General features: G+C 72.6%; 47 protein-coding genes and 1 tRNA gene (1 of these 48 cut by a window edge). 23 read left to right on the plus strand and 25 right to left on the minus strand.

Annotated features, from left to right (window positions below):
* Positions 1–1,404: the 5' end (the start) of a DUF6603 domain-containing protein gene (locus ACFZB9_RS25365; RefSeq protein WP_391450737.1), read on the minus strand. It extends 3,417 nt beyond the left edge of the window; only the first 1,404 of its 4,821 coding nucleotides appear in the window; its start codon is at positions 1,402–1,404; its stop codon lies beyond the left edge, outside the window.
* A gap of 529 nt (positions 1,405–1,933) precedes the next feature.
* Here ACFZB9_RS25365 and ACFZB9_RS25370 point away from each other — a divergent pair.
* Positions 1,934–4,186, plus strand: a complete 2,253-nt coding sequence (locus tag ACFZB9_RS25370; protein ID WP_391450739.1) for an ArnT family glycosyltransferase — start codon at positions 1,934–1,936, stop codon at positions 4,184–4,186.
* A gap of 103 nt (positions 4,187–4,289) precedes the next feature.
* Here the strand turns inward: ACFZB9_RS25370 and ACFZB9_RS25375 are convergent, their stop codons facing one another.
* The gene (locus tag ACFZB9_RS25375) at positions 4,290–4,493 is read right to left on the minus strand and encodes a cold-shock protein (RefSeq protein ID WP_184941582.1); all 204 of its coding nucleotides are present in this window, start codon (positions 4,491–4,493) and stop codon (positions 4,290–4,292) included.
* Positions 4,494–4,993: 500 nt separating this feature from the next.
* Between ACFZB9_RS25375 and ACFZB9_RS25380 the strand changes: the two genes are divergently transcribed.
* Entirely contained in the window at positions 4,994–5,527 is a 534-nt protein-coding gene (locus tag ACFZB9_RS25380) for an MgtC/SapB family protein (protein WP_391450741.1), read from the plus strand.
* 170 nt (positions 5,528–5,697) lie between these two features.
* Here ACFZB9_RS25380 and ACFZB9_RS25385 read toward each other — a convergent pair whose 3' ends face one another.
* Both ACFZB9_RS25385 and ACFZB9_RS25390 read right to left on the minus strand, forming a co-directional pair.
* Positions 5,698–7,440, minus strand: coding sequence for an enoyl-CoA hydratase-related protein (locus tag ACFZB9_RS25385; RefSeq protein WP_391450743.1), 1,743 nt, complete (start codon positions 7,438–7,440; stop codon positions 5,698–5,700).
* A gap of 170 nt (positions 7,441–7,610) precedes the next feature.
* Positions 7,611–8,582 carry a LysR substrate-binding domain-containing protein gene (locus tag ACFZB9_RS25390; RefSeq protein ID WP_391450745.1) on the minus strand — a complete coding sequence of 324 codons (972 nt, stop codon included), beginning with the start codon at positions 8,580–8,582 and terminating at the stop codon, positions 7,611–7,613.
* 70 nt (positions 8,583–8,652) lie between these two features.
* Here ACFZB9_RS25390 and ACFZB9_RS25395 point away from each other — a divergent pair, with 70 nt between their 5' ends.
* Both ACFZB9_RS25395 and ACFZB9_RS25400 read left to right on the plus strand, forming a co-directional pair.
* Positions 8,653–9,840 (plus strand): YeiH family protein, encoded by a 1,188-nt coding sequence (locus tag ACFZB9_RS25395; protein WP_391450746.1) that lies wholly within the window; start codon positions 8,653–8,655, stop codon positions 9,838–9,840.
* A 182-nt stretch (positions 9,841–10,022) separates the two neighbouring features.
* Entirely contained in the window at positions 10,023–11,024 is a 1,002-nt protein-coding gene (locus ACFZB9_RS25400) for a hypothetical protein (protein WP_391450748.1), read from the plus strand.
* A 464-nt stretch (positions 11,025–11,488) separates the two neighbouring features.
* Here the strand turns inward: ACFZB9_RS25400 and ACFZB9_RS25405 are convergent, their stop codons facing one another.
* Positions 11,489–13,039 carry an MDR family MFS transporter gene (locus ACFZB9_RS25405; RefSeq protein ID WP_391450749.1) on the minus strand — a complete coding sequence of 517 codons (1,551 nt, stop codon included), beginning with the start codon at positions 13,037–13,039 and terminating at the stop codon, positions 11,489–11,491.
* 187 nt (positions 13,040–13,226) lie between these two features.
* On the opposite strand from ACFZB9_RS25405, the gene ACFZB9_RS25410 reads away from it, so the two are divergent.
* Positions 13,227–13,814, plus strand: coding sequence for a TetR/AcrR family transcriptional regulator (locus ACFZB9_RS25410; protein ID WP_391450751.1), 588 nt, complete (start codon positions 13,227–13,229; stop codon positions 13,812–13,814).
* A gap of 37 nt (positions 13,815–13,851) precedes the next feature.
* Here ACFZB9_RS25410 and ACFZB9_RS25415 read toward each other — a convergent pair whose 3' ends face one another.
* The 3 genes from ACFZB9_RS25415 to ACFZB9_RS25425 form a co-directional block, all read right to left on the minus strand.
* On the minus strand, positions 13,852–14,865 hold the full coding sequence (locus ACFZB9_RS25415) for a chitinase (RefSeq protein WP_391450752.1): 1,014 nt from the start codon (positions 14,863–14,865) through the stop codon (positions 13,852–13,854).
* 51 nt (positions 14,866–14,916) lie between these two features.
* Positions 14,917–17,088: an N-acetylmuramoyl-L-alanine amidase gene (locus ACFZB9_RS25420; protein ID WP_391450753.1), complete on the minus strand. Its 2,172-nt coding sequence runs from the start codon at positions 17,086–17,088 to the stop codon at positions 14,917–14,919.
* Between the two features lie 90 nt (positions 17,089–17,178).
* Positions 17,179–17,817, minus strand: a complete 639-nt coding sequence (locus tag ACFZB9_RS25425) for a GPP34 family phosphoprotein (protein ID WP_391450754.1) — start codon at positions 17,815–17,817, stop codon at positions 17,179–17,181.
* Between the two features lie 313 nt (positions 17,818–18,130).
* On the opposite strand from ACFZB9_RS25425, the gene ACFZB9_RS25430 reads away from it, so the two are divergent.
* Positions 18,131–18,727, plus strand: a complete 597-nt coding sequence (locus tag ACFZB9_RS25430) for a TetR/AcrR family transcriptional regulator (RefSeq protein ID WP_391450755.1) — start codon at positions 18,131–18,133, stop codon at positions 18,725–18,727.
* Between the two features lie 114 nt (positions 18,728–18,841).
* Positions 18,842–20,335, plus strand: a complete 1,494-nt coding sequence (locus ACFZB9_RS25435; protein ID WP_391450756.1) for a DHA2 family efflux MFS transporter permease subunit — start codon at positions 18,842–18,844, stop codon at positions 20,333–20,335.
* 154 nt (positions 20,336–20,489) lie between these two features.
* Here ACFZB9_RS25435 and ACFZB9_RS25440 read toward each other — a convergent pair whose 3' ends face one another.
* Positions 20,490–21,635 carry a serine hydrolase domain-containing protein gene (locus ACFZB9_RS25440; protein ID WP_391450758.1) on the minus strand — a complete coding sequence of 382 codons (1,146 nt, stop codon included), beginning with the start codon at positions 21,633–21,635 and terminating at the stop codon, positions 20,490–20,492.
* A gap of 300 nt (positions 21,636–21,935) precedes the next feature.
* Here ACFZB9_RS25440 and ACFZB9_RS25445 point away from each other — a divergent pair, with 300 nt between their 5' ends.
* From ACFZB9_RS25445 to ACFZB9_RS25455, 3 genes are all read left to right on the plus strand, one after another.
* Positions 21,936–22,829: an alpha/beta fold hydrolase gene (locus ACFZB9_RS25445; RefSeq protein ID WP_391450759.1), complete on the plus strand. Its 894-nt coding sequence runs from the start codon at positions 21,936–21,938 to the stop codon at positions 22,827–22,829.
* A 341-nt stretch (positions 22,830–23,170) separates the two neighbouring features.
* Entirely contained in the window at positions 23,171–23,299 is a 129-nt protein-coding gene (locus tag ACFZB9_RS25450) for a hypothetical protein (RefSeq protein ID WP_391450760.1), read from the plus strand.
* A gap of 108 nt (positions 23,300–23,407) precedes the next feature.
* Entirely contained in the window at positions 23,408–25,459 is a 2,052-nt protein-coding gene (locus ACFZB9_RS25455; protein WP_391450761.1) for a LuxR C-terminal-related transcriptional regulator, read from the plus strand.
* 23 nt (positions 25,460–25,482) lie between these two features.
* On the opposite strand, the gene ACFZB9_RS25460 is transcribed toward ACFZB9_RS25455, so the two are convergent.
* The 6 genes from ACFZB9_RS25460 to ACFZB9_RS25485 all read right to left on the minus strand — a co-directional run bounded on the left by ACFZB9_RS25460 (position 25,483) and on the right by ACFZB9_RS25485 (position 32,793).
* The gene (locus ACFZB9_RS25460) at positions 25,483–27,216 is read right to left on the minus strand and encodes an ATP-binding cassette domain-containing protein (protein ID WP_391450763.1); all 1,734 of its coding nucleotides are present in this window, start codon (positions 27,214–27,216) and stop codon (positions 25,483–25,485) included.
* Between the two features lie 119 nt (positions 27,217–27,335).
* Positions 27,336–29,111, minus strand: a complete 1,776-nt coding sequence (locus tag ACFZB9_RS25465; protein WP_391450765.1) for an ABC transporter ATP-binding protein — start codon at positions 29,109–29,111, stop codon at positions 27,336–27,338.
* A gap of 219 nt (positions 29,112–29,330) precedes the next feature.
* A complete protein-coding gene (locus tag ACFZB9_RS25470; protein ID WP_391450767.1) occupies positions 29,331–29,456 on the minus strand; it encodes an ALQxL family class IV lanthipeptide in 126 nt (41 codons plus the stop codon).
* Between the two features lie 90 nt (positions 29,457–29,546).
* Positions 29,547–29,672, minus strand: coding sequence for an ALQxL family class IV lanthipeptide (locus ACFZB9_RS25475; RefSeq protein ID WP_391450769.1), 126 nt, complete (start codon positions 29,670–29,672; stop codon positions 29,547–29,549).
* Between the two features lie 60 nt (positions 29,673–29,732).
* Entirely contained in the window at positions 29,733–32,402 is a 2,670-nt protein-coding gene (lanL, locus tag ACFZB9_RS25480) for a class IV lanthionine synthetase LanL (RefSeq protein WP_391450770.1), read from the minus strand.
* A 304-nt stretch (positions 32,403–32,706) separates the two neighbouring features.
* Positions 32,707–32,793 (minus strand) — tRNA-Leu (locus ACFZB9_RS25485).
* 103 nt (positions 32,794–32,896) lie between these two features.
* On the opposite strand from ACFZB9_RS25485, the gene ACFZB9_RS25490 reads away from it, so the two are divergent.
* From ACFZB9_RS25490 to ACFZB9_RS25520, 7 genes are all read left to right on the plus strand, one after another.
* A complete protein-coding gene (locus tag ACFZB9_RS25490; RefSeq protein ID WP_391450772.1) occupies positions 32,897–33,607 on the plus strand; it encodes an N-acyl homoserine lactonase family protein in 711 nt (236 codons plus the stop codon).
* A gap of 177 nt (positions 33,608–33,784) precedes the next feature.
* Complete coding sequence (trxA, locus tag ACFZB9_RS25495; protein ID WP_391450774.1) at positions 33,785–34,111, plus strand: thioredoxin; 327 nt, start codon at positions 33,785–33,787, stop codon at positions 34,109–34,111.
* Positions 34,112–34,348: 237 nt separating this feature from the next.
* Positions 34,349–34,903, plus strand: coding sequence for a DoxX family protein (locus ACFZB9_RS25500; protein WP_391450776.1), 555 nt, complete (start codon positions 34,349–34,351; stop codon positions 34,901–34,903).
* A gap of 117 nt (positions 34,904–35,020) precedes the next feature.
* Complete coding sequence (locus tag ACFZB9_RS25505) at positions 35,021–35,590, plus strand: dihydrofolate reductase family protein (protein WP_391450778.1); 570 nt, start codon at positions 35,021–35,023, stop codon at positions 35,588–35,590.
* Between the two features lie 146 nt (positions 35,591–35,736).
* Positions 35,737–36,543 carry a VOC family protein gene (locus tag ACFZB9_RS25510; RefSeq protein ID WP_391450780.1) on the plus strand — a complete coding sequence of 269 codons (807 nt, stop codon included), beginning with the start codon at positions 35,737–35,739 and terminating at the stop codon, positions 36,541–36,543.
* Between the two features lie 211 nt (positions 36,544–36,754).
* Positions 36,755–37,015, plus strand: a complete 261-nt coding sequence (locus ACFZB9_RS25515) for a hypothetical protein (RefSeq protein ID WP_391450782.1) — start codon at positions 36,755–36,757, stop codon at positions 37,013–37,015.
* A 14-nt stretch (positions 37,016–37,029) separates the two neighbouring features.
* The gene (locus ACFZB9_RS25520; RefSeq protein ID WP_391450783.1) at positions 37,030–37,374 is read left to right on the plus strand and encodes a DUF1036 domain-containing protein; all 345 of its coding nucleotides are present in this window, start codon (positions 37,030–37,032) and stop codon (positions 37,372–37,374) included.
* A gap of 82 nt (positions 37,375–37,456) precedes the next feature.
* Here the strand turns inward: ACFZB9_RS25520 and ACFZB9_RS25525 are convergent, their stop codons facing one another.
* Together ACFZB9_RS25525 and ACFZB9_RS25530 are read right to left on the minus strand one after the other, a co-directional pair.
* On the minus strand, positions 37,457–38,470 hold the full coding sequence (locus ACFZB9_RS25525) for an SDR family NAD(P)-dependent oxidoreductase (RefSeq protein ID WP_391450784.1): 1,014 nt from the start codon (positions 38,468–38,470) through the stop codon (positions 37,457–37,459).
* On the minus strand, positions 38,467–39,642 hold the full coding sequence (locus ACFZB9_RS25530; protein WP_391450785.1) for a glycosyltransferase: 1,176 nt from the start codon (positions 39,640–39,642) through the stop codon (positions 38,467–38,469). Before ACFZB9_RS25530 ends, ACFZB9_RS25525 begins: the two co-directional genes overlap by 4 nt.
* Positions 39,643–39,725: 83 nt before the next feature.
* Here ACFZB9_RS25530 and ACFZB9_RS25535 point away from each other — a divergent pair, with 83 nt between their 5' ends.
* From ACFZB9_RS25535 to ACFZB9_RS25545, 3 genes are all read left to right on the plus strand, one after another.
* Positions 39,726–40,304, plus strand: coding sequence for a TetR/AcrR family transcriptional regulator (locus ACFZB9_RS25535; RefSeq protein ID WP_391450787.1), 579 nt, complete (start codon positions 39,726–39,728; stop codon positions 40,302–40,304).
* A gap of 49 nt (positions 40,305–40,353) precedes the next feature.
* Complete coding sequence (locus tag ACFZB9_RS25540) at positions 40,354–41,139, plus strand: SDR family NAD(P)-dependent oxidoreductase (RefSeq protein WP_391450789.1); 786 nt, start codon at positions 40,354–40,356, stop codon at positions 41,137–41,139.
* A gap of 107 nt (positions 41,140–41,246) precedes the next feature.
* Entirely contained in the window at positions 41,247–42,164 is a 918-nt protein-coding gene (locus ACFZB9_RS25545) for an NADP-dependent oxidoreductase (RefSeq protein WP_391450791.1), read from the plus strand.
* A gap of 27 nt (positions 42,165–42,191) precedes the next feature.
* On the opposite strand, the gene ACFZB9_RS25550 is transcribed toward ACFZB9_RS25545, so the two are convergent.
* Both ACFZB9_RS25550 and ACFZB9_RS25555 read right to left on the minus strand, forming a co-directional pair.
* The gene (locus tag ACFZB9_RS25550; protein WP_391450792.1) at positions 42,192–43,112 is read right to left on the minus strand and encodes a polysaccharide deacetylase family protein; all 921 of its coding nucleotides are present in this window, start codon (positions 43,110–43,112) and stop codon (positions 42,192–42,194) included.
* A 103-nt stretch (positions 43,113–43,215) separates the two neighbouring features.
* On the minus strand, positions 43,216–44,439 hold the full coding sequence (locus tag ACFZB9_RS25555; RefSeq protein WP_391450794.1) for a chitinase: 1,224 nt from the start codon (positions 44,437–44,439) through the stop codon (positions 43,216–43,218).
* Between the two features lie 716 nt (positions 44,440–45,155).
* On the opposite strand from ACFZB9_RS25555, the gene ACFZB9_RS25560 reads away from it, so the two are divergent.
* A complete protein-coding gene (locus ACFZB9_RS25560) occupies positions 45,156–46,829 on the plus strand; it encodes a glycerol-3-phosphate dehydrogenase/oxidase (protein ID WP_391450869.1) in 1,674 nt (557 codons plus the stop codon).
* Between the two features lie 28 nt (positions 46,830–46,857).
* Positions 46,858–47,679 (plus strand): MIP/aquaporin family protein, encoded by an 822-nt coding sequence (locus ACFZB9_RS25565; RefSeq protein ID WP_391450796.1) that lies wholly within the window; start codon positions 46,858–46,860, stop codon positions 47,677–47,679.
* Between the two features lie 51 nt (positions 47,680–47,730).
* Here ACFZB9_RS25565 and ACFZB9_RS25570 read toward each other — a convergent pair whose 3' ends face one another.
* From ACFZB9_RS25570 to ACFZB9_RS25585, 4 genes are all read right to left on the minus strand, one after another.
* The gene (locus ACFZB9_RS25570; RefSeq protein ID WP_391450798.1) at positions 47,731–48,714 is read right to left on the minus strand and encodes a phospholipase D-like domain-containing protein; all 984 of its coding nucleotides are present in this window, start codon (positions 48,712–48,714) and stop codon (positions 47,731–47,733) included.
* A 262-nt stretch (positions 48,715–48,976) separates the two neighbouring features.
* Positions 48,977–50,794, minus strand: a complete 1,818-nt coding sequence (locus ACFZB9_RS25575) for an alkaline phosphatase family protein (RefSeq protein WP_391450799.1) — start codon at positions 50,792–50,794, stop codon at positions 48,977–48,979.
* A gap of 176 nt (positions 50,795–50,970) precedes the next feature.
* Positions 50,971–51,633, minus strand: a complete 663-nt coding sequence (locus tag ACFZB9_RS25580) for a response regulator (protein WP_391450800.1) — start codon at positions 51,631–51,633, stop codon at positions 50,971–50,973.
* The gene (locus ACFZB9_RS25585) at positions 51,630–53,402 is read right to left on the minus strand and encodes an ATP-binding protein (protein WP_391450802.1); all 1,773 of its coding nucleotides are present in this window, start codon (positions 53,400–53,402) and stop codon (positions 51,630–51,632) included. The genes ACFZB9_RS25580 and ACFZB9_RS25585 overlap by 4 nt, the downstream gene beginning before the upstream one ends.
* Positions 53,403–53,555: 153 nt before the next feature.
* Here ACFZB9_RS25585 and ACFZB9_RS25590 point away from each other — a divergent pair, with 153 nt between their 5' ends.
* Complete coding sequence (locus tag ACFZB9_RS25590) at positions 53,556–55,022, plus strand: gluconate:H+ symporter (protein WP_391450804.1); 1,467 nt, start codon at positions 53,556–53,558, stop codon at positions 55,020–55,022.
* 84 nt (positions 55,023–55,106) lie between these two features.
* On the opposite strand, the gene ACFZB9_RS25595 is transcribed toward ACFZB9_RS25590, so the two are convergent.
* Complete coding sequence (locus tag ACFZB9_RS25595; RefSeq protein WP_391450806.1) at positions 55,107–55,994, minus strand: C1 family peptidase; 888 nt, start codon at positions 55,992–55,994, stop codon at positions 55,107–55,109.
* Between the two features lie 466 nt (positions 55,995–56,460).
* Positions 56,461–56,931, minus strand: a complete 471-nt coding sequence (gene cynS / locus ACFZB9_RS25600; protein WP_391450808.1) for a cyanase — start codon at positions 56,929–56,931, stop codon at positions 56,461–56,463.
* Positions 56,932–56,963: the final 32 nt, after the last annotated feature.

The following is a 56,963-nucleotide window of genomic DNA, read 5'->3' on the forward strand; positions in this document are numbered from 1 at the left end:
CAGGTTCCCGATGAACGGCAGGTCGGTGAGCCAGGCTTCGAGCCCCTTGATGCCCAGCAGCGCGACCTTGCCCCAGCCCTCGGGGCCCGACAGCGGCGGCAGGCCACCCAGCACGAAGCGCAGCCACGTCGACTCGCCCGTCAGTTCGAAGTCGCCGACGCTCAGGTCGAACCGCAGCCCGAGGGAGGGCAGTTCCGGGTTGAAGAGGTCCGGGAGCGACGGCAGCGAGATGCCGAAGAGGGCCAGCAGGTCCAGCAGCCGCTTGCCTCCCCCACCACCACCGGCACTGTCCCACCAACCGGTCAGCAGCCCGAGCTCCGGCAGCCCGGGGAATCCCGGCAGCTGGGGCAGCTCGGGGCCCTTGGGCACGGTGAAGGTCAACTCGATGCCGCCCAGCGAGAGGCTGATCGACGGAAGGCGCGGAATGACCGAGAAGTCACCCGCGTCGGGGAGGTCCGGGAGCGAGAAGTCGAAACCGACGTCGGGGAGTTGCAGGTCGAGCCAGCCCAGCTTGATCGACAGCCGGAAGTACGCCCCCAGGCCGCTTCCAGTGCCGGAGCCGGTCGGCGGCCAGCGCAGGCCGAAGCCCGAGAGCGTGAAGCGCCCGAGCGTCAGGGACGGGAACTCCGGCACCCAGTCGATCTCCGGCATCTTCAGTCGCACGGCCCAGACCTGCGCGTCCTGCCCGGGCAGTTGATAGGCCGCCCCCACCCAGACGCCCGCCGCCAGCGCCTGCGCCGGCAGCAGCGGCCACCAGTCGGTGCCACCGACGGCCGCGGTCACCGCCGCGTTCACCGCCACGCTCTGCGCCTCGGTGAGCGCCCCGGCGGCCACGATCGCCTCGACGCCGTGCACCCCGATCAGCTCGCCGTCGGGGATCTCGCCGCCGATGTACGGCAGTTCGGAGAGCAGTGCGCCGCTCTCCTTGACCCCGAGCAGCGCCACCAAGGGCCCGCCGATCGACGGCGCGGCGAACACCAGGCGCAGGTGCTCGGTCTCCGCCGCGATGACCACCTGACTTACCGTCAGGTCGTACCGTGCCAACAGCTGGCGCACCTCGGCCAGGAAGGCCTGCGGCACCTCGCCGAGGTCCAGTTCCCAGGCGGCGGCGAGCTCGACCAGGCCGACCGTCACCTCGATGCCGACCTTCAACCCGGTGACGTACTGCCGCGCCGTGTCCGCGAGGAACTCGAACCGCAGCAGGGCCTCGCGCCCGTTCAGCAGCGCGGCCGTGCCGGTCACGCGCAGCTCCGCGCTGACGGCCTCCGTCACCCGCAGCACGAATTCCTTGCCCGTGCCGAAGAGTTGGTAGAGCTCCGGGAGTTCGATCGAATCCAGGGGCAGGACGAAGTCCTCGCCCGGGGCGGGGAAGTTCGCGAGCAGGTCGGCGACAGTCAGAGCCATGGGAGCAGGGATCCTCTCGTGCGCAACGGAGGGAGGCACATGCCGGGGGCATTCACATCGGCATGCCGGAACACGGCACCACCAATGCCGACCAGTGCACTGAGTGATGGGAGCACGACAGAGCGTCCAGACGACACCCCTCCGACGGGACACCAGCCAGAACTCGCCATTCATCCGGAACGCGTCCCACCGGCGGTCGGGCTGTGCCAACGATCGCACACAGATGACATTTCACCAGAGCGCCACACCGGATGGCCCACGCCCCCGGCTCGACCGGCACACCGATTTCGCGCGGCGTCCGCGACAGCGTGCCACGGCGTTCACCTGCCGGCCCCGCCTGCCTGATGCGGCCGCGCAAGGCGCCCGTACCCGCCTGGCCCCGGACCAGCTCAGCGGTAGGATTTCTCCTGACGCTCCATCAGCAAGGACGCATCAGCCGGGCGTGGCAGGGGTAGTTCGCTGCATGAGCCGACAGCCTCTCAGGACTTTCCCACCCGGCTCCCAGTACCGTCCAGCAGGAGGTTCTCCCTTGTCCGCGACCGTTGTCGGTCATCCCCCCAACTCCGAGCAGGCTCCCGGACGCGGCTCCGGAAGCACCCGCAGGCCCTGGGAGTTCTGGCGCTCCCCCGCGGACCAGCCCGGCTGGGCCAGACCCGCGCTGCTGCTGACGGCCGCCGTCGCCGCCGTCCTCTACGCCTGGCACATCACCACCGCGGGCTACGCGCTCTTCTACTCCGCCTCCGCGAAGAGCATGTCGGTCAGCTGGAAGGCACTCTTCTACGGCGCCTGGGACCCAGGCGCCACCGTCACGCCCGACAAGCTCGCCGGCTCGTTCGTCCCGCAGGCGCTCTTCGCGCGGCTGTTCGGCTTCCACGTATGGTCGGTGACGCTCCCTCAGTGCATCGAGGGCGTCATCTGCGTGCTGGTGATGTACCGCATGGTGCGCCGCTGGGCCGGGCCCAGGGCCGGGCTCGTGGCGGCCGCGGCGCTCACCTTCACACCCGTGGCCGCATCCATGTTCGGGCACTCGATGGAGGACGGCGGGCTGACCTTCTGCCTGGTCATGGCGGCCGACTGCTACCAGCGCGCGGTACTCGACGCGCGGCTGCGGTCACTGCTGTTCGCCGGGGCGTGGGTGGGCCTCGGGTTCCAGGCCAAGATGCTGCAGGCCTGGATGATCCTGCCGGCGCTGGCCCTCGGCTACCTGGTGGCGGCACCGGTCGGGCTGCGCAAGCGGGTCGGCCATCTGCTGCTGGCGGGCGCGGTGTGCCTGGGGGTGTCGCTCTCCTGGATCCTGCTGATGACGGTGACGCCCGCCAAGGACCGGCCGTACGTGGACGGCAGCACCAACAACAGCGCGATCACCATGGTCTTCGGCTACAACGGCCTGGAACGGTTCGGCATTCACGTGCCGGGGTCGGTGCCCAGCATCGACCTCGGCGGCGGGGGCGCACCCCACCAGGCCCCGGGCGGCGGGTTCCCGGGCAGCGCCACGGCGGGCGCTCCGGGGGGCGGCTCCACCGCTGCCGCGCCGGGCGTCGGCGCACCCGGTGCCGGTGGGCCCGCTGTCGGTGGGCCCGCTGCCGCACCTGGCGGGGGCCTCCCCTCGCTGGACGGCGGTTCAAGCTGGCTGAAACTGTTCCAGGGCCGCTTCGGCCCGCAGATCGGCTGGCTCTTCCCGTTCGCCTTCCTCGCCCTGGCGTTCGGCCTGTGGTCCCGCCGCCGCGCGGGGCGCACCGACCGGCTGCTCGGCGGCTTCGTGATGTGGGGCAGCTGGCTGCTGATCGTCGGCCTGGTGTTCAGCAAGATGAGCTCGATCCCGCACACCGCTTACATGGCCACCCTGGCCCCCGCCCTGGCGGCCCTGGTCGGCGCGGGCGGCGTGCTGATGTGGGACGCCTACCGCAAGGGCGAGCGCAGCGCCTGGCTGCTGCCCCTCGCGGTGGCCGCCGAGGCAGGCTGGGCCTGGTACCTCGGCCACTTCACCCCCGGCTTCCTGCCCTGGCTGAAGTGGCTGGTGCTGGCCGCCACCGTCCTCGGCGTCGCCGCCATGGTGTGGGGCCGGCTCAGCCGCCACTCGCCCTCCCGGCTGTTGCTGGTCGGCCTGATCACCGGCCTGGCGGGCGCCGCCGCTGCCCCGGTCGCCTGGTCGGCCTCGGTCCTCGACCCGAAGTACGCGGGTAGCTCCTTCGACGCCCTCGCCGGGCCCTCCACGGGGGGACTGGGTGCGATGCTGACCAAGATGATCACCGCGGGCGGACCGGGCGGCGCACCTGGTGGCGCACCCGGCGGCGCTCCCGGCGGCTTCCACGGCCCGGCGGGCTTCGGCGGGCCCGGCGGCGACATCAGCAGCAGCCTCTCCGCCGACCAGCGCAAGCTGTACGACTACGTCAAGGCCCGGCAGGACGGCGCGAGGTACGTCTTCGCCGTCGACAGCTGGATGTCGGGATCGCCCTACATCCTCGCCACGGGTGACACCGTGCTGCCGATGGGCGGGTTCAGCGGCTCGGTGCCCGCGCCGTCGGCGAGCCGCTTCGACTCCTTGGTGCACAGCGGCGCCGTCCGCTTCGTGCTGGTCCAGGGCGCCGGCGGGATCGGCGCCTTCTTCGGCGGAGGCGGCAGCGACACGGCGGTCGGCCAGATCGACGACTGGGTGAAGCAGCACTGCGCCACGGTCCCCGCCACCACCTTCGGGGTGACCGAGCAGAACCCGGCCGGCTTCTTCGGTGACGCCACCGGCATCGGTGGCACGCTCTACACCTGCGCGCAGCCGTCCGCCTGACTCCGCCCGGCTGCCCGGCTGTCCGCGTCAGTCATGGACGCGGACAGCAAGGCGCCCCGCACCCGAAGGTGCGGGGCGCCCGCGTGCGCCGGAGCGCGGGAGGTCAGGCCGGGCGAATGTGCTCCGCCTGCGGGCCCTTCTGGCCCTGGGTCACGTCGAAGGTGACCTTCTGGCCCTCCTGGAGCTCACGGAAGCCCTGGGCGTCGATGTTCGAGTAGTGGGCGAAGACATCGGCGCCGCCGCCGTCCTGCTCGATGAAGCCGAAGCCCTTTTCGGCGTTGAACCACTTCACGGTACCGGTAGCCATGCTGTTCTCCTTCTCAACGGACGTTGGTCAGGCCTCGCACTGCGCGAGGGCCTGGAGGTAATCGCCTAGGTCCGGAGAAGCGCTGCTGAACAGCAAAACCGCCCGCGGCATTCCACCGCGGGCGAGTACTTCGGAACCACGACTGCTTGATAACGACGTTACACCTTAAGCACCCAGCCGCCACCGATCCGGCCAAAGACACGCCGCCCCGTGGCCGGAAACACTGCCTCCGAGGCCGGAAAGAAGCAGGCACAGACCGACCCGGTGGACGACAACAGCGGGCACCAGGACCGCCGCCCTGGCTCGGTCTGCGCGCTCGGCGTCCGGTTGCCCTGGGCAGCGGGCCGCGGACGGGGCGTTCGCGGCCCGTGGCCCGGCCTGTGCTGCTCCCCCGGTCGGTCGTCGCCAGGGGCCATCCGTCGGTGCCGCGGGCTCCCCTCGCTGCGCTGCGGGGGGGAGTCCGTGTTCGGGTCTCCGGGAGCCTGGGATTGAATTCGGGCATGATTCACGAGCTCCCGATGACCGGACATCTGCTGGCCGCGTTCGCGCTGACCTACACCATCGGCTTCGAGCGCAGTCTGCGCGGAGCGGCCGCCGGCGACCGGACCTTCTCGCTGATCGGGGTGGGTGCGGCGCTGGTGGCCGTGCTGGCGCAGAACGGTGCGCCCAACGCGCTGACCGGGGTGATCACCGGTGTCGGGTTCATCGGCGGTGGCCTGACCTTCCGGGAGAGTCGGGCGTCGGGCGAGGTGGTGCGCGGCATCACCACGGCCGCCACGATCTTCGCCGCGGCGGCGATCGGCGCGGCAGCCGGGGAGGGGCTGCTGCTGTTCGCCTGTACCGGCACGCTGCTGACACTGCTGTCACTGGAGATCCGGCACATACCGGTGCTGCGGCTGCTGGACGGTCGCCGGTGGGCCCGTCCCTTCGCCGAGGACGAGGACATCGACGCCGGCTGCGCCCCTACCGAGCTCGACCCCGCCGACGAGAAGCTGCTGGACGAGGCGGCGCGCACCGAGGCCGCGCGCGCATAGGCCACACGCACCGGGTCGGCCTGCTGCGCGGTCGCCGCCGCCCGGCACCGCCGCCGTCCTCAGCCGCGAGCCGTGCCGGTTCGAAGCCTCTGCCGTCGTCGCGCACGTCCAAGGCGGCCTCCTCCTCCAGGTAGGAGAGCGTGAGCCCGACGAGGCAACCTGACGGACCGTCAGTTCGGCTCGCCCACACCGGTCAGGTGCGGCGGAGTCGCCCGCACCGGCTGCTTGCGGACGAAGGCGGAGCGCAGCGCGTGGTACGGCTCGTCCGGGTCGAAGAAGTTGTGGCGCATCAGCGCCAACTCCTCCGTCCGGTAGGCGTCGAGCGGCTTGATGGCCTCGTCGCGCTCCCGGCCGAGCTTCTTCGCGGCGATCCGCCCCTGCAGCCCCGGGCCCGCCGCGAGCAGTGCCGCGAACCGGGCGACCTCGCGCCCGAACTCCCCCGGGGCCGCCGGGATCACCCGGTCCACCAGGCCGAGCTGCTGCGCGCTCGCCGAACTCACCGGCAGCGCGCGCCGGGTGAGGCGTTCGGCGGCTGCCGCCCCGACCCGGCGCGGCAGCGTGTAGGTCCAGTACTCCGAGCCGTGCAGGCCCATCAGACGGTAGTGCGGGTTGAGCACCACCCCCTCGCGGCACCAGATCTCGTCCGCCGCAAGGGCCAGCATCGCACCGCCCGCCGCCGCGTTGCCGCCCACCGCCGAGACCACCAACCTGTCGGTCGTGATGAGCAGTTGGGAGACCAGGTCGTCCATCGCGCTGATGTTCGCCCAGGACTCCGCGGCCGGGTCGGCGGCAGCCTCGATCACGTTGAGGTGGATGCCGTTGGAGAAGAAGTCCCGGCCGCCGCCCAGCACCAGCACCGAGGTGGGGCGGGTGAGCGCGTGCCGGTAGGCCTCCAGCAACCGTCGGCACTGCTCGGTGCTCATCGCACCGCCGGGGAAGGAGAACCGCAGGAACCCGACCGGCCCGGCCTCCTGGTAATCGATATCCGTCCAACTGCCCTGCTCCTGATGCTGATCGGCGGCTGCCGGCCGCCGCGGCGCGGTGGGCAGTGAGGGCAGCGGGGGAAGCTCCGGCAGCAGTGGGAGCAGGTCGCCGAGCGCCAGGGTCGCGGGCAGTTTGAAGGTCGCCGGGCCGCCGGGCCGGCGACGCGGGCGCAGTTGGGGGATCCAGACCGCGCCGTCCACCGTCGCCCGACACAGGGCGCCCGCCCGGGTGGCCAGCAACTCGCCCGGTTTACCGAGGAGTTCACTCTCCGGGTGGCCGCCGTGCAGATACCACTCGGCGCCGAACAGCTGGTCCAGCACGCCGGGCTGCGAGTCCGCTGCCCGCAGCTTGCGCAGCACGGTCGCCGTCGGGTCGAGCGCCCAGTCGATCCGCCGCACCCGCTGGTCCAGATAGGGCCGGGTGTGGTCGGGGACGTCCCAGCCTGGGCCGTGCTGGGGGCGCGGGACGTACGTTCCCGAGGCGAAGCGCCGCACGGCGAGCAGCACCGCGCGCAGCGCCGCGTCGGCGATCTCACCGCGGTACAGGTCGCTCTTGCCCACCCGCGGCAGGTCGCACTCGGCATGCGCCCAGACATCGCCGGCGTCCATCGGCTCGTCCGCCTGGAGCACCGTCACCCCCCAGCGGTCCGCGCCCTCGTGGATCGCCCAGTCCAGCGCGGAAGGACCCCGGTCGCCGAGCGGCCCGGGGTGCACGATCAGGCAGGTGTACGCGGACCAGACGTCCCGGGGGACGGCGGCCTTGAGCATCGGGGCCACGATCAGCTCGGGCCGGTGCTGCCGCACGGCCTCGCGCAACGGCTCGTCGCCCACCATCAGATGGACGGCCGGACGGTGGCCGCGATCGCGCAGTTCGACGAAGACCCGCTGGGTGAGGCTGTTGAACGCGCTCGCGACGAGCAGGATCCGCATGATGACCTCCGAGCCCACCGGGCCCGGTTGGAGGGTGGCGGCCCGGCCAGCTGCGAGCCTCCCGCACCGCGGCGCGACCCCCGCCGCAAACCCGCCGCAACGTCACCCGACCGGCCGACGCCGCCAGGGGCCACCGCCCGGCCCGCACGGACGCGCCACGACATCGCCCGTCACGAGGCGGGCGTCGAACGCCGGGCCACCTCCAGCAGGTGCACCGCCGCCTGCGGCAGGTCGGTGCCACCGGCCCAGATCGCCCGCAGGCTCCGGGCGAGCGGGAGGTCCTCGGTGACGGCGATCTCCACCAGTCGTCCCGCCGCGAGGTCCTCGGCCACCGCGAGCTCGGACAGGACGGCGGGCGCCGCGCCCTGGGCGGCGGCGCTGCGCAGCGGAGCGGTGGAGCCGAGTTCGAGCAGCGGGACGGACGGACCGTCCCAGGGGCGCAGCGCCCGCTCCAGGGTCTCGCGGGTGCCGGAGCCGGTCTCGCGCAGCAGCAGCGGCGTCTCGGCGAGTTCGGCGCCGGTCAGCGGCTCGCTCCGGCGGGCCCACGGGTGGCCCGGGGCGGTGACGACGACCAGGCGGTCGCGGCCCACCAGCGTGGACTGGAAGTCCCGGGGGACGAAGGGGCCCTCGGTGAAGCCGAGGTCGGCCTCGGAGTGCCGCAGCGCCTCGATGACCTGGTGGCTGTTGGTCACCCGCAGGCCCACGTGGGTGGCGGGGTGCAGCTGGCGCAGGGTGACCAGCCAGCCGGGCAGCAGATACTCGGCCAGGGTGAGGCTGGCGGCGACCCGCAGGTTGCCCCGCTGCTGGGCGCGCAGCGCCGCCAGGCCCTCGGTCAGCGCCTGGGCCTGGCCCAGCACGCCGCGGGCCCAGTCGGTGACCACCAGCCCGGCGGGGGTGAGCCGGGAGCCGGCGGTCGAGCGCTCCAGCAGTTGCAGGCCGAGGCGGCGTTCCAGGGTGGTCATCCGCGAACTGGCGGTGGGCTGGCTGATCGACAGCTTCGCCGCCGCCTGGCCGATGCTTCCGCTCTCCGCGACGGCCACCAGCAGTTCGAGCGAGTAGAGGTCGAACGGCCGCCGGGCCGAGGCGGCCGAGGGGTCGCTCGGGCCGGTGGGACGCGCGGGGCCGATCGGGGAAGCTGCCATAGGAAAACCCTATGGCATAGGAAGAAACTGCTGGCTACCGGGCGTACGCGCCCCGCAGCAGGGTGACAACATGACAGTCCTCCCGCCACCGTCGCGGCCCGACAGCCGCCCGACCAGCCCCAGCCGCCCGCTCACCGCCGAGCGCCTCGCCGCCACGCCGGCCACCGGTCCCGCGACGCGCGCCGCCGCCCCAGGCGGCCCCGCACCGGCCAGCGGCCACGCACCGGCCACTTCCGCGGCGGCACGGTGGGTGCGCACGGCCGGCCCCGGGCTGGGCGCGGTGGCGGTCGCGGTCGCGGTGGCCTGGGCGGTGAACCTGGCGCTGCCGGCGATGTCGCCGCTCACCGCGGCGGTCGCGCTGGGTGTGCTGGCCGGCAACCTGCGCATGCTGCCGGCCCGCACCCGCCCCGGGCTGACCTTCGCGGGCAAGCGGCTGATGCGGGTCGCCATCGCACTGCTGGGCCTCAAGCTCGCCCTCGGCGACGTCCTCGCCCTGGGCTGGCAGACACTGGCCGTGGTGGTGGTCGTGGTGGCGGCCACCTTCTTCGGCACCCAGTGGCTCGGGCGGCGCCTGGGCCTGCCGGGCGACCAGCCGCTGCTGATCGCCACCGGGTTCTCGATCTGCGGCGCCTCCGCCGTCGCGGCGATGAACGGGGTCACCGACAGTGACGAGGAGGACGTCGTCACGGCGGTCGCCATGGTGACGCTGTGCGGCTCGCTCGCCATCGCGCTGCTCCCGATGCTGCACCACCCGCTGGGCCTGACCGACCTTCAGTTCGGCCGCTGGACCGGTGCCAGCGTCCACGACGTGGGCCAGGTGGTGGCCGTGGCCCAGACCGCCGGGCCCACCGCGCTGGCGCAGGCGGTGGTGGTCAAGCTCATGCGGGTGGCGCTGCTCGCCCCGATCGTGACGGGTGTCGCGATCGCCCGCCGCCGTGCCCGGACCGCTCCGGCCACCGCAGCAACCGCGACGGCGACGGGCGGCGCGCGGACCAAGCGGCCGCCACTGGTGCCCCTCTTCATCGTGGGCTTCCTCGCCTTCGTGCTGCTGCGCACCACGGGCGCGGTGCCGCTGCCGGTCGTCAACGCCGCCGAGCAGGTCGACGAACTCCTGATGGCCGCCGCGCTGTTCGCGCTCGGAAGCACGGTGAACATCCGCGGCCTGCTGCGCACCGGGCGGCGGGCAGTGGTGGTGGCGGGGGCGTCCTGGCTGCTCATCGCACTCATCGCGTACGCCGGGGTGCTGCTCACCACCTGAGCGCCCGCGACGGCAGCCGTCGCACGGCCGGTGAGCCTCGGTGACCCGGCTCGCCGACCGCCGACCGTTCCGTCCGGCCTGTCCTGACGGGGCGTCAGTGATCCACTCCAGCGATCCGGCGGCGGCGTCGCACCACGAAATCCAGTGGCGCGACGCCGCCGCCGGGTGCAGGGTGTTGGGTCATGCAGATCCGCGAGATCGATCCAGCCCAGCGGCCCGCGGACCTGGCCGCGATCCTGCCCGCCGCCCGCGCCGTCCTCGGTGAGCAACTGGGCGACTTCCCAGCCCTGTCGGCGAGCCAGCTGCGCCTGTCCTGCACGCCCGACTGGCAGGAGCAGATCGCGGTGTTCGCCGCCTACGACTCCCGCGAGGCGACCGTCGCCGACGGCCTGGCCATCTCGGAGTGGAGCTTCGACAGCAACCCGGACCTGCTCAGCACCACGGTGTGGGTCGCCCCGCACGCGCGCCGCCGTGGCATCGGCTCCGCGCTCTTCGAGCGGGTGCTGAAGCTGAGCACCGAGCTCAAGCGCCCTCGGGTGGTCACCAACGCCGCGGCCACCGTGCCCGTCGACGCACTGCTCACCGCCCGCGGCGGGCGCCTGGTGGAGACGGTGACCCGGTCGGTGCTGAACCTGCGCGCCGTCGACCGCCCCGCGTTCGAGCGGACCGCCGGCGCCACGCCGAAGAACTCCCGCTACCAGCTGGTGCGGTGGACCGACCGCTGCCCCGAGGAGCTGCTCGACTCGTTCTGTACCGCGATGGACACCATGTCCGACGCACCGCAGGGCGACATGGTCTACGAGCACGCCCTCAACGACCGCGCGCGGCTGCGCGGCCGTGAGGAGCTCAGCGTCCGGGCGGGCGTGCGGCGCAACGTGCTGGCCGCCGTCACACCGGGCGGCGAGATCGGCGGCTTCACCATGTTCAGCAGCGCCCCCGACGGGCCGCAGTCCCTCGACATCTGGGACACCGGCGTCCCCCGCGACCACCGCGGTCTGGGCCTCGGCCTGCGCCTCAAGGCCGCGCAGACGCTCTGGATGCTCGACGAGTTCCCCACCGCCAGAGCGGTGCAGACCTTCAACAACTCCGACAACCACCACATGCTCGCCGTCAACCGCGCCCTCGGCTACCGGGCGTCCGAGCGGTGGTCCTGGTTCGAGTTCGACAACTCCGCCCTCGCCTGAGGCCGTTGGGAAAAGGCGGGGCCGAGTCCGGGGCCGGCGGGCCGCGGTCAGGCGTGCGGCTCACCCGTCCGGCCCAGCATTGGGCCGGTGCACTCACCGTCACGGGTGAACGAGCGACACGAACGAGTGGGACCGGTTGATCCAGCGTGCGAGGCGTGGATCGTTCCCGATTCACTTGCCCCCCGTGACCAGAATCCTCATCAACCAGGTGCCGGCAAGCACGAGTTACGCGTCCAGCTGGCATCCGCAGCACTTTCCGCAGCAAGCCGTCGAACGTGACGAAACGTCACGGCTCTTAACCATGACCCCGTTGGCCACCAGGACGGCACTGACCACCCTGGCCGCGCGAGCGGCCGCCCGGGCGGCCCTCGCCGCAATCGAGTCCCAGCGGGAGGGCACCGGCTGATCGGCGCAGCAGCCCCGGCGGGACGGCCATCCCCCGGGGCTGCAGCACCGTCACAGCGTCAAGACGCCTTGACCGCGACGGGTTCGGGCCCCGCCACCGGCGGCCCGGCGGGCTTGCCGCGCAGCGGGACCTCCTTGATCAGCAGCGCGGCCACCAGAGCGACGGCGCAGAGCGCGGCGGCGAGCGCGAAGACCCGTTGGACGCCGGTGGCGACCGCGTGCAGGTAGGCGTCCCCCGCGACGGTGGACAGCCGGCCCGGCGCGCCGCCGCCGGGGTGCGCGCCCGGCGGGCCACCGACGGCCCCGGCGGTGGCGTGGCCGAACAACGCGCCGAACAGCGCCACCCCGAGCGAACCGCCGACGGTGCGGAAGAGCTGGGTGCCCGCGGAGACCACGCCCAGATCGCGCGGCTCGACGCTGTTCTGCGCGATGGTCGTGGTGATCTGCAGCAGGAAGCCGAGTCCGATGCCGGCCAACGCCAGGTAGAGGCCGGTGACGGCGCGCGGGGTGCCGGTGCCCATGGTGGCGAGCAGCCCGGTGCTCAGGGTCAGGAAGCCCGCGCCCAGGATCGGGAAGATCCGGTACCGGCCGGTGCGCGACATCACCTTGCCGGCCACATTGGAGACCAGCGCGATCGGGACCATCATCGGCAACAGCAGCAGGCCCGAGTTGGTGGCCGAGGCGCCCTGCACGCTCTGCTGGAACAGCGGCAGGTAGAGCGTGGTGCCGAACATCACCGCGCCGGCCGCGAAGACCATCACGCAGACCAGCCTGACGTTGCCGTCCGCGAAGATCCGCAGCGGCAGCACCGGCTCGACGGCCCGCCGCTGCCAGGCCACGAAGAGCACCAGGCCCAACAGACCGGCGGCGCCGAGCGACAGGATCTGCCAGGAGCCCCAGGCGTAGGTGGTGCCGGCCCAGCTCGCGGCCAGCACGATCGAGCCGATGGTGGCGGTCAGCAGGCCGATGCCGGGCCAGTCGATCCGCGCCTTGGCGCGTCCGGCGGGCAGCTTCAGCAGCAGCGCGCACCAGACGAAGGCGAGCAGGCCGAGCGGCAGGTTGAGGTAGAAAGCCCAGCGCCACCCCAGGTGACCGGTGACGAAACCGCCGAGCAGCGGCCCTCCGACGGTGCCGACCGCCATCACGGCGGCGGTCATGCCCTGGTAGCGGCCCCGCTCGCGCGGCGGCACCATCGCGCCGACCAGCGCGAACGCCGTCGCGCCGATGCCGCCGGCGCCCAGGCCCTGCACGGCCCGGAACCCGATCAGCGCGGTCATCGACCCCGCGGTACCGGCCAGCACCGAACCGAGCAGGAAGACCACGATGGCGGCGAGGAAGACCCGCTTGCGGCCGAAGAGGTCGCCGAACTTGCCCCACACGGGCGTGGAGACGGCCGTGGCCAGCGCATAGGCGGTCACCACCCAGGAGATGTGCGCGAATCCGCCGAGGTCGCCGACGATCGTCGGCATCGCGGTGCCGACGATGGCGTTGTCGAGCATCGCCAGCAGCATGGCCAGCATGATGCCGAGCATGGTGAGCCGCAGACGCCTGGGACTGGCAGCCGGTTCGGCTGCCAGGGCCGCGGCGGCGGCCGAGGGGGAAACGGGCATGGCTGATCACGCCTTTCACAAGGGTGTTCGACGGAAGTCGAGGGGCACGAGCCGGCCCCGACGGCAGTGCGGAAGGCCGGCTGCGGGCAGTGCCTCCGCACCGGCCCACCCAGAAGACCACACCGATTCCAAAAGTGCAACGAGTCAAGTTTCTGAATCGGGCAAGCGAAAGGGGTAGGCTGGAGCCATGACCGACACGACCACGGGCCGCCGCGAGCGCAAGAAGGCCGCCACCCGCCAGGCGCTGGCCGATGCGGCCCTGCGGCTCTTCCTCGAACGCGGCTACGACCAGGTGAGCGTGCGCGAGATCGCGGATGCCGCCGACGTCTCCACCACGACCCTCTTCGCGCACTTCCCCGGCAAGGAGGCGCTGGTCTTCGACCAGGACTCCGAGATCGAGGACGCGCTGGTCTCGGCCGTCCGCGACCGGGCCCCGGGCCAGTCGATCCCAGCGGCCCTGCGCGAGCGGATGCTGGAGTTCGACTCCCCCACCGAGGCGGACCCGGACCAGGCCGCCTTCCTCCACCTGGTGCGCAGCACACCGGCGTTGGAGGAGTACAGCCGCCGGATGTGGCTGCGCCACGAGCGGGCGCTGACCCACGCCATCGCCGAGGCCATCGACGCTCCCGAGGACGACCTGCTCAGCGCGGCACTGGCCCGCTTCGCCCTGCAGAGCAGGGACCTCGCGAGCGGCCACGGCGGCCGCCGGGCGAGCATCGAGCGCGCCTTCGAGCTGCTGGAACACGGCTGGCACGCCACCCACGGCGAGGACTGAACACCGGGGCCCCAGGAGGGCTCGACGCCAACTGCCGTCAGGGGCCCAGGATGCGCGAGAACGCGTACGGGCTCTGGGTGGTGCCGCTGCACGTCTCGGAGCGGGTGCCCTCGACGGCGCAGGCCTTGTCCCGGCCGATCGACCAGAAGGAGAGCAGCCGGATCCCCTGCTCCGCCGCGAAGGCGGCCAGCCGGCTCGCGTCGTCGGTGGAGAAGACCTCCTGGCCGCCACCGTTGACCCCGATCATCGGGGTGTTGCCCTCCATCGCCCAGAGCCGTTCGGCGCTCTTCTCCGGCCAGATCTGGGCGAGTTGGCTGTGCAGGCCGGCCGCGGCGGCGGTCGCGGCGGCGCCCATGTCCAGCTCGTCCCCGTAGTTCATCGTCATGATGTTGACCACGTCCACGTCGAGGTGGTGCGCCTGGGCGCTGCGCAGCAGTGCCAGCGAATCGGGCGACAGGCCCCAGGGGTTGACCGGCAGCGTGTACTGCACGGCGAGGTCGTGCCCGGCGGCGCCGTACTCCTGCCGGAGCTCGGCGAGGGCTTCGTTGCGGCGGTCGTTGGCCTGCTGGTCCTCCAGCGTGCTGCCCTCGATGTCCAGGTCGATCCGGGTCAGCGCGAAGGTGTCGACCACGCTCCGGTAGGCGGCCTTCAGCGAGTCCACCGTCGCGCAGTCGAGGGCGAGTTCACGTCCGCCGCCGCCGAAGGAGACGATCACGTCGCCACCGGCGGCCCGCAGCCGTGACACGGCCGCGAGCCAGTCCGGCAGTGCCTCGGTGGGCATGCCGTCGAGGGCGGGGTGACAGCTGCCGTCGCTGATCGCGAACCCGAGGGTGAAGTACCGCAGGCCTGCCGCCGCACCGGCCGCCGCGAGGCTGCCGGGCGGGTCCCACAGGCCCACATACGGCGCGGTGAAGTGGGCGGGGAACGCCGCGCGGGCGCCGTCCGCCTCGCCGGTGGCGGCCCGCGCCGGTGTGCCGAGCAGCAGAGTGGCGCTCAGCGCCAGCAGCGCGGACAGCGCCTTGCGACGGAAGCGACGGAGGCGACGGGACAACAGGTGCTCCCCTGCTCGGACTTGGCGTTCGGTGAAACTGCGGGGACGGTGCTACCGGACGACCTGCACGTCGGCGGCGTTCAGGAACGCCAGCCGGTGGTTGAAGCGGATCGGGTAGTAGGTGTCCTTGCCGACCACCAGCGTGCGGTCGTCAGGGGCATCGCCGTTGATGTTCTCGTCGTAGAAGTACTGCGCCGGCTGCGGCGAGCTCTCGGCCGCCGGGTACTTCTGGCCCGCCGCGATGGTCGCGCGGACCGCCACCACCGCGGGTGCCTTGATCGCCGGGTAGGGGGCGTAGGCGGCGGCCTCCGGGTAGGCGCGGCCGTAGACCGGGATCGAGGCGAGGCCGGGGCGCGGGGTCAGCAGCACCGGCCCGGTGGCATCGGCCGCGTCGGCTGAGCCGGCTGAGCCGGTCGGGGTGGCCGACGGCGCAGGGCCGACCAGGGCGGCCCAGTGGGCCAGGTCGTCGAAGACCGACGCATAGTGCGAGAGCGCGGGCGCCGCGTGCCGGTTGGTCCGAGCGCTGTGCCCGCCCGGGTTGGCGAACCAGCACTCCTTCCCGTCGTACCAGATCGCCGTCCAGTCGCCCTGCTCGTCGGCGACCGCGTAGGTCGCGCCGGTCACCGCCTTGTCGCTCCAGTCGTCGGCCCTGGTCCCGCCGTTGTTGATCAGCGGCGAGTCGGCGCTCGGCCCGGTGCGCAGGTAGACGAAGTTCTCCGGGCGGGCCGCGACGTCCGAGACCGGGGGCTCGTTGGTCGTGTCGAAGGCCGGGGCGATGGTGACCGTGTCGCCGGCCTGCGGCGGGGCGTCGGCGCCGGGCCGGAGCGGCGCGCCCAGCAGTTCGAGGTAGTGGGCCCAGTCCCAGAAGGTCCCGGGGTCCCAGTGCATGCCGGCGATGTCGGCCTGGGTGGGGCCGGGCACGTCGTCGTGGCCGATGATGTGTTCGCGGTCGAGCGGGACGCCGAACCGGGCGGCCAGGTAGCGCACCAGCTCGGCCGAGGACTGGTAGAGCTGCTCGGAGTACCAGGTCGGCCGGTCCGTCGGCAGCGCGAAGCCCTCGTGCTCGATCCCGACGCTGTGCATGTTGATGGTCTTGTTGCCGGCGTGCCAGGCGATGTCCTTGGTGTGCACCAGCTGCGTGACGTGGCCGTCCGAGGACCGCACCAGGTAGTGCGCGGTGGCCTGCTCGCGCGGGTTCTGGAAGGACGCGATCGCCCCGGCGTAGTCGCTCTCGGTGTCGTGGATGACGATGTAGCGGATCGCCTCGCCGTCCGCGGGGCGGTTGGCCGGGTTGTAGTTCCCGTACGAGGTGGGGTCCTTGGGGTCGGTCAGCGCGTACGCGGCCGGGGTGTAGTCGCAGCCGAGGTCGCTCGGGCACTCGACCTGCTCCGCCGCGTCCCGTGGGGTGGCGGCGGGCGGCCGGTCGACCGCCAGGTCCGGACGCGCGGGCAGGGCGACCCGCTGCCCCTCGGAGGTCGTCCGGGTGACCCCGGCGCGGACGGTCGTGAAGACCCGGTCGGCGAAGACGCGACCGGCCGTGCCGTCCTGCCCCGTCGGCCCCCCTTCGCCGAAGCGGGCCACCGCGGCGTACCACCGGCCCGGGTCGGCGCTGTCGGTGCTGCCGCCGCTCGCCCGCTGGTAGCGCGCCAGCAGGGCCGCGCCGCCGCGGATGTTCTGTGCGGTGTCGCCGCGCAGCTCCGCCGCCGGGCGGTGGATCAGTGCCGCGGCGGCGTCCAGGGTGTGCAGGGCCGGGGAGTCGGTGAGCGGGGGCCGGGCGGGGGCGGCGCGGCGCACCCGCGTGCGGGCGGGCCGGTGCTCGCCGCGCCCGTTCTGCTCCGTCGCCGTGTCGGCCGACGCAGCACCGTTCGCCCGCGCGGCGTTCTCGGCGGCGACGTCGACCTCGGTCAGGCCGAGCACGCCGTAGTTGCCCGTGGTGCTCGGCTGCCCCTGGTGCGACTCCCAGCGGCCCTCCTGGTAGGCCAGCGCCAGCAGCACGCTCTGGGGCACGCCGAACTCCGCGGCCGCCGCCGTGAACTGCCGGGCCAGGCCGCTCTCGGCGCCCGCCGCCCGGGCCGGGCCGGCCGGCCCGGTCACGCCGGCGGTGGCCACGGCGACCAGCAGGGCCGGCCAGCGCAGCCGGCGCGTGCTGCCGGGCGGGGCGGGACGGTGGGTGGTCGTCGAGGGCACGGTGTTCCGCGGGGCGGCGGCCGGTCGTTTGGGCATGCCACGGTTCTAGCGTGCGTGACGGGCGATCACGTGGAGTGACACTCCCGGAGGGGCGGTCCTTCACCGCTCCTCGACTGGCAGAACCTCTCAGTCGCGCTTTCTGCGCTCCCGCACCACCCGGCGCACCGCGAGCGGGATCGGGCCGGGGACGAGCGCCCGCAGCTCGGTCAGCCGGGCCCGCTCGGCCCGGCGCCGGGCGCAGCTCAGCGCCGTGTGGATCCCGCACTCCGCGGCCAGCACCACCAGGGCGGCCTGCCAGGGCTGGACCTCCTCGATCGGCCGGACGAGCGCCGCCTCCACCGCGCCGGCCAGCCGCTCGCGCGCCGCCACGTCGTGCAGGAACGGCCGCTGGGCGGGAAAGAGACCCGCGCCCCGGTCCTCGGCGAACCGCAGGAAGCCGCCCTCCCGCAGCCGCTCGTCGATCGCCCGGCCGATCGCGGTGGTGCCCGCCGGGCGTTCGATCAGCACGTCCCAGCGGGCGGTCTGCCGCTGCGTCAGCGCGCTCCCGCACAGGATGCTCTGCAGCTCCGGGGCGAGCCGCGCGGGTACCGGGCCGCGCCGGTCCGCCCGGCTGACCCGGTCCACCAGCAGGCCGCGCAGCAGCAGGTCGGTCAGCGCCGCCGCGTGCAGGGCGAAGTCCAGGTCCAGATAGCCGGCGGGCCGACCCGAATCGGAATGGAAGGCCAGCAGCCGCAGCCGGCCGGCGAGGGTGTCGGGCAGGTCCACGCGGTACTCCACTCTGCTCGGGTCGGTTCGTCTCGGCGGCCGGTCGGGCCTGCGGCCTTCGACCCCGCCCGGCGGCACCGACAGAGCGGCCCGGCCAGGCCGGTCCCCCGTCGGCGCCGCACCGAGACGGGCCCTGTAGGCGGATAACGTGCGTCGGCGGGCACAAGGTTCGGAAACGCCCGGCCGACGCGGTCCGGCCCCTCCTCGCCGGCCCCCTACTGGCGGACCCTAAGCGAAACGTTTGCGTTTCGATAAGCCTCGTGCCTACCATGAGGTGTACGAAACCGTTTCGTTCCACGAGAGGTCCGGAGCCATGGACACCGCAGCCCCGTCGTCATCCGGCCGCCGGAGCCGACTGACCCCAGAGCGCGCGGACGAACTGTTCACCGCCGTACTGGACCTGGTCAAGGAGTGCGGCTACGAGGCCGTGACGATGGACGCCGTGGCCGCGCGCACGCGCAGCAGCAAGGCCACCCTCTACCGCCAGTGGAACGGCAAGCCACAACTCGTCGCGGCCGCCCTGCGGCACCACAAGCCCGGCGACACCACCGGCATCGACACCGGCAGCCTGCGCGGCGACCTGCACGAGCTGGCCCGCCGCACCGAGGAGTGCGCGCCCGACACCGAACTGCTCGCCGCCGTCAGCCACGCGATCCTGCGCAACCCCGAACTCGGCGCGGCACTGCGCGAGTACGTCATCGAGCCCGAACGCGCCGCGCTCGCGGCCGTCCTGGACCGCGCCGAGCAGCGCGGCGAGATCCGGCCCGACGCGGCGGCCCGCGAGTTCCTGATGCACCTGCTGGTCGGCGTGCTGCCCGCCCGCAAGGTCATCGAAGACCGGTTCGTGGACGCCGAGTTCATGATCCGCTACATCGATGCCGTCGCCCTGCCCGCACTCCGGCACAGCTGACGCAGCGTCGCGCCAGCACCTCTGACGATCCGTCACCCCTGACACTCAGTCATCCCTGACGTTCCGTCACCTCTCAGTCCCACACACCTCCATCCGACCTGGAGCTGCTTCGCCATGTCCCGGACCACCGTCGGCGCGCCCGTCGACACCACGCCCGCCACCCAGGCGCCCGCACCCCGGCGCTGGTGGATCCTCGCCGTGATCGGCCTCGCCCAGCTGATGGTCGTGCTCGACGCGACCATCGTGAACATCGCCCTGCCCTCGGCCCAGCACGACCTCGGCTTCAGCGACGCCAACCGCCAGTGGATCGTCACCGCCTACTCGCTCGCCTTCGGCAGCCTGCTGCTGCTCGGCGGCCGGCTGGCCGACCTCTTCGGCCGCAAGATCGTCTTTCTGATCGGCGTGGCCGGGTTCGCCGCCTCCTCGGCGCTGGCCGGGGCCGCGGGCAACTTCGAGGTCCTGGTCATCGGGCGCGCCCTGCAGGGCCTGTTCGGCGCGCTGCTGGCGCCCGCCGCGCTCTCGCTGCTCAACACCACCTTCACCGACGCCAAGGAGCGGGCCAAGGCCTTCGGCGTGTACGGCGCGATCGCCGGCGCCGGCGGTGGTCTCGGCCTGCTGCTCGGCGGCCTGCTCACCGAGCACCTGAACTGGCGCTGGACGCTCTACGTCAACCTGCTCTTCGCGGTCATCGCCTTCGCCGGCGGCCTCGTCCTGCTGCGCCGCGGCGCCCCCGCCCACCGCCCCAAGCTCGACCTGCCGGGCACCATCCTGGTCTCGGCCGGCCTGTTCGGGCTGGTCTACGGGTTCTCCAACGCCGAGAGCCACCACTGGGGCTCGCCGCAGACCTGGGGCTTCCTGCTCGCGGGCGGCGTGCTGCTGGCCGCCTTCACCTGGTGGCAGACCCGCGCCGCACACCCGCTGCTGCCGCTGCGCGTCCTGCTCGACCGCAACCGCGGCGCCTCGTTCCTCGCCCTGGCGATCTCCGGCGCGGGCATGTTCGGCGTCTTCCTCTTCCTGACCTACTACCTGCAGGCGAGCCTGCACTACTCCCCCGTCAGCACGGGCCTGGCCTTCCTGCCGATGATCGGCGCGCTGATGGTGAGCGCACAACTGTCCACCAGCCTGCTGATCCCGCGCCTCGGCCCCAAGCCCGTGGTGCCGCTCGGCATGGGCCTGGCCGCCGCCGGCATGGCCTGGCTGACCGGGCTCGGCCTGGGCAGCAGCTACCCCGCGCACATCCTGCCGCCGCTGCTGGTCGCCGGCTTCGGCCTGGGCCTGGTGATGCCGCCGGCGATGAGCCTGGCCACCGACCGGATCTCCCCCGAGGACGCCGGGGTCGCCTCCGCCGCCGTCAACACCATGCAGCAGATCGGCGGTTCGATCGGCACGGCCCTGCTCAACACGCTGGCCGCCAGCGCCGCCACCAACTACCTGGCCGGCAAGCAGCTCTCCCCGGCCACCGCGGCCCAGGCCGCGCTGCACAGCTACGCCACCGCCTACTGGTGGTCGGCCGGCTTCTTCGCCGCCGGCCTGGTACTGACCGCGGTGCTCTACCGCCGCGGCCGCACCCAGCAGGACCCGAACGCGCCGAAGGCCGTGCACATGTAGACGTGCACAGCTAACCGTGCACAGGTAAACGTGCACAGGTGAGCGGACCGGAGGTGTGCCGGCCGGGGCGGGGATCGTGTGGGCGATCCCCGCCCCGGCCGCGCGCGTACGGCGAGTCCGCCGTGCGAGTCCGCCTAACAGGAGGGTCCGCCCGTCAGGCGCCCAGGCACTCCCGCACGGCCGCGACCAGGCGGTTGGCCCGCGCGTCGCCATGGCCGATCATCCGGTTGGCGACGTAGCCGAAGCCCACCCCGAACTCGTCGTCGCCGAAGGCGAACTGGCCGCCCATACCGTCGTTGCCGAAGCTGCGCGCGCCGAGCATGGGACGGAACCGCGGCCCGTCGAGCAGGAAGCCGGAGCCCCAGCGGACGCCCAGGTCCGGGAAGCCCGACCAGGAGGCCCCGGCCGAGAGCTCCCGCACCGCATCGGTGACGGTCTGCTCGCTCAGCAGCCGGGCCGAGCCGTCGATCCCGGTGGCCGCCGCGGCGTAGAGCCCGGCCAGACCGCTCGCCGAGGAGACCGCGCTGGCGCCCGGGAACTCGGCGCAGAGCAGCTCCGGGTCGTTGAAGCCGTGCGGCTCCTCGATGCCGGGCACGGCGAGCGCGCCGTTCATCGTCACCATCCGCATGATCAGTGACTCGGGGTCGGGCATCGACGGCCGCCCCGCCGCCTCCACCAGGCGGGCCAGCCGGGCGACCTCGTCCTGCGGCAGGCCGATCCAGGTGCGCAGGCCCAGCTCGTCACCGACGGCCTCGCGGAAGTAGGCGCCCGGGGTGAGCCCGGTGATCCGGCGGATCACCTCACCGAGCAGGAAGCCGAAGACGTGCCCGTGGTACTCGTAGTCCGCACCGGGCTCCCACAGCGGCCGCTGCTCCTCGATCGCGCGGACCACGGGCGTCCACCGGACCACCTCCTCGAAGCTCAGCACCTGGTCCAGGACCGGGAGTCCGGCCCGGTGGCCGAGCACCATCCGCGAGGTGATCGCCTCCTTACCGTGCCGCGCGAACTCCGGCCAGTAGCGGGCGATCGGGGCGTCCAGGTCCAGCCGCCCGTCCTGCGCGAGCAGGTGGGCGCAGAGGCTGACGACGCCCTTGGCGCAGGAGAAGACCGGGACCACGGTGCCCTGCTCCCAGGCCCGGCCGCTGCGCTGGTCCGCGACGCCGCCCCAGAGCTCCACCACCTTGCGTCCGTCCACGAACAGCGTGACGGCCGCGCCGAGTTCACCGAATGCGGCGAAGTTCTCGGCGAAGACATCCGCGACCGCGGCGAATCGCCGGTCGGCCCACCCGTTGTGCTCCACTGGTTCTCTGCTCTCGTTTCTCGTCGTCACCTCATCGGCACGTATGCCCTGGTCACCCTAGGTTCCCCGGCCGCCTTGACTCCACCCGATTTCCGCCGCGCGGACCACCACCCCACCGCGCCGGACCCGCTGCTAGGGTGACTGGCGTTCATCGGGGCCGCAGTCGGCGCCAAGGTGACTGCGGCGGCGCTCCATTGACATGCCGTCAGTTCGGGGGAGAACGAAATCCCGGACAAGGTACAGAAGCAGCGCAACCGGCCGGGCCGGGTCTGCCGGGTCGCACTGAGCGCGGCCGTCGCGGTGGCGGCGACAGTGTCCCTGGCCGGCTTCGCGCCCGCCTCGACGGCGGACCGCGGCGCGGTGACGCAGCCCGCCGGCGGCATCCTGACCGCGCCCACCCGCATCGCCCACACCACGGCCGGGGACATCGGCTACCGCGAGGCCGGCACCGGCAGCCCGATCCTGCTGATCGCGGGCCACAACGCGACCATGGACACCTGGTCGCCCGCCTTCGTGGACGCACTGGCCGCCCACCACCAGGTCGTCGTCTTCGACAACGCGGGGGTCGGCGCCTCCGCCCCGGTCTCCCCGCCGACCAGCATCTCGGCCATGGCCGACCGGACCGGCGCCCTGATCAACACCCTCCGGCTGCACCGGCCGACGGTGCTCGGCTGGTCGATGGGCGGCATGGTCGCCCAGGCCCTCGCCGTGCGCCACCCCGCCCAGGTGGGCCGGCTCGTGCTGGCCGCCACCCAGGCCGGCACCGGGGCGTCCCTGCCCGTTCCCCCGGCGGCCGCGGCCGCGGCGGACAGCCCCGACCCGGCCGTGGTGCTCTCCGTGCTCTTCCCGCCGGACCAGCTCGCCGCGGCCCGGTCCTACGGCGCGAGCCTCCTGCAGTACCCGAACCGCTACGGGGTCCCCGCCGCCACCAGGGCCGACCAGGACACGGCCATGGCCCAGTGGATGGCCGGTCAGGACCCGGCGGGCCGCGACCCGCGGCGGATCCACGTGCCCACGCTGATCGCCGACGGCACCCTGGACGCCCTCGACCCGACCGCCAACGACCACCTGTTGCAGGACAGTCTGCGCGACGCCAGGCTGCGCCTGTTCCCGGACGCGGGCCACGCCTTCCTCTTCCAGGACGCGACCGCCTTCGTCCCCGCCATCGAGGCGTTCACCCATCACGACCGCTAGAGCGCGTCCGCGCACCCTCGAAGCCGCCTGACACCCGCCGCTGCCTGCGCAAACACCGGAAGCCCATCGGCGTGCGCCGCCATCGGGTCGCGTCAGCTGAAATGAATGATGATCGCAGATTCATTTATGGTCGTTGACGCACCTCCTGGCGGCTGCCATCCTGGCCGAGTGGGTGAGCCCGGTTGACGAGTACTGACCACTCGCCATCTCCCGATGCCAAGAGCCGAATTGATCCGGCGCTGCCTCCCCCCGCGAACAGTGAAGGAGCCCCCATGCGTATTCGGATCCCCTCGTCCCGACGGCCGGACCCGCTGAAGGCAGCGCGGAGACGGAGCCCGGCCGTGTCCGCGATCCTCCGGAACCTGGCGGCCGACTCCGGTGACGGCGAGGACGCACCGGCGGAAGGGAGCGCCGACCGCTGGGCGGACGACGCCGACGACGCCGACGACGCGAGCGTCATCCTCAGCTGAACAGCCCGAACCCCCTGGACACTTCGGAAGGTGAGGCAGCCGAGAATGCGGCAGGTCAACGCCATGCCGGATGACGCGCCGACGGCATGTCCACCGGGAGGACCCGGTGTGCCGGGAACCGTCGCCAGACCCGGCGCCGACGAGGTTCCCCGGCAGCTCGCCGGGTACGCGGAAGGAGCGCTGGACGCGCTCAGTGCCGAGGAGCTCGACGTCGCGCAAGCCGCGGTCGTGCTGGGGGACCCGTTCGAGCCGCTGCTGACCGCGGCCGTGGCCGCGCGTGACGCCTCATCCGTTCTCGCCGTCCTGGACGTGCTCGCGGAGCGCGGTGTCGTGCGGGCCGAGGACGGCGGCCCGCTGTTCCGGTTCGGTGATCCGCGGCTGCGCGCCCTGCTCGATGCCCGGATCCGGCCGGGTTGGCGGATCGGTGCGCATACCCGCGCCGCCAGGGCGCTGGGCGAGGCCGGGGCGAGCCCGGTGGACAGGGCACCGCATGTGGTCCGGTCCGCCGCGTTCGGTGATGTCGTCGCGGCGCGGGTCCTCGCGGATGCGGCGGACCTGGTACTCGAATCGGCACCGGCGCGGGCACTGGACTGGCTGCGTGCGGCGCGTCGGATCGTGCCCGGCGATGCGGACGGTGCGCTGCGCGGCAGGCTCGCCCTCGCCCTGTGCCTGGCGGCCGAGCGGACCGGACAGCACGCGACCTGCCGCGAGGTGCTGCCGGAACTGGCCGGGGCGGCGGATCGGGTGGTGGTCGCGGAACTGCGCGCCCGGCTGGCGGTCGATCGCGGCCGCCACCGGGAGGCCCGCGTGCTGCTCGAAGGGGAGTTGCACGCCGTCCCGGCATCGACCGGTTCCCGGGGCGTCGCTGCCCTGCGGCTCCAGTTGGCCGCGCTGGCGGCGTTTCGGGGCAAGCTGCGAGAGGTGCGCGCGTGGCTGGCCCAGGGCGTGACGGAGCAGCCGGAGTTGGCCCTCGACGCGGCGGCCGTGCTGGCGCTCGGGGGTGCGGTGGCGGGAGATGAGGCGGCGTTCCGGGAGGGGGCCGCTCCCGCGCAGGCGCTGCTGGCCGCGCTGGGCGATACCGCGTTGAGCGGACGACTCCATGCCGCGCTGCGGCTCGGCTGGGCTGCCGCCACGATGAACCGCTATGAGGATGCCCGGAGCCTGTTCGCGCGGGGTTGCCGGGTGGCGGCTCGCACCGGGCGGGTGGGGATGCTGCCGCGGCTGCTGCTCGGCCGGGGGTATGCGGAGCTCGCGCTGGGCGGCATCGACCGGGCCTCGCGGTCGGCGGCGGCTGCCGAGGCGGTGGCGCGCGAGTTGGGCCGGGCCGATCTGGCGGGTTTCGCGCTGGTGTTGCGGGCGGTGGCGGTCGCCTGGCACCACGGGCCCGATGCGGCCAGGCTCTTGGCGGAGCGCGTGCCGCGGGGAGCCGGGACGCACCCCGCACTGCGCGCGGCGGCGGACGCGGTGCTGGGCCCCGCGGTGTCATCCGGGCACGCCTCGCCGGTCCGGCAGCAGCGCGCCCGGCGTCCGGCCGGGTGGTCGCTGTGGTGGGCGGCGGCCCCTGGGGCGGTGGACGGCGTGGGGCGCGCGGTGGAGGAGGTGGATGCGGCCGGCCCGTCGGGACGGGCGGCGATCGCCCTGTGCGGCCGGGCGCAGGACGCCTCCGGCGTCGAGGCGGTGGCGCTGCTGCGCGGGGCGGTCGTACGGTTCGCCGACTGCGGCATGGCGCTGCACGAGTGCCGGGCCCGGCTGCTCCTGGCCGGCCGGCTCGCCGAGTCGGGGCGGCTGGCGGATTCGCTCGCCCAGGCGGAGCTGGCGAAGGCGCTGGCGGAGCGGGTCGGCTCCGACTGGCTTCGCGGGCTGGCGATCAACCAGCAGCGGTCGATCGGGGCGCGCCGACCTCGGCCGGGTGCCGGCGACGCGACGGTTGCGGTGCTGTCCGAGCGGGAGCGCGAGATCGTGCGCATGGTGCGGCTCGGACTGCCGAACCGTGAGATCGCCTCGGGGTTGTTCGTCTCGGCGAAGACCGTGGAGGCGCATCTGACCCGGATCTTCCGCAAGACCGGCGTGCGGTCACGGACGGCGCTGGCCGCCGTGGCCCTCTCCGAGGCCGGTGCGCCCCGGGTGTCGCCTTCGCACCCCGCTCCGGGCCCGGGCTGAAGAACGCCTCCGGTACGGAGCGGTCAGCGTGACGCACCGCAGGGCCGGAGTCCGGGCCCGTTCCAGTGGCCCACCAGCGCGGCGTAGGCAGGGCTGGCGGCGAGCAGCGCGTCATGGCTGCCGAGAGCGGGCCGTTCGGCATCGAGCAGCAGGACCCGGCGGGCCCGGGCGGCTGTGGTCAGGCGGTGGGCAATGACGATCAGGGTGCCGGGGCGAGCGGCGAATGCGCGTTCCACGCGTGCTTCGGCGGCCGGGTCGAGGTGGCAGGTGGCCTCGTCGAGGATCACGATCGGCGCACTGGACGCATAGACCCGGGCGAGGGCGATGAGCTGGCGCTCGCCACTGGACAGGACGGCTGGGTCGGGCAGTTGGCCGTCGTACCCGCCGAGCCGGTCGATGAGGCCGGTGAGTCCGAGCGCGGCGACGGCCTCGTCCAACCCGGCCCGGCCGATACCGGGGGCGAGGTAGCAGAGGTTCTCCCGGACGGTCCCGGGGAAGACGTAGGCCTCCTGCGGCAGCAGTGCCACCAAGCCCGCGCGGGTGTGCTCGGACAGCCCGACGAGGGGCTGCGCCCCGAGCATGACGGTGCCCTCGTCGGGGGTCTCCACCCCGGCCAGCAGCCCGGCGAGGGTGGACTTGCCCACGCCGCTGGGCCCCACGACGGCGAGGTGGTCCCCGGCCGGGACGGTCAGGTCGAGGGCGCGCAGGACAGGCTCGGCGTGCGGCCCATAGGCGAAGGTCAGATCCTTCACGGTGAGTTCCGTGCCGGCCGGACCACTGCCGGCCGCGCCGGGAACGGCAGGAACGGCGGGAACGGCAGGAACGGCAGGAACGGCAGGAACGGCCGAGGCCTCGGCCAGCCGGTCGGTCAGCACCCGCAGCTGGCTCCAGTAGCCGGCGAGCGATCCGGTCATCTGCTGCAGGGCCGGGATCAGGAAGGCGGTGACGTACAGGACGGCACCGACCACCCCTCCGGTGGAGACAGCGCCCCGGTGCACCAGAGCGGGACCGGTCAGCAGCAGAGCCAGGACCGGAAGCTGACCGCCGAACAGGACGACCGGAACCCGCAGCGCACTGGTCCTGGCGACCACCAGGGAGGTCCGCACGGCAGCGTCGGCGGACTCCCGGATCGCGGCCCCGGCCTGCTCCTCGGCTCCCAGAGCCGTGATGTCGCGAGCGGCTGCCAGCACCGAACCGGTGACGGCGGCCACCTTCTCCTCGGCCATCAGATAGTCCAGCCGACGCCGGGTCAGGGCCCGCATCGACAGCAGGAACACCGCCACGGCCACCACCAGCGGCAGCGCCACCACGAGAGCCAGCAGGGCATCGAGGCCGGCCAGCCCCGCCAGGGCGGCGACCAGGCCGACCGCCAGCGGGCACGCGGTGCGCAGCAGCGCGCCCACCACACCGCGCACCGACTCGGCCTGCGAGCTCAGCCGGGACACCCCGGCCGCGTCGGCCGGCCGGGAGCTGTCCACCGCGTGCTGCAGGGTGCCGTGCACCACCCGCCGTACGAGTTCGTCCCGCAGCGGCTCGACGATCCTGGCCATCGGCTCGAACGCCGCCCGTTGGGCCAGCGCGCGGACGACGTACAGCAGGCCGAGCAGCCCCAGCCAACCCAGCCCCGCACCGGTGCGACCGATCAGGAACCCGTGGTCGAGGGCGTAGGCGATCACCCGCCCCGAGGCGAAGGTCGGCACCGCCTCCACGGACGCCCAGAGCGCGACCCACAGCAGCGGCCGACGGGCGCCGTGCAACCCCTCCCGGAGCAGTCGCGTTCCTCGCCGCCGGTCCCTGTTCCTGCTCGTGGTCCCGCTCGTGGTCCCGCTCGTGGTCCCGCTCGTGGTCCCGCTCGTGGTCCCGTTCGCGATCCCGTTCATGGTCCAACCGGACACACCGTCACCTCATCCTCCCTCTCCGGGTACGACTCGTCGCCGGGTTCGGCGGCGACCGCGAAAACCGCCCGATAGGCGGGGTCCCGCCACAGTTCGGCATGCGGTCCGCCGGCCCGGACCCTGCCGTCCGCCAGCCACACCACCAGGTCGCAGCGGGCGGCCGTGGCGACCCGGTGGGCGACCACGAGCCTGCTGCGCCCGGCCAGGGCGCTGGTGATCGCGTCACTGACCTCGGCCTCGGTGACGGTGTCCAGGCCCGAGGTGGCGTCGTCCAGCACGTAGAACCGGGCGGTACGGGCCAACGTCCTTGCCAGCCCGATCCGCTGGCGCTCTCCGCCCGACATCGGAGCCGCGGCCAGCGGGGTGTCGTAGCCGGCGGGCAGCAGCCGGATGAAGCCGTCGGCGCGCGCCGCACGCGCGGCACGCTCCACCGCGGCGCGCGGCAGGTCCGGCCGGCCGTAGGCGATGGCCTCGTGCACCGTGGCGCCGATCAGCGCGGGCCGCTCGAAGGCGTAGGTGACGGCCCGGCGCAGTTCACCCTCGGCCAACTCCCGCACGGGCACACCGTCGAGCAGGACCTCGCCCTCGTCGGGATCGGTGAGCCGACCCACCAGGCCGGCCAGGACGCTCTTGCCCGAGGCCGTCCGCCCGACCAGCGCCACCGAGGACCCCGCGGGCAGTTCCAGATCGATCCGGTCGAGCACCGGCGCGCCGCCGTTGCGGACCGTGACCCCGCGCAGGCTCAACGCCCCTGGTCCGTCCGCGGCTTCGGTACCCGCGTACACCACGGGCGGATGCTCCAGGGTCGTCGCGATCCGGGCCGCGGCCGCGCGCGCCTGGGCCAGCGCGAAGGACGCGTCGATCTGCTGCATGGCCTGGAAGGCGATCTGGAGGTAGCCGGCCACCGCCAGCACTCCGCCCGGCGAGAGCCGGCCCTCGGCCACCCCGAGACCGGCGAGAGCCAGCACCAGGGCCTCGGTCAGCGAGGCCAGCAGACCGAACTGCCAGACCGTGTTCTTCTGCAGCCGCCACATGTCCCACCCGGCCGCCGACAGCCGCCGCAGCGGCACCAGCACCCGTGCGACCTCCTGCGCCAGCGTCGCGGAGGCCCGGATGGTCCGCGCACCGGCGAGTGCGCCGAGCAGCCGGGTGGCGATGTCCGCCTGGGCCGCCAGGTACGCCTCCTGGGTACGGGTGACCCGGCTGACGAACCGTCGCGCCATGGTGACGGTGACCGGTACCGCCAGCGTGAAGGCGAGCGCGCACGGCCAGTCGATCAGCCACAGGGACACCAGCGCCGCGATGGATCCGGTCAGGGAGACGCCCCACTGCGCCATCGACATCGGCAGTGCCCCGGCCTGCTGCGCCGCCTGGGTGACCTGGGTGACGGCCTCGCCCGCGGGCAGCGGTTGCCGGGCCCCGAGCCCGAGCAGGTGGCGCGTGGTACGCAGCCGCAGCCAGCGGGTGCCGTGCGCCGCGCAGGAGGTGCCCAGCGGGACCGTCAGGGTGTCGCACACCGCGGCGGCGGCGGTCAGCGCCGCCCAGCCCGCCGTCGGGCCCGCGGCGAGGCGGCCTCGCAGCATCCCGTTCACCGCCATGGCCAGCAGCGCCGGGGCGGCCAGCGAGACGGCGGTCCGGAGAACCATCAGGACCACCAGGAGGGTCAGCCGGCCGCGGGTCCGCCGGGCGCCCTCACGCAGCAGGCCACCGGCCGGCGATGTGCGCGGCAGTGGCCGTTCCCGACGCCTCTGCGGCATGTGGAGTCCCCTTCTCACAGCGTTCCGGGCAGGTCTCGGGCGGATCTGGGCGGATCTGGGCGGGTCTGGCGGGGCTGAGCTCTGCGGCCTGTGCTCTGCGCTCTACGGCCTGCTGCGCGCAGGTGGTCCACGGCCGCGCAGCGCGCTCCGGCCGTGGACCACCTGGGACCGGGGCCTGTCCGGCGGATCCTGCCGGACAGGCCCCGAGCCGTGCTGCTCCTACTCGGTGAGCGTGCAGGTGGCGGTGCAGGTGATGCCGTTGCTGCACGTCCAGGTGCAGGGGGCCAACTCCGTGGTGCCCTCGTCAGCGGGCAGCGCCTGAAGTGCGTCGAGGTTGATCTCCATGACAACGTCCTCTCTTCTGTTCGTTCCTGGTGCTCAGGTCGGCGAACGCCGCCCCGAGGTGGGAGGCAGCAGCCCTGCTCCGGGCTGCTGTCAGTTCGTGCTCGTGCAGGTCTCGCCGCCGCAGGTGGGACCGCCGTTGCAGGTCACCGTGCAGGCCAGCTCCGTGGTCTGCTCCTCGGCCGGCAGGGCCTGCAGGGCGTCGAGGTCCAGCTCCATGGCACGTTCCTCTCTCTTCGGCCGGACGACACCACGTCCGGGCGTTCATTACGGAACTCCTCACCGCGGGGCATCGGCCATCCACGGCCGGGGGCCGCCGTGGTCGAGCCGCAGGAGGAAACTGAGTGGACCGGCGAGACCGGTCTGATAGGCGGTCGTGACGGACGAGCCGCCCTCGTCGGGGATGACGAGGAGGCCGTCGTGCACCGCGTGGCGCGCGTACAGGACGCCGGCCGTGTCCTCGGCCCAGCTGCGGTAGGGGCCTTCGGGCAGCGCCTCGGCGAGGTCGAGGAGGAACTCGCCGTCGCCCGCCAGGCCGTGGCAGGCCGCGGTCGGGGCGCTCCACAGGTTCGAACGCACCGCGAGAGCGGCCTCCTCGGCCAGCTGGCGGAACCGCTCCTCGCCGGTTGCCCGCCACAGGCGCAGCAGGAAGGTCCCGACACCGGAGGATCCACTGCACCAGTGGTACTGGAGCCCGGTGCCCGGTTTGCTCTCGAAGTCGGCGCGCCAACGGGTACCGACCGGTCCGCGTTCGGCCTCGGCCACCAGGGTGTCACCGGCCGCGACGGCGAGGTCCAGGTCGGCCCCGCGTCCGGTCACCGCGCCCACCGCCAGCAGGAACGTGCCGATTCCGGCGACGCCGTGCGCGAAGCCGAGGTGGCGGATACCGGCCAGGCCGGAGTCGAAGTCGCCGGGCACCGGCCAGATCACCCGGTCCGCGGTGCGCTCGGCCGCCGCTGCCAGGGCGTCGGCGCATTCGGCGGCGCGGTCCAGGAACTCCGCGCGGCCGGTCGCGTGCCACAGCGCGAGGTGGGCCGTCCCGCTGCCGGCGGCCCCGTGACAGATGTCGGGGTTCGGCCAGCGGACGGGCAGCGCCAGCAGCAGATCGGCGGCCCGCTCGGCCAGTGCGTCGTCCGCGAGATGGCGAGCGGCGTGGTGCAGTGCCCAGGCGGTGCCGGAGCGGCCGAAATGGAGTCCGGGCAGCAGGCGGGGGGCGGCGGTCCTGCGCCGGTCGATCCATCCGGCGATCCGTTCGACTCCGCTGCGCAGCTCGGCCCGGTCCAGCAACTCGTCGGCCCGCACCAGCAGTTCCAGCACGCCGGCCGCACCGTACTGGACGTTGCAGGCGTCCGTCTCCTCGCCGAACCGGTTGCTGGGCCACAGGCGGGCCGGTTCGGCGGCGGGGTCGGCCATGGTGCGCAGCAGATGGCCGAGCCCGTCGTCGACCAGGCGTCGGCGGTCCTGAGGGCCCTGCGCGGACGAGACGGCGGGGAAGGCCGGTCCGGACGAGCGGGTGGTGCCGGCCGACTCGGTCAGGAACGCCCGCAGCCGGGGCAGCGTCCAGCGCTGCTCGGGCTGATCCACCGTCAGGCCGAGGATCGCCGGGGCCAGCAGCCGGGCGCAGGGGTGCTCGGTGCCGATCAGGTCCAGCAACTCGGCGATCCGCTGGTGACCGGAGCGGGTCGGCGGGCTGTCCTCCAGGAACGCGGCGCGGGTGCCCGTGGTCAGGAAGTAGAGCACCGCGCCGATCGAGTAGAGGTCGGTGCTCGTTCCGTACGCGGGCCCCAACCTGGGCACGGCGGCCTGCTCGGGCGCGCCGAAACCGGGCGTGAACGCGCGCAGCGTCCAGGCTCCGGGGGCCACGGCCCACTCCGCATCGATGAGCAGCAGCCGCTCCTCGGGCGTGACCATGATGTTGTTCGGGTTGAAGTCCTGGTAGACCAGACCTCGCCGGTGCACCTCGGCCAGCAGGTCCGCGAGCTTGCCGGCCAGGGCGAGCGCGTGCTCGGGGGTGATCCCCTCGGGTGCGGCACGCCGCTCGGTCACCCAGGCCGCGAGCGACTGACCGGGGATCAGGCTCTCCACCAGGAAGGCGTGACCGTCCTGTTCGAACTGGAAGACCACCTCGGGGCAGATCCCGGCCAACGCGGTGAGCGTGGCGGCCTCCCGGCGCAGTGCGGTGCGGACATCCTCGCCGCCAGGGCCGCCCCCGACGTGGGCGCGTGCCTGCTTGACGATGACGTCGGCGCCGGTCTGCTGGTCCAGGGCCCGGTAGACGCCGCCCTTGGCCGAGTGCCGGATCGCCTCGCGCACGACGAACCGGTCGGCGAGGAGGACCGGTTTGGCCTCCTGGGCGCCGGACGGAGGTACCACCACGCCGGGGGACTCGCCGGGGAAGGGCAGCTCGGCCCAGGCGGGCGGGCTGAACCAGGGCTTGCGCGGATCGGGCACCGGGCTGCCGTCCGGCCCCTGGAGGCGGGCCTCGTAGGAGCCGTCGTTGGTCAGCACCGGCACGCCGTGGAAGGCGCCGTAGCGGTAGTGGACCAGGCTGCCCTTCCGGTACGGCCGGTCGGAGAGGATGGCCGGTCCGGGCAGGCCGGTGGTCGCGAGGTCCAACATCTTTGCCAGGGAGCGCAGTTGTTCGTCGTCCCGGGGGTAGGCGGTGATGATCTTCCCGCACTGCGCCCGATCGTAGGTGCCGGAGGTCATCTCCTCGACCAGCCGCAGGTCACGGGCGACCTTGAACGCGCACCGGTTCGCGACCAGGACCTGGGACGCCTGGTGCAACACCTCGGGCGCCGACAGCCGGGTCGCCGACAGGTGCAGCTTCCAGCCCTGGACGCGGGGTTCGTGGTCCGCAGGCGTGACGCGGCACCAGACCCCGGACTCCTCGATCTGCCAGTCCTGCGCATCCAGCGCCGTGAGCACCGAGCGCACCAGGTCTCTCATGGACAGCACGAGCAAGGAAGCCACCCCCATCAGGCCGGGTCCGTCGGTCCGCCGCGAGCGGGGCGGACGGGACAACTGTCGCCGTGGGACGCGGGTCGCAGCATTGGGGAAACCCCTCACGAACCGTCCGGCCGCTGCGGGGGCACTGGTGGTGGAGGGGGCGCGGCTGGGGGTGGCAGTGGTCACCGGCACGGGCGGGGTGACGACGGACCGCCGGGGGCCAGAGGGACGTTCCACAAAAGCGATGTGGCCGGTCAAACCGACATACTGTCGGTTTGACCGGCCACATCGGGTCGGTTGACCCTGGTGCGCGAGGGGGGAGTTGAACCCCCACGCCCTTGCGGGCACTGGAACCTGAATCCAGCGCGTCTGCCTATTCCGCCACCCGCGCTCGGTGTTGAGTTAAATACTAGCCGATCTTTTGACCCCCTCCGCACACCCCCTCCCCCGCCCTCCCCACCCGCGCTGCCGGCCGGGTCTGGCAGCATGGCCGGATGGCGAAGAACGCGACCGTGCACCGGCTCGACCTCGGCTACTTCGTCCGGCCAGCGGTGGAGGTCGGCGGGCCGCGACCGCGGGTCGAGCCGGTGCTGGGCTATCTGGTGCGGCACGAGCGGGGCCTGCTCCTCTTCGACACCGGTATCGGCGGCGGCGATCCGGAGACCGAGGCGCACTACCGGCCCCGGCGGCGGGCGCTGCCGGCGGCCCTGGCCGCGGTCGGGGCCACCGTCGACGACATCTCCTTGGTGGTCAACTGCCATCTGCACTTCGACCACTGCGGCGGCAACCCGCTGCTGCGCGGCAAGCCGGTCCTGGTCCAGCGGGTGGAGCTGGCCACGGCCCGCCGCGGCGACTACACCATCGACGCACTGGTCGACTTTCCCGGCGCCCACTACGAGGAGCTCACCGGCGAGGCCGAGGTCTGGCCCGGCGTGTGGATCGTTCCGACGCCCGGGCACACCGCCGGGCACCAGTCCCTGGCGGTCCGGCAGGGCGAGGGCTCGGTGGTGCTGGCCGGCCAGGCGTACGACTTCGCCTCGGAGTTCGGCTCGGACCAACTGGCCCGCCGGGCCCGGCTCGACGCCGTGGCGCAGCCGCTGCCCGACTACCGGCCCTGGCTGGACCGACTCGCCGACTTCCACCCCCAGCGGGTGCTGTTCGCCCACGACTGCTCGGTCTGGGAACCGCCGCACGGCACCTGCTAGGGAGGCTCCCAGCACCCCCTGGGGCAGCCGACACGCGATGGCATGGCGTCGGCCTCTGTCGGTCCGGCCGGTGGATTAGGGAGGATGGACCCCGCACACCCCTGTTGCGGTGTCCCGCACTTCGCGCTCGTCCCGGCGCTGTGCCCACGCCGCCGACGTATCGAAAGGCAGCCCGCCATGGCGCTGAAGAGCGTGACCGACGCATCCTTCGACCAGGACGTCCTGACCAGCGACAAGCCGGTCCTGGTCGACTTCTGGGCCGAGTGGTGCGGCCCGTGCCGGCAGATCGCCCCCTCGCTGGAGGCGATCGCGGCCGAGCACGGGGACGCGATCGAGATCGTGAAGCTCAACATCGACCAGAACCCGACCACCGCCGCCAAGTACGGCATCATGTCCATCCCGACCATGAGCGTCTTCCAGGGCGGCGAGGTGGTCAAGACCATTGTCGGCGCCAAGCCGAAGGCCGCCATCGAGCGTGACCTCGCGGCTTTCCTGAAGTCCTGACACCTCACCAGATCCCGCACCAGGCCGAGGAGCAGCCCTCAGCCTCCCCAGGAGCCGGGCCGTGGAGCGCGAGCAGCGCACTCCACGGCCCGGCTCTTTCTGATGCCCCCTCAGGCCTGCGGAGCGCATCCGGCCGGACACGGAGCGGCGTAGTTCAAATTCGAATCTTGGGGTACGATCGGCCCATAGTTCGAATTTGAACCACTCTTCCGTCGCCCTGCCGAGAGGACCTGCTTCATGACGTCCCCCGCCACCACGGCCACCACCCGTGCGACCACCACCGCCCCCACCGGCCACGCGGCGACCGCGCACGCCTACGACGCCGGCCTGCTGCTGCTCCGGGTCGCGCTCGGGCTGACCATGGCCGCCCACGGCTCGCAGAAGCTGTTCGGCTGGTTCGGCGGCGGCGGCCTCACCGGCACCGGGAAGTTCTTCACCATGAGCGGCTATCCGGCCGGCAAGGCGATGGCCGCGGTGGCCGGGTTGAGCGAGAGCCTGGGCGGTCTGGGCCTGGCCGTCGGCCTGCTCACCCCACTGGCCGGCGCCGCCCTGGTCGGCACCATGATCAACGCCCTGGCGGTCACCTGGGGCGGCGGCTTCTTCGCCCCGAAGGGCGTGGAGTACGAGCTCCTGCTGACCGCCGCCGCGGCGGGCATCGCACTGACCGGGCCGGGCCGCTACGCCCTCGACCGCTTCGTGCCGGTGCTGCGCGCGCACCGCCTGGCCTACGGCGCGGGCGGCGTGGCGCTGGGGCTGGCGGTCAGCGGCGTCGTCCTGCTCATCCGCAACTAGCCACCAGAGCCCGCCCGGCGAGCCGTCGGCGGTGCGGAGGACCCGCTCGTGCGAGTCTGGTCGGCGGCACCTCCGCCCCGACCACCCCGCCCCCGACGAGCCCCGGCGAGGACCGCGATGCGAAAGATCATCCTGTTTATGTCGGTGTCCCTCGACGGCTTCATCGAGGGCCCGGAGCGGCAGATCGGCTGGCACAGGATCAGCGAGGAGGTGCACCACTATGTCAACGAGCGGCTCCGCGGCATGGGCGCCTTCCTCAACGGGCGGGTCACCCACGAGCTGATGGCCGGATACTGGCCGACCGCCGACGCAGACCCCGGCGCCACGCCGACCGTGGTCGAGTTCGCCGGTATCTGGCGGGAGATGCCGAAGATCGTGTACTCCCGGACGCTGGAACGGGCCGACTGGCACACCACCATCGTCCGGGAGGTCGACCCCGAGCAGGTCCGCGCCCTCAAGTCCGAACCGGGCGGCGATCTGGCGCTCGGCGGCGCCGACCTGGCCGCGGCGTTCATGCGGCACGACCTGATCGACGAGTACCACATCCTCGTCCACCCGGTGCTCATCGGCGCGGGCAAACGGCTGTTCCCCGGTTCCGACAGCCAGCTCGACCTGCGGCTGACCGGGACCAGGACCTTCGGCAACGGGGTCGTCCTGCTCCACTACCAGCGCGCCACGCTGCGCTGACCCGAGCCGACCGACCGTCGAGTCGCCGCACCGCCCGCACCGCCGTTTCCGGCGGGCCACGTACGGCCCTCCAGGAATGGCGGGCCGGGCGCCGCAGGGCAAAGGTGGCGGATGGGAAACGCCCACCCTCACCCTGGAGTCCCGTCATGCCCGACGTCACCGGCCCGTACGCCCCCGGAACCCCCTGCTGGGTCGATCTCATGGCCCCCGACCAGCAGGCCGCCCTCGACTTCTACCGCGATCTCTTCGGCTGGCAGGGCGAGGTCGGCCCGCCCGACACCGGGGGGTACGCGGTCTGCACGCTGAACGGCAAGCCGGTCGCCGGGGTCATGACCGCGATGAACCCGGACGGCAGCAAGCCCGACCCGATGCCGCCCACCGTGTGGACCACCTATCTCGCCACCGCCGACCTGGACGCCACCCAGCAGGCAGTCACGGCCAACGGCGGCCAGGTGATGATGCCGGCCATGGACGTGATGACGATCGGCCGGATGGCGGTCGTCAGCGACCCCACCGGCGCGGTCCTCGGCCTCTGGCAGGCCCGGGAGTTCACCGGCGCCGGGGTGGTCAACGAGCCCGGCGCGCTCACCTGGAACGAGCTGAACACCAGCGATCCGAAGGCCGCCGCGGCGTTCTACGACAAGGCCCTGGGCGTCGACGTCGAGCCCATGGAGGGCGCGGAGGGCTACTTCGGCCTCTCCGTCGACGGCCGTCCGGTCGCCGGCATGCAGGGGCTCGCGACCATCCCGGGCCTGCCGCCGGGCACCCCCTCCCACTGGCTGACCTACTTCGCGGTCGACGACACCGACAGCACGGTCGACGCGCTGGTCCGGGCCGGCGGCAACGTCCTCAAGCCCCCGTTCGACATGATGGCGGGCCGGATGGCCATCGTGCAGGACCCGCAGGGCGGCACCTTCGCGGTCATCAACGTGAGCGCCACCGACGCGCCCTGACGCCAGGCGCCCAACGGTGCCGCATCGGACCGGGACCTCCCGGCCGGTGCGGCACCGCGCTGTGCCGCCCCGCCGCCGAAAGGGCCCCCTAATTCAATCTATTATCACAATGGATGACGTTTAAGAATCGACCACGAACTCTGGTCACGAACTCCTTTCTCACCTATTCTCAGAATCGGGCCCGCCGCACTCGATGTGCAGCGCCCGACCGGTGTGGAAGGAGTTCTGCCTCATGGTCAATGATTCTCCGGAAAACCTCCCCGTCGATCCCACCTCGAGCGTGGATCTGCAGCAACTGACCGCCGCTGCCGCACAGACGGCGGGCATCTCGCCCGAGCTGGCCAGCTCCGTTCAGGGCACCGTCCGCCAGGAGCGTGCGGGCGCGATCTCCACGGTCACCGAGCCGACGACGGCGGAGCAGACGAGCACCGGCCCCGCCTTCCGGCGGAAGCCGACCGGATCCGGGCGCTGAGGGGGGCGGACCACATGCTGCGTTTCCAGAACGGCTACTCCCAGACCATCAACGTCATGATCGAGCGCTACGACGCGAGCTGTCAGCCGACGCCGTGGCACCGGACCGGCTGGTGGGTCATCCAGCCGGGTGGGTCCGCCGTCGCCTACGGCGGGGATCTCGCCGCACTCAACCGCTACTGGTACTGGTACGCCTTCGCCGTGGACAACACCCAGTGGTCCGGGCCGTACCCCGAGAATGTGCCCTATTCGGAATTCGACTGGTGCCCGGACGTCGCCGCCGACCCGTCGATCAATATCGGCATGCGCGAACTGGACGTCAACGGCGCATCGAGCTGGACACTGAACCTGGTCCTCTGAGGCAACGGTTCCGGATGGTGGCCTGCCCGCAGGGGCAGGCCACCATCCGCTCTTTCGCCGGCACGCACCGGAGGCCGGCGGCTCAGACCTGGTAGCGCCCCGGGGCGAGCAGGTGCAGGTGCTCGGCGACCCAGGCCGAGGTGCGGCGCAGGCCCTCGGCGAGGTCGACCCGGGGCTGCCAGTCGGCCAGGCGGCGGGCCTTGGTGTTGTCGGAGAGGAGGCGTTCGACCTCGCTGCCGCCGGGGCGCAGGCGGGTGGGGTCGACGACGATCTCGGCGTCGCGTCCGGAGGCGGTGATGAGTTCCTTGGCGAGGTCGCCGATGGAGACCTCGCTGCCGGTGCCGAGGTTGATGACCTCGCCGAGGGTGCGGTCGGCGCGGGCGACGGCGAGGAAGCCCTCGGCGGTGTCGGTGGCGTAGGTGAAGTCCCGGGTGGGGGTGAGCGAGCCGAGCCGCACCTCGCGGGCCCCGGAGTGGAGTTGGGCCAGCACGGTGGGGATCACCGCGCGGGCGGACTGGCGCGGGCCGTAGGTGTTGAAGGGGCGGACCACCGAGACCGGCAGCTCGAAGGCGTGCCAGTAGGAGAGCGCCGCCATGTCCGCACCGATCTTCGAGGCGGAGTACGGCGACTGCGGCTGCAGCGGATGCTGCTCGCTGATCGGCACGGTGATCGCGCTGCCGTACACCTCGCTGGTGGAGGTGTGGACGAGGCGGGCGCCGTGGCGCAGGCAGGCGGCGGCGATGTTCTGGGTGCCGACCACGTTGGTCTGCACATAGGCCTCGGGCGCCTGGTAGCTGTAGGGGATGCCGATAAGTGCGGCCAGGTGGAAGACGGTCTCGCAGCCCTCGACCGCGTCCAGGACCCGCCCGGCATCGCGGACGTCACCGGCGAACAGCTCCACCGGGCTGTCGGGGTCGGCCAGGTAGCGGGCCAGGTAGCCGCGTTCGGCGTACGGCTTGTAGTGCACCAGCGCCCGCACCCGGGCACCGCGCTCGACCAGCAGGTCGACCAGGGTGCTGCCGATGAAGCCCTCGGCACCGGTGACCAGCACCGTGCGTCCGCTCCAGTCCTGCGGGGTCGTCATCCGGTCGTTCATGCGAAACTCCGTGCTTCGTGCGTGGGTTGGTGGTTGGACGGGGTCCGGCCGATGGTGCGCAGCACCTTGGCGGCGAGCAGGTCGGCCGCCCGGGCGTGGGTGCCGGGGTCGGCCGCCCGGCTCATCGCGAGCAGCCGGGCCGGGTCGGCGAGCAGCGGCTCCACGAGGTGGGCCAGTGCCTCGCCGGTGCAGGCGCCGTCCGACAGCAGCAGGCCGGCGCCGGCCTCGGAGAGCACCCGGGCGTTGTGCGTCTGGTGGTCGTGCGGTGCGTGCGGGTAGGGCACCAGGACGGCGGGGAGGCCGATGCTCGCGAGTTCGGCGACGGTGGCGGAGCCGGCCCGGCAGATCATCAGGTCGGCTGCCGCGTAGGCGAGGTCCATCCGGTCCAGGTAGGGCACGGCGACGGCCACCGGGCTGCCGGCCAGCTTGGCCCGGACCTCGTCCAGGGCCGCCGGGCCGGTCTTGATCAGCAGGCGCAGGTCACTGCGGTGGCGCCAGCGGGCGGCCAGCTCGACGGCGGCCTCGGTCAGGCGGGCGGCCCCCAGGCTGCCGCCGTTGAAGACCACCAGCCGCACGCCCTCCGGCACCCCGAACCACTGCCGGGCCTGGGCACGCAGCGCGGACCGGTCGAGCCCGGCCACCGCGCCCACCAGCGGCATGCCGACCGTCTCCGCCCGCAGGCCGGACGGCAGGTGTGCGCGGGTGCGGTCGAAGGCGAGCGCCACGTGCGGGGTGAGCCGGGCCGCGAAGCGGTTGGCCCGCCCGGGTACCGCGTTCGACTCGTGGATCACGCTGGGGAGCCCGGCGAGCCGGGCGCCGACGATCACCGGCGCGCTCGGGTAGCCACCCATCCCGACCGCCACCTGTGCGCCCTGCGCCCGCAGGATCTCCTGGCAGCGCCGCCCCGAGCTCAGCAGCGCGGCGGGCAACAGGTAGCGGCGCAGACCGAGCGCCGAGTCGAACGGGATCATGTCCACCGTGTGCAACCGGTAGCCGGCCTCGGGGATCAGCCGGGTCTCCAGGCCGCGTTCGGTGCCCACGAACGAGATCACCGCTCTGGGATCGGCCCGGCGCAGCGCCTCGGCCAGGGCAAGGCCCGGGTAGATGTGGCCACCGGTGCCACCGGCGCCGATCACCACTGACAGGGGTTGGTCCTCGTGGTCTGTCCTCATGCCCCGAAGCCTGCTGAGGCGGTCTAAGAGAGTTCTCAGAACCGGAGACCCGGGCATCACCGAACAGACTGACAATCTATGCAATGATTGTCAGCATGTTCGACGACGAGAAGGTCGAGGCCATCCTCGACGCGGCCTACGACTGCTTCCGGATCCACGGAGTGCGCCGCACGACGATGGACGACATCGCCAAGCGAGCGGGGATGTCCCGGCCGGCCGTCTACCAGTACGTCCGCAACAAGGAGGACGCCTTCCGTCGGCTGGCCGAGCGGATGCTGCGGGAGACCCTGGAGCAGATCCGGGCGGCCCTGGCGACGCCCGGGCCGCCCGCCGAGCGGCTCATCGCGGCGCTGAGCCACAAGATCGAGCTGGTCCTGCGGGTGTGGCGGGAGAGCCCGCACGCGGAGGAACTGCTGGGTGAGAGTGCCACCCTGACCGCCGAGCTGCTCACCGACTTCCACACCGCGCTCCACACCGAGCTGACCACCACCATCGGCGCCGAGCTGCCGGACACCGACGCCGGGGAGTTCGCCGAGCTGCTGCTCGCGCTGGCCCACGGCCTCGAAGTCAGCTCCGCCGATCCCGAGATCCCGCTGCGCCGCCTGCGCCAGGGCGTGAGCCTGCTCGTCGCCGGCCTGGACCGGTCGCCGCAGCGCCCCTGACCCCCGGGCACCCCGCCCGACTCCCCTCCTCCCGGAAGGCAACGACCCCATGGACCTCACCGGCCGCACCGCCCTGATAACCGGCGCCAGTTCGGGCATCGGCGCCGCGTTCGCCGACGCGCTCGCCGCCCGCGGTGCCCACCTGATCCTGGTGGCCCGCCGCGAGGACCGCCTCACCGCCCTCGCCGACACCCTGCGCGCCCGCCACGGCAACGACGCCCATGTCCTGGTCGCCGACCTCGGCCTGCCGGGCGCCGGCGCGGCCCTGCTGGCCGAGACCCGGCGCCTGGGCCTGGACGTCGACGTGCTGGTCAACAACGCCGGGTTCGGTTCGCACGGCGACGTCGCGGACACCGACCCGGATCGGCTGACCGGCCAGATCCAGCTCAACATCACCGCGCTGACCGACCTGACCCGCGCCTACCTGCCGGACATGGTCGGGCGCGGCCGCGGCGCCATCGTCAACGTCGCGAGCGCGGCGGCCTACCAGCCCGTCCCCCACATGGCGGTGTATTCGGCCACCAAGGCCTACGTCCTCAGCTTCACCGAGGCCTTGTGGGCCGAGACCCGGAACACGGGCGTGCGCGTCCTGGCCCTGTCGCCCGGCGCCACCGAGACCGAGTTCTTCGACATCGCCGGCGAATCGGCCCGGGTCGGCCGCCAGCAGACGGCGGCCGCCGTGGTGGCGAGGGCGATGCGCGCACTCGACCGGCCCAGCGGCCCCGGCAGCGTGGTCAGCGGCCTGCCCAACATCGTCACCGCCGCCACCGTGGGCTTCCTGCCCCGCCGCCTGAGCCTGCTGGTCACCGAACGCCTCGCCCGCGGCCGGAACTGAACATCCGGCCCGTCCGGACGGCATAGCCGGGGCTCGGCCGGTGTTGCAGCCAGAGGTTGTGGCAGACGGGCCCCGGACATCGGGGCCGCGACGACGAGGAGCTGACCATGCCGAAGGCAGTGCGGTTCAACGAGTACGGCGGCATCGACGTGCTGCGCGTGGTGGAGGTGCCGTTGCCCGAACCGGCCGAGGGCCAGGTGCTGGTCCGGGTCAAGGCGGCCGGCATCAACCCCGGTGAGGCCAAGATCCGCACCGGGGTGCTGCACGACCGCTGGCCCGCCGACTTCCCCTCCGGCCAGGGCAGCGACCTGGCCGGCACCGTGGCGAAGCTGGGCCCCGGGGTGACCGGGTTCGGCATCGGCGACGAGGTCACCGGGTTCACCGATCTGCGGTCCAGCCAGGCCGAGTATGTGCTCACCGAGGCAGCGGACTTGACGCCCAAGCCGGCCAACGTGCCGTGGACGGTGGCCGGTTCGCTGTTCGTCGCCGGGACGACGGCCTACGCGGCCGTGCGCTCGGTTGCCCTGCGGCCGGGTGACACCCTCGTGGTGTCGGGGGCGGCGGGCGGCGTGGGGTCGCTGGTCGTCCAACTGGCCCGGCGCGCAGGGGCCGAGGTGATCGGGATCGCCGGGCCGGCCAACCACGACTGGCTGGCCGCCCACGGGGTCAAGCCGGTCGCCTACGGCGAGGGCCTGGCGCAGCGGCTGCGCGAGGCGGCGGGCCGGATCGACGCGTTCATCGACACCCACGGCGACGGCTATGTGAAGCTCGCCGTCGAGCTGGGCGTGGCGGTGGACCGGATCGACACCATCATCGACTTCGCCGCCGTCGAGGAGTACGGGGTGAAGGCCGAGGGCAACGGGCATGCCAGCAGCGCCGAGGTCGTCGCCGAGCTGGCGGCGCTGGTCGCGGACGGTGCGCTGGAGGTGCCGATCGCCGCGGAGTTCCCGCTGACGGAGGTCCGGGCCGCCTACACCCAGCTGGAGGAGGGGCACACCCGCGGCAAGATCGTCCTGATCCCCTGAACGGTCACGCCCGGCGGCGACCATCCGTCAGGATCCGTCCGGCAGGGTGAACCGGTAGCCTGCGTCGATGAGTTGGGGCAGGTAGACGCGCAGCGCGTCGACGGTCTGGGAGCGGTCGCCGTCGCTGCCCGGGGCGGTGATCAGCCCGTCGGTGAGGGCGCCGTCGTGGTTGAGCACGATGGACCCGGTCCTGATGTCCGAGACCACGCGCTGGACGACCGTGCCGGCCCCGGGGTTCGACCAGTCCTCGGGGTCCACGTCCCAGCAGACCGAGCGCAGCCCCAACTCGGCACAGACCGCATAGGAGTTGCGGGTGAAGTGCCCGCCCGGCGCGCGGAACAGCACGGGATGCTGACCGCAGGTGTCGGCGATGAGGTCGCTGGTGCGCTCCAGCTCCCGGCGGACCCCGGCCTTGGACAGGGTGCCGAGGTCGGGGTGGGACCAGCTGTGGTTGCCCACCCGGTGGCCTGCCGCCACGACGTCGCGCACCGTGTCGGGGTACCTCCTGACGTTCATGCCGATCATGAAGAACGTCGCGGTGACACCGTACTTGTGCAGGATGTCCAGGATCCGTGGCGTGTCGATCGGGTTGGGGCCGTCGTCGAAGGTCAGGGCCACCGTCTTGGGGCCGGCGTGCACCATGGTGTCCGCCTGCCCGGCGGCCCCGGCCGTGTCGGCGGGCGGCAGGGTACCGGCGGCGCTCGGTGTGGGGGTCGGGGTCGGGGTGGGCGTCGGGCTCGGCGTGGGGCTCGCGGTGGTGGCCTCCGCGCTCGGGCTCTGCGTGCCCGGCCCGTCGGGCCCGGTGGAGTCGGACGGTTCGCCCGCCGGGGCGAGTGGGGCGGGCGCGCGGGACGCCCTGGTGGCGGCCCGGCCGCACGCGCACAGCAGCGTCGCGCTGCCGATGGTGAGCAGCAGGCGCCGTGGTGCGATGACCTGTTCAACCTTCATGTCGCTCTGACCTCCAGCGATGCGAATCCCCCTGCCACAGGCCGTCCGAGGGCACAACGCACCGACCGGACGGCCCTTCCAGGGCCCCATTGACCCGGGAGGCTCAGTGCCCGACCGGGCCCCGGCACCAGACCATCGGGCGCGACCAGATGTTGCGGTTCCAGCCGCTCTGGCATTGGCCGCCCCACAGGGCGCGTCCGTCCTGCCCGGGCGAGGAGACCTGGGCCCCGCCGACCGGCGGGCCGAGCGGTCCGGCGCAGGAGCTGTGCGCGGCGCCGAGGCCGGCGCAGTGCGGCGGCCGCCAGTCGGGGGCGGGCCGCGGCCTGGGCCGGGTCAGCAGGTGGGAGAAGTCGGCCGGCTGCTGGGGTGTGCCGCTGCAGGTGGTGGCGAGCGCGCCGTCGGTCGAGCAGGCCTGGTCGCGGCCCACCGACCAGAAGGCGAGCAGCTGGATGCCCTTGTCGTTGGCGTAGTTCACCAGGATCCGGGCGTCCTCGGTGGAGAAGACCTCGTTGGTGGCGTCGTTCACGCCGATCATCGGGGTGTTGCCCTGCATGCCCCACAGTTCGGCCGGGCTCTTCTCCGGCCAGACCTTCGCCATCTGCTCGTAGAGCCCGTCGGCGGCGGCGGTGGCGGTCCGGCCCATGTTCAGGTCAGGGCCGTAGTCCATGGTCATGATGTTGACCACGGAGATCTTCAGGCCCCGCTTCTTGGCGTTCTTCAGCAGGCGCACCGACTCCGGCGACAGCCCGTCAGGGTTGACCGGGAGCGTGTAGTGGACGTTCAAGGTGCGGCCGGCGGCGGCGTACTCCCGCTGGAGGTCGGCCAGAGCGTGGTTGCGGAGGTCGACCGAGGCGCTGTCGCTGAGCCCGGGACCCTCGATGTCGAAGTCGACCATCGTCAGGTTGAGGGTGTCGATGACCCGCCGGTACGCGGCCTTGAGACTGTCCAGCGAGTCGCAGACCAGGGCGAGTTCGGTGCCGGCGCCACCGCCGAAGGAGGTGATGACGTCGCCGCCGCCGGCCCGTAGCCGGTTCACGGCGGTCTGCCAGCCCTCGTTCGTCACGGCGGTGGTGCCGTCGAAGGCGCCGTTGCAGCTGCCGTCGCTGATCACGAAGGCGAGGGTGAAGTACTGGAGTCCGGTGGCCTGTTGAGCCTCGGTCAGCGAGCTGCCGGGTCGCCAGGTCTCGATATAGGGGGCGGTGTAACGGGGCGGGAACCCCGGCCCGGGCTGGGTGGCGGCGTACCCGGATAACGGGGTCGCCAGCACGATTCCGGCGGTCATTGCCAGCGGCGCGAGGGCCGAGGCCAGACGGGGAGGGCGGCGCATGGGTGGTCCTCATGGTCGGACCGGCCGGGGCGCCCGGGGGCCCTGGGGGCCCGGTCGGTGCGCCGCGGTCGGCGGCTGACGCCCCTTCAGGGGATCGTCAGTACGTTCATATGAAGAATGAAGAACCGTCCGGAGCACCGTACGTATCCCTCCCGCCCGCGCGCCTCACGAATCGCCGTGCGGGGGCACCAGTTCGCTCGATCGGCCCACGATGGCCCCGGCGCGCCGGAAGGCCGGGAGGCGACAGGGGCGCGGGCGAGGGCCACCACGGGGGTCACCAGCACCAACTCGATGGCCGCGCAGCCGATCTGGACGGTCGCCAGGCTGGTCGCGCCGTACCGCCGAGCGGACAGGAACCGGCGGATGCAGGCGAACCGGCGCCGTAGCAGCACGCGGCACCGAGCCCGAGCCCAAGGGGCCCGGCACGCTCCGGGTCACTCACCGGCGCCGAGTGCGCCCCCACGCGCAGCTGGCGCGGCACCGGCCCGAGGGCTTGTCCGACAGGCCCTGGCGGCGCCCACGGCGCAGCGCCCGGCGAAGGGCCCGGCGCGGGCCGCCGCGCCGGTCGGCGTCGCTGGGTCGGCGTAGTGCGCGGTGGCCAGCGGATGCGGTCGGTGGTGCTCACCCATCGAATGGAGGTGACTTGACGCCCCCAGATGGTGAGGAGCACCCCCGTGCAGCCAGTCGCGCTCTCCCCCGGCACCCGAGAAGACGCCCTGACGGCCCTCGGATCGGGCCGTGAACTGGACATCCTGGTCATCGGCGGTGGTGTGGTGGGGGCCGGCTGCGCCCTGGACGCCGTGACCCGTGGCCTGTCGGTCGGCCTGGTGGAGAGCCGGGACTGGGCCTCCGGCACCTCCAGCCGCTCCAGCAAGCTGATCCACGGCGGCCTGCGCTACCTGGAGATGCTGGACTTCCGGCTGGTCCAGGAGGCGCTGAAGGAACGCGGCCTGCTGATCCAGAAGCTCGCCCCGCACCTGGTGCGGCCGGTGAAGTTCCTGTACCCGCTCAAACACCGCTTCTGGGAGCGCCCGTACGTGGGCGCGGGGGTGCTGCTGTACGACACCATGGGCATCACCTCCGGCAACTCCCGCGGCCTGCCGCACCACCGCCACCTGACCAGGCGTCACGCGCTGCAGGAGGTGCCGGCGCTGAAGGCGGACAGCCTGGTCGGCGCGGTCCAGTACTACGACGCCCAGGTGGACGACGCCCGCCACACCATGATGGTGGTGCGCACCGCCGCGGCCTACGGCGCGCATGTCGCCAACCGCACCAAGGTGACCGGGTTCCTGCGCCAGGGCGAGCGGGTGACCGGGGCGCGGATCACCGACCTGGAGAACGGCCGCGAGTTCGAGGTGCACGCCAAGCAGGTGATCAACGCGACCGGGGTGTGGACCGACGACACCCAGGCGCTGGCCGACACCCGCGGGCAGTTCCACGTCCGTGCCTCCAAGGGGGTGCACCTGCTGGTCCCGCGGGACCGGGTGAACTCCAAGTCCGGGCTGATCCTGCGCACCGAGACCAGCGTGCTCTTCGTCATCCCCTGGGGCCGGCACTGGCTGATCGGCACCACCGACACGGACTGGGACCTGGACAAGAACCACCCGGCCGTCAGCGCCAAGGACATCGACTACCTGCTGGAGCACTGCAACCGGGTGCTGGCCACCCCGCTCACCCGCGACGACGTCGAAGGCGTCTACGCGGGCCTGCGGCCGCTGCTGTCCGGCGACGCGGCGGAGACCAGCAAGCTCTCCCGCGAGCACCTGGTCGGCCACCCGGTGCCGGGGCTGGTGGTGATCGCCGGCGGCAAGTACACCACCTACCGGGTGATGGCCAAGGACGCGGTGGACGAGGCCGTGCGCACCCTGGACGGCACCCAGCCCGGGCCCTCGGTGACCGACGAGGTCCCGCTGGTCGGGGCCGAGGGCTACCACGCGCTGTGGAACCGCCGCCAGCAACTGGCCGACGGCTCCGGCCTGCACGTGGCCCGGGTCGAGCACCTGCTCAACCGCTACGGCTCGCTGATCGGCGAGCTGCTGGAGCTGATCCGGGCCGATCCCGGGCTGGCCGAACCGCTGCCCGGCGCCGACGACTACCTGCTCGCCGAGGTGGTCTACGCGGTCACCCACGAGGGTGCCCGGCACCTGGACGACGTGCTGACCCGGCGGACCCGCGCCTCCATCGAGTCCTGGGACCGCGGGGTGGCCTCGGCGCCCGCGGTGGCGGCGCTGATGGCCGCTCACCTCGGCTGGGACGAGCAGCAGGTGAGCAACGAGATCGAGCACTACGCCAAGCGGGTGGAGGCCGAGCGAGCGGCCCAGCACCAGCCCGACGACGCCACGGCGGACGCGGCCCGGCTGGGCGCGCCCGACATCGTGCCGCTGCACTGACCGGCGTCACCAACCGAAGGAGTCCGAGGTGCTGGACCGACTTTCCGCAAGCACGCGCACGCTGACAGGCGAACTCCTCGCGGAGTTCACCGGGACGCTGGTGCTGATCCTGTTCGGGGTGGGCGTGGTCGCCCAAGTGGTGGCCGGTGGCCTGGGTGACCACGACAGCATCACCTGGGCCTGGGGTTTCGGGGTGACCTTCGGCATCTACATCGCCGGGCGGCTCTCCGGTGCCCACCTCAATCCGGCGGTCACCCTGGCGATGGCGGTCTTCAACAAGTTCCCCTGGCGCAAGGTGGCGCCCTACGTGGTGGCGCAGTTCCTCGGCGCCTTCGTCGCCGCGCTGCTGGTGCGCTGGAACTACACCGAGGTGCTGGCCAAGTTCGACCCGGGACACACGCTCAAGTCCCAGTTCGTCTTCTCCACCCTGCCCGGCAACGGCTCACTACCGGTCAGCGACTGGGGCGCACTGCGCGACCAGGTGATCGGCACCGCGATCCTGCTGCTGGTGATCATGGCGCTGACCGACCTGCGCAACACCGCGCCGCGGGCGAACCTCGGCGGTGTGGTCATCGGCCTGCTGATCGTGGCGATCGGCATGTCGTTCGGCACCAACGCCGGGTACGCGATCAACCCGGCCCGCGACCTCGGTCCCCGGCTGGCCAGCTACCTCACCGGCTACGACCACGCCTGGCGGGACCAGTACGGACACCTCTACTTCTGGGTGCCGATCGTCGGACCGCTGGTGGGCGGCCTGCTCGGCGCCGCGCTGTACCGGCTGCTGGTCTCGCCGTTCCTGCCCGCGCCCGAGCAGGAGGTGGGCATGGAGGTGCCCACCGAGGAGCGTTGACCCGGCCACCGGGCGGCAGCGCCCGGTGGCCGGGTTGGGGCCGGCGCCGGATCAGGCCGGGGTGCCGTTCGCGTAGTCGCTCGCGAAGGCGTTCTCGATCACCGAGGCCACCCCGCTGTCGGTGAGGATGACGCCCAGCTCGCGGTTGCTGTCGAGCGAGTTGGTGGTGTCGTTCATCGAGCCGACCTCGACGTTCTGGGTGCTCAGGCCGTAGTCGGCGACGACCGCCTTGGCGTGCACGTAGAAGCCGGTGCTGGAGGAGTAACCGACCACCGTGCCGCCGGCGTTCTCGATCTCGGAGATCTCGGAGGAGTAGGAGGACGGGCTCTCCAGCACCAGGCGCACCGTCACACCGGCCTGGGCGCGGGCGGCGATCGCGTCGACCACGGCGCTGTCGCTGAACTCCTCCTCCTCGACGTCCAGGGTGGTGGTGGCGCCGTTGATCACGGACAGCAGCCGGTCCCGGGAGTCGGTGGGCGACCAGAGCAGGTTGTCGCCGTCGCTCGGCGTGATGCTGGTGCCGGTGTAGTCCGCGTCGAAGACCTGCTCGATGGCCTGGACGTCGTTGGCGTCGGTGTCGAAGACGCCGTAGTCGCGGCTGGTCGAGTAGTACTTCGAGGTCAGGTTGCCGCTCAGGACGAGCGACTCGCTGCCGTCCACCGTGATGGTCTTCTGGTGGGTGTAGACGAACTGCGAGGACGACCAGACCACGCCGACGCCGGCCTTCTCCAGCGTGTTGTACGCCGAGTCGTTGACCGAGGTTCTGGTCCGGTCCAGGATCACCCGCACCGTGACGCCGGCCTGCTCACGCTGGATCAGGTCGTTGACCGCCGTGCTGTCGCTGAGCTCGTACATGGTCATGTCGAGCGTGCGGGTGGCGGAGTTGATGAAGTTGTCGATCGTCGGCTCACTGGTGCTGAGCGAGAAGGCGAACGCCGAGTAGTCGCCGGCCGCGTGCGCCGGCACCGTGGTGGCGAGGGAGGCGGCGCAGACCGCGGCCGCCAGCGCGGCACGGCGGGTGAAACGGCGGAACATCACTGTTCTCCCTGGGAGTTGAAGAGCCGTCGACACCGGTCGGACGACGGCTCCATCAGGACACCACGCGCGTAGACTCCCGGGATAGGTCGGCCAGATGAAATTGCCATGTACATGGACCCATGAACCGTCGGATTCCTCGGACACTGTGGTGACCAGGTGAGTGACCCCTCCTTCGGCGTCGGGTGCTCGAGCCGTCGGCCTGCCGTGCAGCAGTGCTGCGCGGCAGGCCGACGGCTCGGGGGCTCGGTCGGGGCCGGGGTCAGGTCACGGTCAGGGTGAGCGGGCCGGCCAGCGCCGTGTAGCCGTCGTTGTAGAGGTACCAGACGGCGTAGCTGCCGGGTCCGGAGAGGCTGCTGGTGGCGAAGGTCAGGCTGCCGCCGGCGTTCGGGGCGTACTGCCAGGTCAGCGAGGACTTCTGGCCCGGCGTGACACCCACCGGGTAGATGCCGATCCAGTTGGTCGAGCTGGTGCTGCTCGACGGCGTCGTGTACTGGAAGGTGACGCTCGATCCGTTGGCCACGCTCGGGGTGGCGGTGGTCAGCGTGCTGGTCGGCGCCGGGGCCGAGCCGGGGACGAAGGCGTCGTTGAGCGGCGTCGCGTAGGTGTCGTTGGCGGTGATGCCGGGCAGGCCGAGCGCCGCCTCGATGGTGCGGGCGGTGCTGTAGTGGTCGTAGCGGCTGGTGCTGGTGGTGCCGGCCGGCACGGTGCCCTGGGAGCCGTCGACGATCGCGGCCACCTGGTTGTCGGGCTGGCTGCTGTCCTCGTCCCAGGTCAGGATCAGCAGGGACTTCTGCGTGGTCCAGGCCGGGGAGGAGAGGATCGGGGTGAGCGTCTGCTTCAGCCAGCCGTCCTGGGTCTGCAGGCTGGTGGCGTTGCCGTTGCCGGAGGCCTCGCCGTCGTAGTAGTCGTCGGCGGCGAGCCAGGAGAAGTCCGGGGTGGTGGCGGCGCTCTTCAGGTCGGTGGTCAGCTGGCTGGTGTCGACGAGGTGGGCCGCGCACCGGCTCGCATTGCCGCTGACATCGGTGTAGTTGAAGAACGGCGCGTCGTCCGGCTCGTACTTCGCGTCGTACTGGGTGCTGGTGTTGCAGGGGGTGCCCATGCCCTGCTCGTAGGCCTTCCAGGTCTTGCCGGCGGCCTCGACGGTGTCGCCCAGGTTGGTCTTCGGGTCGTTGATGTTGGGGTAGTAGGTGGCACCGGTGGTGTAGGTGTCACCGCCCGCGACGGCCAGGTAGTTCTCGTCGCTGGGGTGGTAGACGGCGTGGTAGTTGTCCATCGAGGCGCCCTGGGCCATCAGGCTGTGGATGAACGGGGTGTCGGCCGGGTCGCCCATCACCTCGGCGTAGTCGGTGTTCTCCATCATGACCGTGAAGACGTGGTCATAGCCGGGGACCTTGGAGACGGGCGGCGCCAGGGTGGCGGCCGGGACCGGGGTGTTCAGGGTGAGCGAGAGGTTGTCCAGGTAGCCGGACTCCCCCGAGCTCTGCAGGAACTGCACCTCGACCAGGATCGAGCGGGTGCCGGCCGGGACGGTGCCGGTGCTGCTGCGGGCCAGGAAGGAGGTGGCGTTGCCGCGGTCGGCGGCCGAGACGGTGGGCAGGTCGGCGGTGGCGCCGAGCTGCTGGCCGGAGGCGTTCTGGAACTGCAAGGAGACCTGTGCGTAGCCCGCGTAGGTGGTCCAACCCCCGAGCCAGCCCGAGAGGTTGTAGCTGACCGAGCCACCGTCGATCGCGCCGGCGGCACCGGAGACGTCGACGGTCTGCTCCATCGCGCCGTCGCCCTGGTTGCCGGGGGCGAAGAAGGCGCTGCCGGGCGCCGGGCTGCTCGGGTGGGCGAAGCTGCCGGCCGAGTAGCAGATCACGTCCGGGCTGCCGGAGAGCACCGTCCAGCCGGGCATGGTGGTGGCCGCGGTCCAGTCGGTGGTGCAGTAGCCGGCCTCGGCACCGCCGTTCACGATCAGGTTTCCGCTGCTGGTGGCCGCGCCCGCGGGCGCCACCGTCACCGTGAGCAGCGCGCCCAGCAGGGCGAACACTCCGCCCAGCGCCCGCCACATGCGTCTCATCGTCAGCAGTCGTCTCATCGTCGGTCGTCCCATTGTCACTGACCCTTTCCCGGTCACCGTGAACCTGTTGTCCGTGCCAGGTCATGAGTAACGGTCCAGGCTGTCCTTGGGAAGAACGGCGGGCCAACGCGTCTTGGCCGAAATGGCTGGGATATGAGATGAGTTGTACAGACAGCTTCGCGGGTGTGCAGGCGCTAGCGGCCGTGCCAGGAGTACAGGTGCTCGGGGCGGCCGGCGGCGCCGTAGCGCAGTTCGACCCGGACGGTGCCGTCGGCGGCCAGATCGGCCAGGTAGCGCTGGGCGGTGGGACGGGAGATGCCCAGCCGGACGGCCAGCTCGCTGGCGGTGACGGTGCCGGCGGCGGCCCGCACGGCCTCGGCGACCAGCTCGCCGGTCGGGGTGGCTCGCGGGCGGCGGGGACGGCCGCCGCGGTCGGTGCCGTGCAGGGCGCGCAGGGCACGGTCCACCTGCTCCTGGTCCAGGGTGCGGTCGGCGGCGAGCTGGGCGCGGAACCGGGCGTAGCCGGCCAGCTTGTCGGTGAGCGCCGCGGCGTCGAAGGGCTTGATCAGATAGCCGACCGCGCCGCCGCCGAGGGCGGCGCGCACCTGCGCGGTGTCCGCGGCCGCGGTCACCATCAGGACGTCGCCGGTCAGCGCGGGCAGCACCGCACTGCCCAACCGGTCGGGCAGGTACTGGTCGAGCAGCACCAGGTCGGGCTTCAACTCGGCGTCCAGCCGCACCGCCTCGGCCGCCGAGCGGGCGGTGCCGACCACCTCGAAGCCGTCCACCGCGGCCACGTAGCGGGCGTGCAACTCGGCGACGCGGTAGTCGTCGTCCACCACCAGAACCCGGATCACCGTTCTCCTCCCACCAGTTCGTCCTGTGCGGCGGCCCCGCCCGGCTGTTCGAGGACACCGGGCCGTTCCAGGACACTGGGCTGTTCAAGGACACCGGGCTGTTCGAGGACACCGGGGATCCTGGCCACGAAGACCGCGCCGTGCCCGGCTCCGCCGGTGCGGTCCAGCCGCAGCTCGCCGCCGTGCTTGACGACCAGCTGGCGGGCGAGCGTGAGGCCGATGCCGTGGCCCTCGCGCTCCTCGGCGGACCGGGTGGTGAAGCCACTGCTGAAGAGCCGCTCGGCGTCCGCCTCGGCCACGCCGTCGCCGCTGTCCAGCACCGCGACGTGCAGCGTGCCGCCCTCCGCCAGGACGCTCAACTCCACCCAGGCGGGCCGACGTTCACCGGTCTCGGCGGCCTTGACCGCGTTGTCCAGCAGGTTGCCGACCACGCTCACCACGTCCAGTGGTTCGGTCAGCCGACGCGGCAGGTGGGAGTCCTCGTCCAGCCGCAGCGCCACCCCGTGCTCGGAGGCGGTCGCGGCCTTGGCGGCCAGCAGTCCGCGCAGATAGGGGTCGGCCAGCCGGGCGCCGTCTCGGCCCTCGGTGGCCAGCGGCGCGGCGGCCAGCTCGCGCAGGTAGGAGCGGGCCTCGGTGGTGGCGCCGGTGTCCAGCAGGCCGGCCAGCGTGTGCAGCCGGTTGGTGTACTCGTGGGCCTGGGCGCGCAGCGCGTCCGACAGTGCCCGCAGCGCCGAGCGCTCGCGGGCCAGCTCGTCCAGCTCGGTGCGGTCGCGCAGGGTCAGCACATGGCCGAGGTTGCGCTCGCCGCGCCGCACCGGTTGCGCGGTCACCACCAGCACCCGCTCGCCGACCACCAGCACGCTCTGCCACAGCTCCTGACGGTCCGTCAGAACCCGGGCCAGGGCGGGCGGCAGCCCGGCGTCGGCGATCGTGGTCCCCGGGGGCGGCGGGGAGCCCGAGATATCCGAGGCGTCCGAGGAGCCCGGACCGTCCAGCCCGAGCAGCCGGGCCGCCTCCGCGTTGCAGACCGTCACCCGGCCGTCCTGGTCCACCGCCAGCACGCCGTCACCCACTCCGTGCAGGACGGCCTGCTGCTCGCGCAGCAGGTCGGCGAGGTCGACCGGTTCGAGGCCGAGGGTCTGCCGCTTCAGCCGCCGGGTGAGCAGCGCCGCCGCCCCCGCACCCACCAGCAGCGCGCCGCCCGCGAAGGCGCCCTCCTCGCGGATCAGCGGGGCGGCGGCGCCGAGCGCGGTGCTCAGCCGCACTCCGGTGCTCACCTCGCCGATCACCCGGCCGTCCGCGCCGCGCAGCGGCACCTTGGCCCGGGCCGAGTCGCCCAGTGTGCCGCGCTGGATGGCGACCGACTCGCGGCCGTCCAGCGCGGTCGGCACGGTGCTGACCTCCTTGCCCAGCAGCGAGGGGTCGGGGTGCGAGTAGCGGATGCCGCGGCTGTCGGTGACCACCACGAAGAGCATGCCGGTGCGCCGCATGACGGCCTCGGCCGCCTGCTGCACCTCGCCGCGCGGATCGTCGCCGGCCGCGATCCGGTCCACCACCACCGGGTTCTCCGCAGTGGACCGGGCCACCGCGAGCGCCCGCTGCTCGTAGTTCTGCTCGGCGGAGTCGCGAAGAAGCTCCGCCGTCAGCGCGAAGCCGCCGCCGAGCACCACGCAGAGCACCGTCACCTGGGCGAGCAGGGTCTGGGTGGCGAGGCGGGGCCGACGGCCGAACACGCGGCGGAACATGCGGCGGAACATGCGGCGGAACATGCGGCCAGCGTACCGCCGTGCACAGAACGCACAGAACGAGCGGAAAGATTTCCGGCGACCGCAATCGACGCAATTGCCGGCGCTCTGGCGGCGAGCCGCGACGGCCGCATACGGTGCCCGGCAGCAGTAAATGGACAGGGAAGAGGAATACGCATGATGGCAGCGTTGGCATCATCGTCCGCACTGCTCGCGCAGGCCGCGAGCACCGCTCCGGGCAAAGCCGCGAGTACCGTGTGGACCGGTCACGACACGTGGCTGCTGGCCGTGGTCGGGATATCGATCGCGCTGGTCGTGGTCCTGATCAGCTGGCTGAAGGTGCATGCCTTCCTGGCGCTGATGGTCGGCGCGTTCGCCGTTTCCCTGCTCTCCGGAGAAGCGATCCAAAAGGTCGCAGATTCCTTTACCACCGGCCTTGGGAACATCACCGGAAAAGTCGGCATCCTCATCATTCTCGGCGCGGTGCTCGGCCGGCTGATGGCGGATTCCGGGGGCATCGACCAGATTGTGACCACGCTCACCAGAGCCGTCGGACCCAGGGGCCTGCCGTGGGTGGTGACCCTGGTCGCCTGTCTGGTCGGGCTGTCGATGTTCTTCGAGGTCGGCTTCGTGCTGCTGGTGCCGCTGGTGCTGCAGATCGCCAAGCGCGCCGACTACCCGGTGCTGCGGGTGGGCATCCCCGCGATGGCCGGGCTCGCCACGGTGCACGCACTGGTGCCGCCGCACCCCGGCGTGCTGGTGGCGATCACCGCGGTGCACGCCTCGGTGGGCCTGACCCTGGTGTACGGGCTGATCGTGGCCATCCCCTGCGCGATCGTGGTGGGCCCGCTGTTCACCGCCTACGCCTGGCCGCGGGTCGAAGCGGTGATCCCCGAGGCCGCGCTGGCCGCCTTCACCACCACCGCGCCTGTTGGTGGTGCCGCCGAGGGCACCGCGGGCGCCGTGCCGCGCCGGCTGCCGCGCTTCTCGGTGACCATCGCCACCGTGCTGCTGCCGATCGCGCTGATGATGCTCAAGGCCGGCTGCGACACCTTCCACTGGGCGCACGGCACGCTCTACACCGTGCTGGAGTTCCTCGGCACACCGGTGGTCTCGCTGCTGGTGGCGGTCCTGGTGGCGCTGGGCTCCTTCGGCTACGCGGTGGGTGCCTCGCGCGAGCAGGTCCAGGCCTCGCTCTCGCGCTCGTTCCCGCCGATCGCCGGGGTGCTGGTGATCGTCGGCGCGGGCGGCGGCTACTCCCAGGCGCTGGCCGACTCGGGCGTCAACGCCGCGATCGGACAGGCCGCCGGGCACCTGCACATCCCGCTGCTGCTGCTCGCCTGGCTGGTGGCCGCGCTGATGCGCACGGCGACCGGCTCCGGCACGGTGGCCACCGTGGCGGCGGCCGGCATCATCGGCCCGATGGCGCACGGCCTCGGCTCCACCCAGGCGGCGCTGCTGGCGCTGGCGCTCGGCTCGGGGGCGGCCTTCCTCGGCCACGTCAACGACGCCTCGTTCTGGATGTTCAAGGAGTACTTCGGGCTCTCGGTCGGCGGCACGCTGCGGACCTGGACGGTGGCCCACACGCTGCTCTCGCTGACCTCGTTCGCCGGGGTGCTGGTCCTCGACGCCGCACTGGGCTGACGGCCGGGCCGATGCGCCGGCACGCCGTCGGCGTGCGGGAGGAGTGGCCCCGGGCGGCCGGGGGTGCCGCCCGGGACCGCCCGGTCAGTGCACGCCCTGGCCGGTGGCGACTATCTGGCCGACGGCGTCGGCCTCCTGGATCTGGTCGGTGACGAACTGCCACGGCACGGTGAAGTAGCCGTTGTCACCCCACGAGCTGCCCCAGGAGTTGGCGATCTTCACGCCCTGGTCGTTGTAGCCGACGATGGCCACCTCGTGGCCGCCCAGCGGCTGTCCGGCCAGTTCGTCGGAGCTCGGGTAGTAGGTGTAGTTCCCGGCGGTGGTGGCGTCGATGTCCTCCAGGCTCTGGTAGACGTTGAAGGCGAAGACCACGGGCTCGCCCTGGGCGAGCGAGCTCTTCACCTCGCCGACCAGCGCGCTGCCGGTGTCCAGCGCGGTGTAGCCGGACAGCTTCCAGTTGGCCGCGTTCGCCGTCTCGTTGGCGTCGGGCTGGGTGGTGTAGTCGAAGTCGCCCTGCCAGTAGTCGGCCTTGGTGTCCAGGCCCTGGCTGGTCAGGATGTCGAAGTGCTGGCTGGCGTAGCTGCCCTGGTCGTTGCCCTGGGCGATCTGCGCGTAGGTGTACATCGGCGCGTGCGGGGCACCCGTGATGCCCTGCTCGGCCTCCATGATGCCGATCGCGGAGTAGTCGATGGCCCAGGCCACGCAGGATCCGACCTGGCCCTGGTCGCCCACCTGGGGAAGGTAGTTGCTCAGGTCCACGCTCGCCGGCACGTCCTTGGTGGCGTGCGGGGCGATCGCGCTGTGCAGGTGGGCCTGGGCCGGGTGGTCCAACTGCGCGCCGAGCGCGAAGTGGTGGTGGTGCTGGTGGGCGGCGACCGACGGGGTCGCGTCGGCGACCGAGACCATCGCGGTGCTGAACGCGCCGGCTATCGCCAGGACTGCGATGGCGCGGGCGTAGGTGTTCTTCTTCACTGCGTTGTTCCTTCTTCTCGTGGGGGACCCGGCCGCGGCGGCATGTGGGGGCCTGCCGCGGGACGGTGCCGGAAACGGCCGGCAGCCGCGGAGTTGGACGCAGAGCAGGGTTGAGCACAGGGCAGGGTTGGACGCAGAGCGGGGTTGAGCACAGAGCGAGGCTGACCGCGGAGCGGGGTCGATCAGGTGCTACGAGTCACCTCGTCGGCCAACGAGGTTGCCAGGGAGGACAGTTGGAGACACCTCACCTGACGGTCCGTCAGCAACGCATCCGCCCGGCAGCGACAGTTGCACCGGCGGCGGAATGTCACCAACCATAGGGGCTGATGACGAGGGCATGCCAGCTCATCAAGTGGACATGGCCGGAACACGACAATTGCAGAGGTCGTTCGCATCCAAGGTTTACACACCGCGCGGGCCGCCCCGGAGTACCGGAGCGGCCCATGGTTCACGAACTGTCGACGTGTCAGAAAGGCTTGTAGGGAAGGAACTTGCCGTCCAGAGTGATGACGGCACGGTCACCGCCCTCGGGGTCGGCGACCTTCTGCACGTCGATCCTGAAGTCGATCGCGCTGACGATGCCGTCACCGAACTGCTCGTGCACCAGGGCCTTGAGCGTGGTGCCGTAGACCTCGATCATCTCGTGGAAGCGGTAGATGGTCGGGTCGGTGGGGACGCCGCCGGGGAGCGAGCCGCGGGTCGGGATGCTCTGAAGCAGCAGCGCCGCCTCCTCGTCCAGCCCGAGCAGGCCGGCGACGGCCTTGGCGGCATCCGCCGGCAGCGCGTGCTGGCCGAGGACGGCGGCGGTCACGAAGGCGACCGACAGACCGGCCACATCGGCGATCTGCTGCCAGGTCAGGTCCCTGCGGGTCTTGGCGTCGACGGCCGCGACGGCCAGGGCCTGACGGGCGGTCGGGTCGAACTGGGCGTGCACCATGAGGGCGTCCTTCCAATTGGCGTAGTTAGGAC

This window comes from Kitasatospora sp. NPDC008050 (assembly GCF_042957465.1).
Classification (GTDB): domain Bacteria; phylum Actinomycetota; class Actinomycetes; order Streptomycetales; family Streptomycetaceae; genus Kitasatospora.

Coding starts and splice junctions, on each gene's coding strand:
- ACFZB9_RS25375 (WP_184941582.1), bottom strand. CDS start 4,493: ATGGCTACCGGTACCGTGAAGTGGTTCAACGCCGAAAAGGGCTTCGGC.
- ACFZB9_RS25380 (WP_391450741.1), top strand. CDS start 4,994: ATGATTCACGAGCTCCCGATGACCGGACATCTGCTGGCCGCGTTCGCG.
- ACFZB9_RS25385 (WP_391450743.1), bottom strand. CDS start 7,440: ATGCGGATCCTGCTCGTCGCGAGCGCGTTCAACAGCCTCACCCAGCGG.
- ACFZB9_RS25390 (WP_391450745.1), bottom strand. CDS start 8,582: ATGGCAGCTTCCCCGATCGGCCCCGCGCGTCCCACCGGCCCGAGCGAC.
- ACFZB9_RS25395 (WP_391450746.1), top strand. CDS start 8,653: ATGACAGTCCTCCCGCCACCGTCGCGGCCCGACAGCCGCCCGACCAGC.
- ACFZB9_RS25400 (WP_391450748.1), top strand. CDS start 10,023: ATGCAGATCCGCGAGATCGATCCAGCCCAGCGGCCCGCGGACCTGGCC.
- ACFZB9_RS25405 (WP_391450749.1), bottom strand. CDS start 13,039: ATGCCCGTTTCCCCCTCGGCCGCCGCCGCGGCCCTGGCAGCCGAACCG.
- ACFZB9_RS25410 (WP_391450751.1), top strand. CDS start 13,227: ATGACCGACACGACCACGGGCCGCCGCGAGCGCAAGAAGGCCGCCACC.
- ACFZB9_RS25420 (WP_391450753.1), bottom strand. CDS start 17,088: ATGCCCAAACGACCGGCCGCCGCCCCGCGGAACACCGTGCCCTCGACG.
- ACFZB9_RS25430 (WP_391450755.1), top strand. CDS start 18,131: ATGGACACCGCAGCCCCGTCGTCATCCGGCCGCCGGAGCCGACTGACC.
- ACFZB9_RS25435 (WP_391450756.1), top strand. CDS start 18,842: ATGTCCCGGACCACCGTCGGCGCGCCCGTCGACACCACGCCCGCCACC.
- ACFZB9_RS25465 (WP_391450765.1), bottom strand. CDS start 29,111: ATGCCGCAGAGGCGTCGGGAACGGCCACTGCCGCGCACATCGCCGGCC.
- ACFZB9_RS25470 (WP_391450767.1), bottom strand. CDS start 29,456: ATGGAGATCAACCTCGACGCACTTCAGGCGCTGCCCGCTGACGAGGGC.
- ACFZB9_RS25475 (WP_391450769.1), bottom strand. CDS start 29,672: ATGGAGCTGGACCTCGACGCCCTGCAGGCCCTGCCGGCCGAGGAGCAG.
- lanL (WP_391450770.1), bottom strand. CDS start 32,402: ATGAGAGACCTGGTGCGCTCGGTGCTCACGGCGCTGGATGCGCAGGAC.
- ACFZB9_RS25490 (WP_391450772.1), top strand. CDS start 32,897: ATGGCGAAGAACGCGACCGTGCACCGGCTCGACCTCGGCTACTTCGTC.
- trxA (WP_391450774.1), top strand. CDS start 33,785: ATGGCGCTGAAGAGCGTGACCGACGCATCCTTCGACCAGGACGTCCTG.
- ACFZB9_RS25500 (WP_391450776.1), top strand. CDS start 34,349: ATGACGTCCCCCGCCACCACGGCCACCACCCGTGCGACCACCACCGCC.
- ACFZB9_RS25505 (WP_391450778.1), top strand. CDS start 35,021: ATGCGAAAGATCATCCTGTTTATGTCGGTGTCCCTCGACGGCTTCATC.
- ACFZB9_RS25510 (WP_391450780.1), top strand. CDS start 35,737: ATGCCCGACGTCACCGGCCCGTACGCCCCCGGAACCCCCTGCTGGGTC.
- ACFZB9_RS25520 (WP_391450783.1), top strand. CDS start 37,030: ATGCTGCGTTTCCAGAACGGCTACTCCCAGACCATCAACGTCATGATC.
- ACFZB9_RS25525 (WP_391450784.1), bottom strand. CDS start 38,470: ATGAACGACCGGATGACGACCCCGCAGGACTGGAGCGGACGCACGGTG.
- ACFZB9_RS25530 (WP_391450785.1), bottom strand. CDS start 39,642: ATGAGGACAGACCACGAGGACCAACCCCTGTCAGTGGTGATCGGCGCC.
- ACFZB9_RS25535 (WP_391450787.1), top strand. CDS start 39,726: ATGATTGTCAGCATGTTCGACGACGAGAAGGTCGAGGCCATCCTCGAC.
- ACFZB9_RS25540 (WP_391450789.1), top strand. CDS start 40,354: ATGGACCTCACCGGCCGCACCGCCCTGATAACCGGCGCCAGTTCGGGC.
- ACFZB9_RS25545 (WP_391450791.1), top strand. CDS start 41,247: ATGCCGAAGGCAGTGCGGTTCAACGAGTACGGCGGCATCGACGTGCTG.
- ACFZB9_RS25550 (WP_391450792.1), bottom strand. CDS start 43,112: ATGAAGGTTGAACAGGTCATCGCACCACGGCGCCTGCTGCTCACCATC.
- ACFZB9_RS25555 (WP_391450794.1), bottom strand. CDS start 44,439: ATGCGCCGCCCTCCCCGTCTGGCCTCGGCCCTCGCGCCGCTGGCAATG.
- ACFZB9_RS25570 (WP_391450798.1), bottom strand. CDS start 48,714: ATGTTCCGCCGTTTCACCCGCCGTGCCGCGCTGGCGGCCGCGGTCTGC.
- ACFZB9_RS25575 (WP_391450799.1), bottom strand. CDS start 50,794: ATGAGACGACTGCTGACGATGAGACGCATGTGGCGGGCGCTGGGCGGA.
- ACFZB9_RS25585 (WP_391450802.1), bottom strand. CDS start 53,402: ATGTTCCGCCGCATGTTCCGCCGCATGTTCCGCCGCGTGTTCGGCCGT.
- ACFZB9_RS25590 (WP_391450804.1), top strand. CDS start 53,556: ATGATGGCAGCGTTGGCATCATCGTCCGCACTGCTCGCGCAGGCCGCG.
- cynS (WP_391450808.1), bottom strand. CDS start 56,931: ATGGTGCACGCCCAGTTCGACCCGACCGCCCGTCAGGCCCTGGCCGTC.